The organism is Fastidiosipila sp., assembly GCA_012511175.1.
Taxonomy (GTDB): Bacteria; Bacillota; Clostridia; order Saccharofermentanales; family DTU023; genus UBA4923.
Genome location: JAAZGO010000024.1, coordinates 57672 through 100237 on the forward strand (window position 1 = coordinate 57672; position 42566 = coordinate 100237).

General features: G+C 52.7%; 41 protein-coding genes and 1 pseudogene (1 of these 42 only partly in view). 9 read left to right on the top strand and 33 right to left on the bottom strand.

Annotation, left to right across the window (positions count from 1 at the left end; translation table 11 throughout):
* From GX839_04840 to GX839_04850, 3 genes are all read right to left on the bottom strand, one after another.
* Positions 1 to 1109, bottom strand: partial view of an ABC transporter permease subunit gene (locus tag GX839_04840; GenBank protein ID NLB04785.1) — the 5' portion only. Its footprint begins 742 nt before the window's first position; only the first 1109 of its 1851 coding nucleotides appear in the window; it begins with the start codon at positions 1107 to 1109; its stop codon lies off the left edge, out of view.
* 75 nt (positions 1110 to 1184) lie between these two features.
* A complete protein-coding gene (locus GX839_04845) occupies positions 1185 to 2294 on the bottom strand; it encodes an extracellular solute-binding protein (GenBank protein ID NLB04786.1) in 1110 nt (369 codons plus the stop codon).
* A 51-nt stretch (positions 2295 to 2345) separates the two neighbouring features.
* Positions 2346 to 3932: a hypothetical protein gene (locus GX839_04850; GenBank protein NLB04787.1), complete on the bottom strand. Its 1587-nt coding sequence runs from the start codon at positions 3930 to 3932 to the stop codon at positions 2346 to 2348.
* A gap of 164 nt (positions 3933 to 4096) precedes the next feature.
* Here GX839_04850 and GX839_04855 point away from each other — a divergent pair, with 164 nt between their 5' ends.
* Positions 4097 to 4429, top strand: a complete 333-nt coding sequence (locus GX839_04855) for a helix-turn-helix transcriptional regulator (protein ID NLB04788.1) — start codon at positions 4097 to 4099, stop codon at positions 4427 to 4429.
* A 97-nt stretch (positions 4430 to 4526) separates the two neighbouring features.
* Here GX839_04855 and GX839_04860 read toward each other — a convergent pair whose 3' ends face one another.
* The 20 genes from GX839_04860 to GX839_04955 form a co-directional block, all read right to left on the bottom strand.
* Entirely contained in the window at positions 4527 to 5240 is a 714-nt protein-coding gene (locus GX839_04860; protein NLB04789.1) for an ABC transporter ATP-binding protein, read from the bottom strand.
* Positions 5233 to 6018 (bottom strand): ABC transporter ATP-binding protein, encoded by a 786-nt coding sequence (locus GX839_04865; protein ID NLB04790.1) that lies wholly within the window; start codon positions 6016 to 6018, stop codon positions 5233 to 5235. The genes GX839_04860 and GX839_04865 overlap by 8 nt, the downstream gene beginning before the upstream one ends.
* A complete protein-coding gene (locus GX839_04870) occupies positions 6015 to 7079 on the bottom strand; it encodes a branched-chain amino acid ABC transporter permease (protein NLB04791.1) in 1065 nt (354 codons plus the stop codon). The genes GX839_04865 and GX839_04870 overlap by 4 nt, the downstream gene beginning before the upstream one ends.
* Before the next feature lies 1 nt (position 7080).
* Entirely contained in the window at positions 7081 to 7956 is an 876-nt protein-coding gene (locus GX839_04875) for a branched-chain amino acid ABC transporter permease (protein ID NLB04792.1), read from the bottom strand.
* Positions 7957 to 8036: 80 nt separating this feature from the next.
* Entirely contained in the window at positions 8037 to 9233 is a 1197-nt protein-coding gene (locus GX839_04880) for an ABC transporter substrate-binding protein (protein ID NLB04793.1), read from the bottom strand.
* 233 nt (positions 9234 to 9466) lie between these two features.
* Positions 9467 to 10786 (bottom strand): peptidase U34, encoded by a 1320-nt coding sequence (locus tag GX839_04885; protein NLB04794.1) that lies wholly within the window; start codon positions 10784 to 10786, stop codon positions 9467 to 9469.
* A 50-nt stretch (positions 10787 to 10836) separates the two neighbouring features.
* Complete coding sequence (locus GX839_04890; protein ID NLB04795.1) at positions 10837 to 11232, bottom strand: restriction endonuclease; 396 nt, start codon at positions 11230 to 11232, stop codon at positions 10837 to 10839.
* Positions 11233 to 11236: 4 nt separating this feature from the next.
* Positions 11237 to 13609, bottom strand: coding sequence for a hypothetical protein (locus GX839_04895; protein NLB04796.1), 2373 nt, complete (start codon positions 13607 to 13609; stop codon positions 11237 to 11239).
* Positions 13610 to 13730: 121 nt separating this feature from the next.
* Positions 13731 to 14597: a PIG-L family deacetylase gene (locus GX839_04900; protein ID NLB04797.1), complete on the bottom strand. Its 867-nt coding sequence runs from the start codon at positions 14595 to 14597 to the stop codon at positions 13731 to 13733.
* On the bottom strand, positions 14588 to 15790 hold the full coding sequence (locus GX839_04905; GenBank protein ID NLB04798.1) for an amidohydrolase: 1203 nt from the start codon (positions 15788 to 15790) through the stop codon (positions 14588 to 14590). The genes GX839_04900 and GX839_04905 overlap by 10 nt, the downstream gene beginning before the upstream one ends.
* Before the next feature lie 62 nt (positions 15791 to 15852).
* Complete coding sequence (locus tag GX839_04910; GenBank protein NLB04799.1) at positions 15853 to 17154, bottom strand: hypothetical protein; 1302 nt, start codon at positions 17152 to 17154, stop codon at positions 15853 to 15855.
* 11 nt (positions 17155 to 17165) lie between these two features.
* Positions 17166 to 17921: a zinc ribbon domain-containing protein gene (locus GX839_04915; protein NLB04800.1), complete on the bottom strand. Its 756-nt coding sequence runs from the start codon at positions 17919 to 17921 to the stop codon at positions 17166 to 17168.
* Positions 17922 to 17934: 13 nt separating this feature from the next.
* Positions 17935 to 18276 (bottom strand): hypothetical protein, encoded by a 342-nt coding sequence (locus GX839_04920; protein ID NLB04801.1) that lies wholly within the window; start codon positions 18274 to 18276, stop codon positions 17935 to 17937.
* Between the two features lie 400 nt (positions 18277 to 18676).
* Positions 18677 to 19219, bottom strand: coding sequence for a hypothetical protein (locus GX839_04925; GenBank protein NLB04802.1), 543 nt, complete (start codon positions 19217 to 19219; stop codon positions 18677 to 18679).
* Positions 19220 to 19355: 136 nt separating this feature from the next.
* Positions 19356 to 20279, bottom strand: a complete 924-nt coding sequence (locus GX839_04930; GenBank protein NLB04803.1) for a glycine/betaine ABC transporter substrate-binding protein — start codon at positions 20277 to 20279, stop codon at positions 19356 to 19358.
* Between the two features lie 45 nt (positions 20280 to 20324).
* A complete protein-coding gene (locus GX839_04935) occupies positions 20325 to 20921 on the bottom strand; it encodes an ABC transporter permease (GenBank protein NLB04804.1) in 597 nt (198 codons plus the stop codon).
* The gene (locus tag GX839_04940; GenBank protein NLB04805.1) at positions 20918 to 21547 is read right to left on the bottom strand and encodes an ABC transporter permease; all 630 of its coding nucleotides are present in this window, start codon (positions 21545 to 21547) and stop codon (positions 20918 to 20920) included. Before GX839_04940 ends, GX839_04935 begins: the two co-directional genes overlap by 4 nt.
* On the bottom strand, positions 21544 to 22662 hold the full coding sequence (locus GX839_04945; protein NLB04806.1) for a betaine/proline/choline family ABC transporter ATP-binding protein: 1119 nt from the start codon (positions 22660 to 22662) through the stop codon (positions 21544 to 21546). Before GX839_04945 ends, GX839_04940 begins: the two co-directional genes overlap by 4 nt.
* A 299-nt stretch (positions 22663 to 22961) precedes the next feature.
* Entirely contained in the window at positions 22962 to 23474 is a 513-nt protein-coding gene (locus GX839_04950) for a methylated-DNA--[protein]-cysteine S-methyltransferase (GenBank protein ID NLB04807.1), read from the bottom strand.
* An 8-nt stretch (positions 23475 to 23482) separates the two neighbouring features.
* Complete coding sequence (locus GX839_04955; GenBank protein ID NLB04808.1) at positions 23483 to 24391, bottom strand: 3-methyladenine DNA glycosylase 2; 909 nt, start codon at positions 24389 to 24391, stop codon at positions 23483 to 23485.
* 224 nt (positions 24392 to 24615) lie between these two features.
* Between GX839_04955 and GX839_04960 the strand changes: the two genes are divergently transcribed.
* The 3 genes from GX839_04960 (at position 24616) to GX839_04970 (ending at position 27315) form a co-directional block, all read left to right on the top strand.
* The gene (locus GX839_04960; GenBank protein NLB04809.1) at positions 24616 to 25143 is read left to right on the top strand and encodes an RNA polymerase sigma factor; all 528 of its coding nucleotides are present in this window, start codon (positions 24616 to 24618) and stop codon (positions 25141 to 25143) included.
* On the top strand, positions 25140 to 26918 hold the full coding sequence (locus tag GX839_04965; protein NLB04810.1) for a hypothetical protein: 1779 nt from the start codon (positions 25140 to 25142) through the stop codon (positions 26916 to 26918). The genes GX839_04960 and GX839_04965 overlap by 4 nt, the downstream gene beginning before the upstream one ends.
* A gap of 169 nt (positions 26919 to 27087) precedes the next feature.
* Positions 27088 to 27315 (top strand): peroxidase, encoded by a 228-nt coding sequence (locus GX839_04970; protein NLB04811.1) that lies wholly within the window; start codon positions 27088 to 27090, stop codon positions 27313 to 27315.
* A 92-nt stretch (positions 27316 to 27407) separates the two neighbouring features.
* On the opposite strand, the gene GX839_04975 is transcribed toward GX839_04970, so the two are convergent.
* The 8 genes from GX839_04975 to GX839_05010 all read right to left on the bottom strand — a co-directional run bounded on the left by GX839_04975 (position 27408) and on the right by GX839_05010 (position 35394).
* The gene (locus tag GX839_04975; protein ID NLB04812.1) at positions 27408 to 27746 is read right to left on the bottom strand and encodes a hypothetical protein; all 339 of its coding nucleotides are present in this window, start codon (positions 27744 to 27746) and stop codon (positions 27408 to 27410) included.
* 26 nt (positions 27747 to 27772) lie between these two features.
* Complete coding sequence (locus GX839_04980; GenBank protein ID NLB04813.1) at positions 27773 to 29530, bottom strand: M3 family oligoendopeptidase; 1758 nt, start codon at positions 29528 to 29530, stop codon at positions 27773 to 27775.
* A 43-nt stretch (positions 29531 to 29573) separates the two neighbouring features.
* On the bottom strand, positions 29574 to 30071 hold the full coding sequence (locus GX839_04985) for a hypothetical protein (GenBank protein NLB04814.1): 498 nt from the start codon (positions 30069 to 30071) through the stop codon (positions 29574 to 29576).
* A complete protein-coding gene (locus GX839_04990; protein NLB04815.1) occupies positions 30058 to 30642 on the bottom strand; it encodes a protein-L-isoaspartate(D-aspartate) O-methyltransferase in 585 nt (194 codons plus the stop codon). Before GX839_04990 ends, GX839_04985 begins: the two co-directional genes overlap by 14 nt.
* A gap of 20 nt (positions 30643 to 30662) precedes the next feature.
* A complete protein-coding gene (locus tag GX839_04995) occupies positions 30663 to 30803 on the bottom strand; it encodes a hypothetical protein (GenBank protein ID NLB04816.1) in 141 nt (46 codons plus the stop codon).
* A 27-nt stretch (positions 30804 to 30830) separates the two neighbouring features.
* Positions 30831 to 31634, bottom strand: a complete 804-nt coding sequence (locus tag GX839_05000) for a tyrosine-protein phosphatase (protein ID NLB04817.1) — start codon at positions 31632 to 31634, stop codon at positions 30831 to 30833.
* Between the two features lie 303 nt (positions 31635 to 31937).
* On the bottom strand, positions 31938 to 33908 hold the full coding sequence (locus tag GX839_05005; GenBank protein ID NLB04818.1) for a potassium transporter TrkA: 1971 nt from the start codon (positions 33906 to 33908) through the stop codon (positions 31938 to 31940).
* A gap of 163 nt (positions 33909 to 34071) precedes the next feature.
* A complete protein-coding gene (locus GX839_05010; GenBank protein NLB04819.1) occupies positions 34072 to 35394 on the bottom strand; it encodes a helix-turn-helix transcriptional regulator in 1323 nt (440 codons plus the stop codon).
* A 521-nt stretch (positions 35395 to 35915) separates the two neighbouring features.
* Here GX839_05010 and GX839_05015 point away from each other — a divergent pair.
* From GX839_05015 to GX839_05025, 3 genes and pseudogenes are all read left to right on the top strand, one after another.
* Complete coding sequence (locus tag GX839_05015; GenBank protein ID NLB04820.1) at positions 35916 to 36782, top strand: transporter substrate-binding domain-containing protein; 867 nt, start codon at positions 35916 to 35918, stop codon at positions 36780 to 36782.
* A 59-nt stretch (positions 36783 to 36841) separates the two neighbouring features.
* Positions 36842 to 37639 (top strand): amino acid ABC transporter permease, encoded by a 798-nt coding sequence (locus tag GX839_05020; GenBank protein NLB04821.1) that lies wholly within the window; start codon positions 36842 to 36844, stop codon positions 37637 to 37639.
* A gap of 13 nt (positions 37640 to 37652) precedes the next feature.
* A pseudogene (locus tag GX839_05025) lies at positions 37653 to 38403 on the top strand (amino acid ABC transporter ATP-binding protein).
* Positions 38404 to 38591: 188 nt separating this feature from the next.
* On the opposite strand, the gene GX839_05030 reads toward GX839_05025, so the two are convergent.
* Together GX839_05030 and GX839_05035 are read right to left on the bottom strand one after the other, a co-directional pair.
* Entirely contained in the window at positions 38592 to 39668 is a 1077-nt protein-coding gene (locus GX839_05030; protein ID NLB04822.1) for a hypothetical protein, read from the bottom strand.
* Positions 39669 to 39691: 23 nt separating this feature from the next.
* A complete protein-coding gene (locus tag GX839_05035; protein NLB04823.1) occupies positions 39692 to 40180 on the bottom strand; it encodes a hypothetical protein in 489 nt (162 codons plus the stop codon).
* 506 nt (positions 40181 to 40686) lie between these two features.
* On the opposite strand from GX839_05035, the gene GX839_05040 reads away from it, so the two are divergent.
* Together GX839_05040 and GX839_05045 are read left to right on the top strand one after the other, a co-directional pair.
* The gene (locus tag GX839_05040) at positions 40687 to 41424 is read left to right on the top strand and encodes a hypothetical protein (GenBank protein ID NLB04824.1); all 738 of its coding nucleotides are present in this window, start codon (positions 40687 to 40689) and stop codon (positions 41422 to 41424) included.
* A gap of 456 nt (positions 41425 to 41880) precedes the next feature.
* Positions 41881 to 42566: type I restriction-modification system subunit M (locus tag GX839_05045; GenBank protein NLB04825.1), on the top strand; the 686-nt coding region annotated here is incomplete at its 3' end.

The window sequence follows — 42566 nt, forward strand, 5'->3', positions numbered from 1 at the left end:
AAGACAAAAACGACAAAACCGATACCTGCCGCACGACTTAAGACAGCCAAGACCCGCTGCCGCTTGAGCATGAATGCGGAGGCAAGTCGCGTCCGATCCCGCTTGAAGCGCCGTGCCACGCCGGCATACAGGTCATAGAAAGCATCTTTGATCCGGCGGATCATCCTGTACCAGACTGAATTGAAATCCGCCTCACGGAATGAACCCGAACGATCGCTCATTCTTTCAATTCGCGAAGTCATACGGTTATAGACAGTGATCAGTATCAAGCTGAATAACAACAGCACCATCGCAGCAACCGCTGCAAAGGGAAAGTCAAGAATGGTCATTGACTGCTGGTAAATCAGCATGGTAATCGTCATGACCTTGCCACCACCCATCAACCGCGGCGTGACAAATGACGAAAAACTCAAAAGGAAAACAAACAGACTGCCCGCCACGATGCCGGGCATACTCAGGGGAAATATCACTTTGAAAAAGGAAGTAAGGCGGGAACAACCGAGATCACGCGCAGCTTCCTCAAGGTCGTAATCAACATTATCGAGGACGCTTTTAACCGACAAAACCAAATAAGGCATAAATACTTGAGTTAAGCCGAGTACAATACCAAGCTCAGTGCCCACGAACTTTACCCGGCCCAAGCCAAGCGACGCGATAAAATTGTTAACCGGACCGCTGCTTGCGAAAATAATCATAAGACCAAGCGTTCTTGCTGTAACGTTCGTGATCAAAGGGGTCAAAATCAAGGCAAGCAAGAGGTTCTTGACTCGATTGCTCCTGGTGCGTGACATAACCATGGCCACAGGGTAGCCAAGAACCAAAGAAAGAACCGACGTGTAGATAGCGATCCGAAATGTTCGCAACAACACTTTCAAGTAGTATGGTTCAAACATTTTGGCAAAATTGTCGAAGGTCAGAACTGTCGTATCGATCAAGCCGGTTCCGGGTACACCTTTGTAAAGACTGATCGTAAATAAGAGGACTAGTGGCAGGAAAAATCCGACAGCGATAAGGAGCATCGCCGGTGATAAAAAGAATGCTTTTCCAACGAGTTGCTTTTTGTCAATTTTCAGTCGACCGCTACCGGATGGCAAAAGCTTGCGGTTCATACACAAATACCCCCACAAACAACATTCGGGTTGCGGGAGAGTTTTCACTCTCCCGCTTTTTCCGTCGGATTGACTTTAGTCAACAATTTGCGTGTTCCAAAGTTCCGCCCACTCTGACTGCTTTTCAGAAATCAACTCATTGTCGGGTACGATCAGTTTTTTGACCTGGTCAAGTCCATAAAGCACTTTGCCCGCCAATTCGTCATCGAGAACAACTGTTGAGCTGGTTGGTCCGTAAAACAGACGTTCGGCATAAGCTTCCTGAACTTCCTGGCCGAGGTGAATGTTAATCCAAATCTCCGCCAGGTCAGTGTTTTTTGCATTCTTGGGGATGGTCGCACAGTTCATGGACAAGATCCCGCCTTCCTCCGGTACGACAAAATCAACGCTGCCTCCAGCCTCTTTGTAAGTGACGACATAACCGTCAATTTGCGGACATAAGACCACATCACCTGTTTCAAAGGCAAGGTTCAGTTCATCAATTCCAGACGCAAACATCGGAATTGGTTTCAATTCAGCGATCGCATCAATACCCGGCTGAATGTTGTTTTCATCGCCGCCATGCAAGCGCGCCGCCATGATCAAGAAAGCTGTCCCCTGAGTGCCAGGGAAAACGAATGGTGCCACACGGCCCCTGTATGCCTCGTCCCAGCAGACCATCCAGCTCGACGGAGCTTTCTGGAATTCTTTCGTGCTGTACATCAAGCCGACCGACATAAATGATACACCGTAGCCTCCGGATTTTTGTGCAGGTTCATACAGATTATTGAACTCAGGAACTCCGTCCGGATTAGGAGGCTGGATAACTTCCGCCTTATCTGCAGCTTCAGCCTGAGCCATACTGAGGTAGACCACATCCATGGAAGGATTGTCCAGCTCCGCATACAGCAATGCATTTCGATCTGAGGACCCGCCAAGTATCAACTCAACTGTCGCACCGGTCTCCTCCTCAAATCGGGGAATGATCAGTTCACGCGCAATATCTTCCTGTGTACTTCCCCAGATTCCAACAACAAGTGTACGGCCTTCGCCGATTTTACCTGCCGGTTCCGTTTTCGCGGTGGTTTCAACTCCGTTCGCCGGAGTGGTCTTGGGTGTTGTCTCTTCAGGTGTGCCTGGCGCGCAAGCTGTGGCCACCAGAAGCAGCACGAGCAGCGACGCGACGATTACAATCAATTTCTTCATCACAAGTTCCTCCTTTTGTTGCACCTTTCTATTTTATGCGCTCACATCTTCTTAGCTGTGTGCGCAGACGTACATTTCCTCAAAAGTTTCGCGGAGCTTCCCATAAAGAGCTTTGTAGGAAGAAAACAACAAGTCATACTCCGGTTTTACTTTCAGCTCGGGTTCAAAGACAGTCTGTGGTTGAATGAAGGTATCAAAATCAGATTTTTTGTATATTCCGCTTCCGATCGCTGCAATCAGGGCTGCGCCAAATGCGGAGGCATCCAGTTCAATCATGCGCTCGTAACGGATTCCGCTGATATTTGCCTTGATCTGGAGCCATTTGTCATTTCGATTGGCTCCCCCGACGGCACGGACACAACGGATTCCCTGCCCCATACTCTCGAGGGTTTGCCTGATTGCAAAGCCCACTCCCTGATACATGGCCTGCAGCATGGTGTCAGCCCTGGTTTGCAAGTCAATACCCACAAACACCCCCCGGGCTTTTTCATCCCAAATAGGGCTTCGCTCGCCGGCGAGGTAGGGCAGAAATATCAAACAGGCAGGTCGGTCGGCCTGAATGGATTCTGTCAAAGTGAACAGGTCTGAATCAGCGAAACACTCCTGGAACCATTTGTAACAAGCGCCTCCCGATGAAATCGCTTCGATACGGATGGACGAGTCAGGCAATACGTGAAGGCTGCTGCTCATATCAACGGGTACAGGTCTCGATATGCAGGTTGAGGTACCTGACCCCTCGACAACGACGCCTTCGCGAAAACCCCCTGCACCCACGCTTTCACAAAAAGCGTCAATCCCTCCCGGGTAGACAGGGATATTGTCAGGGAGGCCGCAGGTACGGGAAAACTCCGTATGGGTCGTTCCAATGGCTTGCCACGGTTTAAAAACCTCCGGCATCACATCAAGTGGAACGCCTGTCGCGCCTCCATCCCAATTGTTATGGACGCGATTGTAGTAATGAATGGTGGAAGCCGTCGACAGATCAATCGATCGTTTGCCGCAAAGCAAAAACGCGACATAGGATTTGGGGTCAAGAGCTGAGATCCCGGGAACGAATAAACCGGGATGATTGCGCCAGAACCAAAGCAATTTCGCTTCCATGCTTGTCCCGTCTTTCGCAAAGCCCGGCCAGGAGTCCCGCAACTCACTTGCTTCCTTAAGTGCCCTTCTGTCCTGCCACGTCACGATGGGAGTCAGGGGTTGACCGCTTTTGTCAACAAAGAGAAGACTGGGCCCGTGCCCGCACATCCCGATACCCGCGATCGTGGCTGGATCAAGGCCACTCTCCTCAAACAACTGATCCAGGGCGCGGTGAACCGTTATGGCAACCATTTGCGGGTCATGTTCAAAGGGCGAGGTTTTGGGGTAGTACTCACGCGCCTTGTAACGCCGATCCCCCGCAAAAGCAAGCACCTTGACGCTGCTGGTCCCGATGTCGATACCCAGAAAACGATCCTCGAAGCTTGCCCGGCTGTCCGTTCGTTTGCTTCGGCTTCTGATAATGGCCAAATTTTCAATCCGCTTATAAGCAGACAAGGCGTGATCCATATACCCTTTCAGATATTCCTTGTCATGCGCTGACAGCATTTTGATCTTTTCTTCTATTGGTGCGTTTTTAATTTCCTGGACTGAAGGCATGTGGAACCCGAACCTCATATAATCAGTTAGAGAAGGTGCTGCAATGAGCAGTACTGCTGTATGATCATACAGGGTTCAGTGAAAATAGTCAAGCAATATGTATCTAGTGAAATATTTTGAACTGAGTGAAAAAGTATGGTATGTTGAAATTGGAGGTGGTCGGTATGTTACATGACAGACTTGGGACACTCATCAACATCCTGGGAATCAAAAAAGGGGATTTCGCTGAGCGGATTGGTTTCTCTCAGTCCTACATCTCCATGATTCTCCGGCAAAAGAAGAAAAACCCCAGCCAACGCTTTTACGACTCCATCGCCTTTGCCTTTCAGGTCAATCTTGACTGGCTGCAATACGGTGTCGGCAATATGTTCTTGTTACCCGAGGCACATATGACTCCGACGGATCAGGATTTGCTGCAAAAATTCAAATCACTCCCACGATCAGAACAAAGGACTATCCTGGAAAAAATCGACGCTATGCTGATTCATAATTTTTGACTGGCGAGAAATACGATGAATTTTCCTATGAGTCAATTACTGAAAGAATCACAAACCAGGAGGCCTGGTGCACATGCAACATCAGTGGCCAACAACATCAACTTCCAACTGCCTGGCCGCCCAGATAGGCTTTCTTGACTGCTTCGTTGTCGATCAAATCATGTGTGCTGCCTTCCATCGTGATTCTGCCTGTTTCCAATACGTAGCCCCTCGAGGCCAGCGTCAACGCGATCTTGGCGTTTTGCTCAACCAGCAATACGGTCACCCCTTCCGAGTTAATTTCACGGATCAAGCGGAAGACCTCACTGACTAAAAGCGGTGACAAGCCCATGGACGGTTCATCGAGGAGGAGCATTTTTGGTTTGCTCATAAGGGCACGGCCAATGGCCAGCATCTGCTGCTCACCACCAGACAGTGTTCCTGCAGTCTGGTTCCGCCTCTCTTTCAGGCGCGGCAAAAGTGTGAGCACACGTTCGTAATCCATTTTCCAGTTATCTTTTCTGGAATAGGCCCCCATTTCAAGATTTTCGGAAACGGACATGCGGGCGAAGACACGTCGCCCCTCAGGTACTTGGGCAAGGCCCAGATTTGGGATTTTTTCTGCCCTGGTCTGCGTGATATCTCTTCCGCAAAAAACAATTGAACCTGACCGCGGTCGTATCAGACCCGAAATGGTGTGGAGGATGGTTGTTTTTCCGGCACCGTTGGCGCCGATTAAGCTGACAATCTCACCCTCTTCAACTTTGAAGGAAACATTTTTCACAGCCTGAATGGCGTCGTAGTAGATAGAAAGCTCACGGACTTCAAGCATAATCGCCATTCAACTCCCCTCCCAGATAAGCCTCAATAACTTTTGGGTCATTTTGGATTGTTTCGCTGGTCCCCCGAGAGATAATCCGGCCGTAGTCCAGAACAAAAATATACTCACAAAGATCCATAACCACGTTCATATCATGTTCGATCAAAAGAACGGACACAGACAGTTTGTTGCGGATCATGCGGATCATGTCTTTCAGTTCCTCTGTTTCTGCCGGGTTCATGCCGGCGGCAGGTTCATCAAGCAAAAGAATTTTTGGGCGTGAGGCAAGCGCGCGGGCGATTTCCAGCTTTCTTTGCTGACCATAGGGCAGCTGGTTGGCGAGCAAGTCGGTGCTGCCGGACAACCCCATCATATCGATCAGCTCGTCAGCGCGTTGGGAGGCTGAACGCTCATCACGACGGTAGCCTCTGCCGCGGATGATCCCGGATATCAGCGGGTATCTGAAATGATGGCTCATGGCCGCCTTGATATTTTCAGATACGGTCAGTTCTTTGAAGAGCCGGATATTCTGAAAGGTGCGGGCCACTCCCATGCGGCAGCGCTGGTAGGTTTTTTTACGCAGCAAACTTTTGTTTTCCAGATAGATATCCCCACGGTCGGGCAAGTATACACCGGTCAGCAGGTTGAACACTGTTGTTTTGCCAGCGCCATTGGGACCGATGAGACCCACGATTTGACCTTGTTTCACGTAGAAAGACACCCCCTCGACAGCCTGGATGCCGCCAAAGTGGATGGTAAGGTCCTCGACATGCAGTGCAATCGGTTTCACGGGGCTCCTCCCTTTTGCTTTTTCCTGGAGAACAGATCAACAAAGGGTATCAGACGCATCTCCGACCGCCCAAGCAGACCTTTGGGGCGAAACAACATTACAACAATCAAAAGAGTGCTGTAAATCAGCATACGGTATTGATCGAAGTTGTTGAAAAAACCTGTCATCAGGTTCGGAAGTATATTCGACAGAAGCTTCCCAAGGCTTCGGAGGAGCTCCGGAAGGGCTGTAAGAAAAGTTGCGCTGATAACCGCTCCCGTGATCGACCCCATGCCACCCAGCACGACCATCATGAGGATTTCGACTGACCGGTTGAAATCGAAGCGGGAAGGCGCGATGACGCCGATCTGATGTGCGTAAAGGCCGCCCGCGATGCCGGCGAAGAAGGCCGCAAGCGTGAAGGCCATCAGCTTGTAATAGGTTGTGTGGATGCCGTTGTTTTCGGCGGCAATTTCATCCTCACGGATACTTCGTACCGCACGGCCATGGCGGGATGTCCCGAAAGTGTAGCTGAAGTAAATTACAAAAGCCGTGATGGGGAATATCAGGTTGAACATGCCGGAGGGGTTCAGTTTCGTCGTCAGTGATTTGATGCCGGAAAGACCGGCGGGCCCCCCGGTAAACTCCAAATTATTCGCGACAACCCGGATGATCTCCCCAAATCCCAGTGTCACGATGGCCAGGTAATCACCCCTCAGGCGGAGTGCCGGCAAGGCGATGACCAGACCGACGATCGCTGCTGATGCACCGCCCGCCAAAAGGGAAAGAGGCAAGGAGAATCCCAGCACCAATGCACTGTTTTTTGTGATCAGTGCAGCCGTATAGGCGCCAACCAGCATGAATCCTGCATGACCGAGAACAAGCTGGCCCAGCAGGCCCGTTACCAGATTCAGGCTGACAGCCGCCACTATATTGATGCAGGCTACATTCAAGATGCCGCGGATAAAAGGTCCGATGATGCCCGCCTTAATCAAAAGATGCAGCAAAAGATAGAGGGCGGCTGTCAGAAGCAGCGCGATCAGACTTGCGAAGGAACGTTTTCGAAATTCTGAGGCGGCCATACTAGACCTTCTCTTTCAGGTTCCGGCCAAGCAAGCCGGAAGGTCGAACAAGCAGAATAAGGATCAAAAGCGCAAAGACAGCAGCATCCATCCATAGGGATTGGCCGGCAACTACCGACAGGCTTTCGGCCAGTCCGAGCAGGAGTCCTCCCAGCATAGCACCCGGGATGCTGCCGATTCCGCCGAAGACAGCTGCAACAAAGGCTTTCAATCCCAGCATGCTGCCCATAAGGGGCTTAATCTGCATGTAAGTATTGGTGTAAAGCACGGCCCCCACGGCGGCGAGTGCTGAGCCGACGGCAAAAGTGAAGACAATGATCCGGTTGATATTGATGCCCATAAGCTGAGCTGCGCCCGCGTCCTCACTCGTGGCGCGCATGGCCTTGCCTGTCTTGGTCACATGAACCAGAATCTGTAAAAAAGTCATCATGGCCAAAGCGACCGTGATATTCAGCAGCGTATTGCTGACGTTCATGTCGCCGATGATAACCGAAGGCAATGCGAACATTCTGGGCATGGACTTCTGGTTGGCGCCGAAAACCAGCTGAGCCAGATTCTGGAGGAATATGGAGGCTCCGATGGCTGTGATGAGAAGCGCGATCCGGGGGGCTCCACTCGCAAGCAGGCGGCGATAAGCGACCAATTCGATCACAACACCCGCAAGGGCTGAAAAAGCGATCGACGCAAAGACAGCCATCCATAGGGGCTGGTTGGCCCCCATGGTCAGAAATATGACATAACTGCCAATCATGATAATGTCGCCGTGAGCGAAGTTAATGAGTTTGACGACGCCGTAGACCATGCTGTAGCCAAGCGCGATCAGGGCATAAATGCTGCCGGCGCCAAGTCCGTTCAGCATCTGCGTTAAAAGATACATGCAGTTGTCACTCCTTGCTGAAACAGTGACGAGGAAGGGAACAGAATGCCCCCTTCCTCGCAAGCGCAAATGTCGTCACATCAGAAGGAGTAAACGCCCCTCATGACTTCCTGTCCGTCAACAAATTCGACGATATACGCCTCACGCGCAGGGTCCTGCCCGCCCTTATAGGCAATGTTGCCCGACACGCCGTCGTAGTCAAGGTTTTTCAGTGCTTCGACGATCGCCCCGGAATCGGTACTGCCGGCTTTCTCGATGGCTGCTGCCATAATGTGCATGGCTTCATAGCCGAGGATGGCAAACATATTCAGGTATTCGCCCTTGGGATCCGAATTGGCATAGAACTCCGTATAGGCGTCCATGACACGCTGTAATTCTTCTCCGGGCTCACGGAGTGCATACTGGGTACAGTAAAAGGCGTCGTTCAAAACACCGTAATTTGAAGGGTCGACCTGGTTTAACAGGCCGTCCCAACCATCAGATCCAAGGAATTTGGCTGTGATCCCGAGCGCGCGGGCCTGGGTGAGGATCATGGCGCCATCGCCATAGTAGCCCGGCACCATGACAACATCGGGGTTCCCTGCCTTGATTTTCGTCAACTGGGCGTTGAAATCAGTCGCCCCCGGCTGATAACCTTCCTTGTCGGTCAAGGTCAGGCCAAGTGCCGTTGAGGACGCCCAGAAAGCATCTGCTACACCTTTTGAGTAGTCATCACCTGTATCGAACAAAACGGCCACGCTTGAAGCTCCCAGCTTCTCTTTGGCGTAGTGGGCCATTAATTCCCCTTGATAGGGATCCGTAAAACAGGCGCGGAAAATATTGGGGCCCACCTGCGTGATGGCAGCGCCCGTGCCCGTGGGCGTGATCATGGGAATACCGTCTTCGACCGCCTTTTGTGCCACGGCGATGGTAGGAACCGTTGTGATATCGCCAATCAGTGCGACGATGCCATCTTCATTGACCAGGCGATCATATGCGATTGTTGCCTCGGTGGCATCTCCCCGTTCATCGTAAGAAATGTACTTAATCTGTTTTCCCAGGATGCCTCCCGCCTTGTTAATCTCGTCCACGGCCAGTTTCGACCCGTTGTCCGAAGCAATGCCGTATTGTGCGACATTGCCCTTTAACGGCGCCAGGCCGCCGATAATAATCTCATCGGGGAGGGCCCCGCCCGCCTCATTCGAGTTCGACGGGGCAGAAGGTTTTTCGGACGGTCCGCAGGCAGCTAAGGCAAGCAGCAAGGCAGCCGCGAGCAGCAGACTCATTAGTTTTTTCATCTTACTAATCTCCTGTCTTGATTTTTATCGGTTTCAGGCACAATGCGTCTGGGATGACGGTTGTGCATAAAACTAATTAGCGCTCATGATAGGGAATTATTATGTTGGAAACAATGCGTTATCCGTCAGTAATTGCAATGTTTTGCGCCCGGAACTTGTGCATATTTAGTGAACATGCTGATGGATCTTACGATATTGGGGATATTGACCAGGTTTACAAAGGAAATACCTGGTCAACGTTTCTCCGGCCGCAAATCCCTGATCGCTTTTTTCCAGTAATGCCTGAAATAGGGATTACCCTTGACCCGGGGTTTTTTATCTTCAGACTGGTCCAAGTAATAATCCAGCAATTTATCTTCTTCTTTTAAGGCTGTATTGACAAACTCGGCTAACTCCTGCTCTGTTGCAGATGACAAGTCCAGCCGGTTCACGCCTTGCACCCATTTTGTTTCCAGAAGGTCCCGGTCTTTTTTGTAGTCATCGGCCTTGATTCTGTTTTCAAGAGCCAGCCGGTGTATTTCCTCCCGGCGTTCCCAGGCACTTTTCGCTTCTTCCAATTCATCGGGGCCGTGGGAGAAAGCTTCACCCTTAGCCAGGAAAAAAGGTTTAAACAGCCCCAGGCAGGCGGGAGAACCACCGGTGATCCAGTAAGTATCCACTGCATGTCCAAGCTTAACAACATAGCTTCCCGTTGTTTGATCACCGAACAGGAAGCCGGCATGCATGCAGACACTGGAGATCGAGCTTCTGCGATAGGGATTTTTATCGTAGGCGGGCGTATGACTGCGCAAAATTTCCATCATGGTTTCAACGGTGATCCGGCCCTTCATCCGGCGCAAGCGGTCAAAGCTGCATTGACGTCTTATTTTGGAACCGCTGAAGTGGGTGAATACCGGTTCACTGTAACAACGGGCAAAGTCAAAATCCGCTTCACTTCTGCACCAGCCTTTTTCAACCGCATGCGATATCAGGCGGGGATGGGCCAAATCGAATTGACTTCCAATCGAAAGCCGGTTTGAAATGCTATACACGTCCCTGACTTCGAGCGCTGCCCAGTATTGGCCGGCTGTCTCGAGGACCCAGGCACTGGTCCGGTCCGCGATCAGGAAGGCGTTGTGATAGGTAAACTTTTTCTCAAAGCCACAGTTGCCGCCCTGGCCATATACTTCGAGCAGATCGATCAGCAAATCGACAGCCTCACGGCTTGTCCGGCAGCGTTCCAGGGCAAGGCGCAGCATATCCATGCCAAGCAGGCTGTCCCGGCCTTTTGGTTCTTTTGTGAAGACCGCTTCATTGCCGATAACCAGGCCATACTCATTGCCTCCCATTTCAGCCCCCCACATCCAGTGGGGTTTCAACAAAACGACCTCATGGGTTTCCTCCGCCTGATCGATCTCAATATAGGTGCACTTCACTTTTGCACCTGTAGGGTAATGCCGCCGGGGAACCCGGATGGTCACCAGCCTTTCATTGGGTTGACGGTCGCTGTTCTTGGCAAAGAGGACCCTGGAGTCTGCTGTCGAATTTCCAAGGGCAACCATGGTGTCACACATCTTCCTGCTCCTTTCGTTTGGTCCATGGCAGGACGGCGTTCCCGCACAAGTCACTCGTGCAAATAAACCTTGATGCCAATTTTCAGCCAGGAACCTTGCTTCTCTTTGCCGGTGATTTCGCCAAAAAGCAGCTTGCCGGCGTCCATGAGGCGCGAGAAGATTTCATTATCCTTTCGGGGAACATAGCCGATTTTGACGCCATCCACCGTCTTGACCGCGATGGCCTTGTCATCATGGAGGTTATCCGGCTCACGGAAGAAATTCAGGCGGTCTTCAACTTTGAGTGACGGCTCCAGCTCCTCCATCCCATCAATATGGCTGGTTCCCGCAATGTAGGTGTCGAAAAGAAAGATGTCGCGCTCAAAAGGCTTGGGCAGTGTCATGCCACCCTGACCGTGGAGCATGCTGACGATTGCCTGGCCTTCGGCCTCTATGAGTTCGCCCATTCCTTCACCTCAGTAATTCATCGACCTTGGACTGATAAAGCTGCTGCCTTTCTTCCAAGGCTTGGATAGCGGCTTCAAGTTCCGTCCTTTTTTTCTTCAGTTTCCCGGGATTCTCCAGAATCGACTTCATCCGGTAAGGATACTCCGATTTAATCCGTCTCATATCCTTTTTGACATGGTCAATCAGTTGGTCAAGCCGTTCCTCTTCCTCAATCAGCGCAGCGGTTTCATCGTCATCCCACTGCGGTAGAGATTGCTTGCCGACCAGGGTCGCAATCAGGCGGAGTTCATCCAGGTGACCCTTTTCATAGGCAGTGACCGCCTTATGAAACAAATTTAGCCACTCCTTTTCGAGCCGGGGATTCAGATCGGGGTGGAGGGCTTTCACGAGGGCCCGGTAAAGCCTTTTGACTTCTGTTTGGTCCTCTTCGGTCAAGGGGGTCTTGCGTCCCCATTCGATGGCCTGGTTCATCTTGGCGATTTTTTCTTTCAGTTTTGCCTGATATCTGGCCAACTGCATGTCCAAAATCTCCTCGACGGCAGCAAGGTCAATTTGTTCCTGGCGATTCTTTTGGGCCTGAAGCAGCTCCATCTTCCGCTTCAGGCGCTCCACTGCACACTCCAGTTCATAGGCTCTGTATTCAAGCCCGCCGATTTCGAGCATGTAAGCCATCTCGATGTTTCTGCAGGTTACGTAAAGGAGCTGGTCCCGCTCAAGAACCTGGTTGGCCAGCTCATTGCGGAGTTCTTCAATGGAGGCCCTCAGGCCTTCAGGGCCAGGGGCAGCCACGAGAGATGGGTTGGTATCATCCGGATCCTCTTCTTGATTGGATGGATCGATTCCAAAAAAATCAAGCAGCTGCTGCCAGTTATCTGGATAAGCATTGGAGCCGCCAGAACGGAAAACAGTGCCATCACTGTAAGTGACTGCGAGCTTCCACTGTTCGCCGTCCAGGACCAGCAACCCATCCGGCGGCTGATAGTCTGCCAGCCAATACTCAAAGTGTAGATCCTCCAAGGCTCGTCTGACCCGAGCGGCTTCTTCCTGCTGTTTGTCTTCACCATCCCTGTTCTGCGGGTGAGTATTCTTTTCAAAGACGGCCTTCCCGCCATCCAGGCTGACGCGATACTGGCGGGGGAACATGGGCCAAATGCTCCGGTACAATTCCACTTCTTTGATGACCGGGGACCTTTCCTGCCAATCGATATCCTTGAGCCGCTTCAGCCATTTGAGCATGATGCCGCTTTCCAGGTACCTGTCCAGCATGCCATTGTCGAAATGATCGTGCCGGAAAGCGGCTGTGATGAGCGTGAGCACTTCTTCTGCGTCAAGGCCTTCCACTGCCATGGTCAGGCTGTCATCGTAGAGCTGTCCTATTTTCATCTTCTCAAGACCTGCGCGGTAATTTGTCCGAACAAACGCCGAGCTGTACCATTCCTTGCTGAATTCATGGTGGGGAAATCGGGTATGGAAAGCAGGCCCCGGCGGGCCACCAGGCGCTCTGGCAGAGAACTTTCCGATGTATTTGGTTAAGAGTTTGTAGCGCTCGCGTTCCGGCGGGCAGAAACGTATCCATTCGTCATAGATGGCTCTGAGTCTTGGATCAAGGTAGGTCAGCGCTTTTTGTCCAAGTGCTTCAGGAATACCGTAATAAGCCCCGGCGATTGCGCCGGTGATGGCAGCAAGGGTATCGCTGTCGCCTCCCAGCGAAATGGCTGTCCGGATGGCGTCTTCAAAGGAGGCCGCCTCCAGGAAACACTGAATGGCCTGGGGAACGGTTTGCTGGCAGGTCTCGTTGAAGCGGTAGGAAGGGCGGATGGCATCGATGGTGAAATCAAGCGGATAATAGTCAGCTTCGGTATATTTTCTGATTTCGCTTTTCAGTGCACCGGTTTTTGCCAGATAGATGGAGGTGGCCGTCGCCTGCGCCCCCTTGATGCCCTCCTTATGGTTGTGGGTGACGGCTGTCACCGTTTCTGCCAAGCTCCATGCATCGATGAGGCTTTCCGCAATAATCCCCGCGGGACTCACTCGCATGGCCGCGCCGTTTCCGTAGCTCTTATAGGGTTTTGGATCGTCGCTGAACATCCACTCATAAAAGCGGCCGCCGTATCCGCAGCCAGGATATTGGCGGCCGATCTCCTGCATGTACTTAACTGTCAGACTGGAGAGCAGGTCATGGAAGCGGTCGTCGCGCGCCTTCCATGCCTCCGGCGACGCCTTCACGGCCTCCATGATGGCCTTGGCGACCGCCAGGGTCATAATGCTGTCGTCGGTCACAAAACAATCTTCCGTGAACAACTCAAAATCTTTGCTTCGATGGTTATTGAATTCGAAACGCGAACCGACGATGTCGCCGATGATGGCTCCGAGCATGGAATCACCCCCTTGTGGGCGGACCAGGCACGCGGTCAGCCTCCAGGTCCCTGATTCTATTCTAGCGCATCCGGCCGCCAGGCTTATGCCGCGCTCTCTTTCATGGGAGATGTCAAGGCACTTACCGGGACAGATTGTCCAGGGTGTTGATGACCTCTTGGGAAAACCGGTCCATGTGTTCCTTGACGTACTGACTGACACTCATGTCGGGATTCTCAATAAGTGGCGTGAGGTTCATGCCAAAAGTAACCGCCTGATACTCGTCCGTCGCATGTGACTCGGAGAAAGTGGCATTGGCCACACGTCGCCCTTCGGTTGCCTTGTCGTAACGCTTGCCGCCGCCAATCTGAGAATCAAAGACACCCAGCAGGGCGGCTGCCAGATTGGGATACAGGCTGGCATCGAATATGACTTTATCTTGGTCGGTCATCCAGTCAAGCGATCTCCATACTTCACAGCCAAATAGTTTCCTGGGCAGGAGCGGCGGTTCCAGCCCGCGAAGCGCCTCAATGACTCTGAGGGCGACTGCCACATGCGTTTCGTGCTTGTCCGCCGGATTATGTGTGTAGATAATCCCCGGACGGCAAACGTTTATTAATTCCCTGAGGTCTTCGATGACAGCCCGATTCTGCCTGTCCTTGATCTCACTGCTGGCGTAGTTGAGCATAACCAGGGCACTGTATTCACCGATACAGGCTGCTTTTTGCTGCTCACGGGCCCTCAGCTCCGCAAACTGGCTGTCGGAGAAGCCGGCATAAGGACCGCTTCGGAGTCCCACGGATCCGTCCGTGACGATAGCTGCTGTAAACCACTCTTCGGGATTCCGAAAACACCGGGCAATCGCAGGGTAGGCCATGATCTCGATATCGTCAGGATGGGCTGCGATAGCCAGGTGGCTCGTGCGCTGGAGTGCCCCAAGGGCCGAGCTTCCATCGGGAACATAAAGCAAGGCAGACAACTTTTTGAAGCCCGGAGAAGTCAAGGACATTTCCTCCCGTCGGATAAAGCCATCGCTCCCAGCACTGACTCTGCCAGAAGAGCCACTCCGTACGGAATCGCGGCGGGATCAATCTGAAAATCCGCTTCATGCTGATAAGCGTTCTCCCTGTCCGGAAAACCGGTTCCGATCCAATAAAAGTGGGAGGGGATGACCTGGCCGAATACTGAGAAATCTTCTGCACCCATAAACAGGGGACCGCGCGTCAGCGTATTTGCTTCGCCGAACACTTTGTGGCAGGCCGCTGCTGCAACTGGGAACAGGCTGGGATGGTTGAGCTGGGAGCTGACCTCCCGGATGATTTCAATCTGACAGGAACAGCCGTGAGCGGCTGCTGTTTTGCCGGCAATGTCAACCAGGTCTTCTTCTGCCCGGCTTGCGACAGCTTCATCGAAGGCTCGGATGGTTCCCGTCATCTCCATGGTATCGGTCACGAAATATTCGGTCTCACCCGCCTTCACCGTAAGGATGGCGCAAACCAGTTCCTTTTGGGGATCCGACCTGCGGCTGACGATGGTCTGGAGGGCATTCACCATGGCGGCACCCGCAACGATCACGTCCTTGTAGGTTTGCGGCGCTCCACCGTGCCCGCTTGTGCCCCGCAACCTGATTCGGAAGTTGGTCTTGGAGGCTGACGCAAAGCCCTGGCTGGAGATTACCTGGCCTGTCGGAAGGCGTGGCTCCGCGTGCAGGCCAAACAGTGCGTCTACCTGCCCTGGCAGCTTGTCAAGCAAGCCGTGTTCCAGCATCCGGGCGGCGCCGCGCGTGACCTCCTCAGCTGGTTGAAAGATGAAGACCACATCGCCGGCGAGTTGTTCTTTTTGATTGGAAAGCAAACTGGCCGCGCCCAGGGCGCAGGTCATATGGAAGTCATGGCCGCAGGCATGCATGACGCCGTCCATTTCCGAACGAACCGGGTGGTCCTCCGCTTCGGGGACCGCAATGGCGTCCATATCGGCCCGGATTGCGGTGATCCGCCCCTGGCCGGATCCACGTAAAAGGCCAACAAGGCCTGTTTCCATACCAAGATCCACAATTTCAAGACCCAGGCTCTTGACCTTTTCTGCCAGAAACCGTGTGGTCTCAAATTCATGAAAACTCAATTCGGGACGGCGATGGAGCCTTTCCAAGATCTGAATAAAAGAGGGCAGGCCTTCTTCCGCCTGCCGGAAAAGGGATTTCATGCTTCCTCCCCATAAGTAAGCCTGCACCAGGCAGGCTGTTTGATCGTATTTCCCTGATCAGTTTACCCCAATTGTTTTTGCAGACTCCGCTTCCAGCTCTCAACCGACCGGTGGATGACGCGGCCGGCGAACTGTTTGCGAAGGATCTGCAGGGACGGCGTCCTCTCCATCAGAATCCGGTCAAGCTCCCGGTCCGGGTGCTCAAGTTGCTCATCGGTTAGAAAAAGCATCTCCCGCTGGAATCCGGAAGCTTCAAAGGCACGGTTGAGAGTCACAAGGAAACGCTCGTAGGACCCTTCAATATTAAAGAGATAGGTGGCTGCCTTCTCATTGGGAAAGGCAAACTCAACCATTGCCTTCCTGCCGTCATGTGAGGGAATGATTGCCCAGAACGCCCAGGCTGGCGGCTGGGCCTCACCGGTGTCTTCCCCCGAAGATGCCTCCTCCAGGGACTCTTCTTGCGGTCTCTCCTCCTCTTCGTCCTTCTCTTCTCCTTCAGGCTTCTCACCCGGCGTTCCCTTGAACTCTTTAAAGCCGATGGCCAGTTTGGTCTCATCGCCCACCTTTTTAAGGGCAGCGTAATAGGGTCCGATCCGGCCATCCAGCAGGAACTGGTCCAGGATGGAGGCCAGGGAGGGGAAAGATGATTTGACATCAGTCAGGAGAACGGCTACACCCTCCGGAAGCACTTTGGCTGCCTCGATGGCACGACCCCTTCCCAGGGACCTGTCAAGCAATGCGACCAGTTCGGCGTGACGGGAACGCATCTGGCGGCAGGACTCATTGACAATTCTTTCAAAGGGGGCCTGGTTTTCACCAAATTTCGAAAACTGGTAGACTTCCCCGGTGGTAAGTGTGAGAGTGATGGCAAAGTCCTTTGATTCCATCCGCGATAAGAATAAAAAGGGTAACCGCCGGGCATCCAGATTGGGCGGCAAGAGCATGATCTCATCCCTGAACACGCGAAAACAGGCATTGCCCTCCCGATCTTCATACCGGTAGCGGGGTCCTCTTGCCTCAAACTGCATCGGGCCAGCAGCCTGTAAGGCTGTCTGAACCAGCTGGTTGAAGGATTCGCAAAGTTCCTTGAAAAACCAGTCGCCCGCGTTGCCGAGCCGTCTGATGACGGCCTCACCCTCTCTGGACCGGATCACGACAGCGTAATCCTGGTAGGCAATGGAGCGGATCGACTCATAGTCCATGAAGGCACTGTCATAGGCCGTTTCCGCCAACAGGCCCCTTTCTTCGATCACCAGATGGGCATCGCCTGACAGGCGCTGCGAGCTGATGGTCCCCCTGTAGGTTGCAGTCGACGACACTAGGCCGCCGGCCGCTCTTGGCCCCCCTGCCTCCTGATGATTCATGCAAACCTCCCCTAGTCGAGCTTGGCGCCGCAGCCTCCGCAGAACTTGACTCCGGGTGGATTCTCCGTTCCGCATGAAGGGCACTTCGACTGAGCGGGCTTTGTGAGATTCTCACCGCAGTTATTGCAGAACCTGACCCCGGGCGCGTTCATAGCGCCGCATCGCGGGCACTCTTTCATCTCCATGGAGGCCCCGCAGTTGTTGCAGAATTTGCCCGAACCGGCTGGCTTTCCGCAAACAGGGCAGATAGTGACCTTGCTTTCAATCTCGCCCTTCCAAACCGTAGCCTCCATTCCGGCCTCATCGATGTTGCGCCGCATGGCTTCAGCCCGGGCCTTGGCAACATAGATCTCCTGCCTGGGCGCACAATCGGTGCACAGGCCTTCATTTTCATTGAAACAAGCATCACAGACGTAGAGATGGCAGCCGTGACAGCGGTGGAAGAACCGTTTTGCCTCATTTTGTGCCATGGCAAAGGCGTTCTGGTGCTCTTTATGCCATTCCGGCGATTCCCCCTCGAACCGTTCGGAAAGAATATTGCCCCCACGCTCCATCGAATAGCCGATGTTGCCGACCCGGCCGCCCACAAGCGACCCCAGCACGCCGATGCCCTGAGACAGGCCGCGCAGGCCTTTGCCTCTTTTGTATGTCTCGCTTTCAATGAAACTGCTCTTGAATCCATCATTGCAGATGTCGCAGTAGAAAGTAAATTGAAAGCCGGCACTTGTCGAGTTATCTTCGTAATTCCTGGTAAATGATTGAAGCATCTTCTCTCCTCCTTCAACGGCTCTTTTTGGTTTTGATCGGCTTGCCGCAGGCAGTGCATTTTGTGTTCTGGAAAAACTGCCATTGCCCGCACCGCCGGTTGGCGCATTGGATAAGCAGGCTTTGCCCGCAGCGCTCACAGCGATCATCAACAAAGGTGGGCTGACCGCAAAAGGGACAGGTAACGTAGAGCGGACGCCCGCATGACGCACAAATCGGCTGCCCCCTCTCGACCGGGTGCAGACAGCTTGGGCAAAGGTAGCCGAAAGGGTTGCGGCTGAAGCAGGTGGTACAAAACCTGGCATCCTGGTCAATCAGAGTTCCGCAATGTATACAGGGTTTCTTGTAACCGGCCATGGTCATCACCTCAATTCAGCTGGATTGACCGTCCGCGATGCACCCTTCCCGACGCTTTGACGGCCTGTTATTGATGCGCTGTCAACCTTATCCTTGCCTCTGCTGGCCTGTTCCCCCGGAGGCGACGCCGTGAATGAAGCATACGACCAACTGCCGGCCTGGCATCTGGCGTCTGAAAGAGCCCTCCATTGATTTGAATTTAGCACAATATGCCGGATATTTCCATTATCCTGCATAATCATAGATTCGCAGGCCGGGGATTCATACCCGCAGGAAAAGCTGCAGCCTCGCATCATCGCAAAGAGGATAAGTGAATAAACGAAAGAGCCAATCCGGCCCGGTACTGATCGGTCAAATGAAAAATGGCATCAGGGGAATTTGCAGGAACTGTTTCCCTTCCTCAGTCGGAATCGGCCGTTTCCATCTTAAACAACCAGCGGATGATGGATGATTGGGAATCAGGGCTGTCCCTGCCATCAGTGTGGTAACCGTGAGCCAGGTAGATCCCGCCATTTTTCTGGTGCAGGAGGTAATAGAAACCCGCCCTCTGTTCATCGGCCGCATCCAGACGCCAGGCCATTGAATTCTTTTTTCTGATCCGGGCAAACTCCCAGTCCCTGCCGGTAAAAAACAGTTTGTCGAAACACGTTTCGTCCAGCTCGAACTCCTCCATGACGCCCAAATTTTCCCACTGGCGGTCTTTTTGAATAACCAGTTCATGCGCCTGGGTAAAACGAAAGCGGGGTGCCGTTTCCGGGGTATAGGAGAAGGAGTAAAAGGGGGCCTGATAAGGAATCATTTCAACGCAAAGCGTCTGATCCAAGGGAAAAGCGTTTGACCGCCTGGCCTTTTTCAGCAAAATAACAGCCGGCACGACTGCAGCTGCGGCCAGCGTGGCTGTAATCCAAAGCGCGGGTTTTTTGTCGTCAAAAGGGCGTTTCATATAGCCTTTCCCGAAAAAACAGAGAATCTGTCTGGGTCTCTTCCTATCATACCACGCTGTCTTGCGCCTGCTTCATCAATAGGTGAGAACCTGTGGAACGCATCTCCGGCGGCATGCAGCCGCCGGAGATGGCCATTCAGGCATCGATCAGGCCCTGGTTGGTCAAAAAGTCTTTTGCAACCTCTTCTGGTGTTTTGCCGTTGACATCGATCTCATAGGTTAAGTCGGTCATGCTCTCGTTGGTGAACTGCCCCGCCAGCAGGTTGAGCACGTCCTCCAGGTCGGGAGCTTCCTCACGGTAGCGCTCGAAAAGATCATCACGGACCAGCAGGGCGTCATTGTATTCGGCAAAGAAGTCCTGATCATCTTCCAAGACTTTCAATCCGACTTTTTTATTCATGCCGTCCGTTGAATAGACAATGGTCACATCAAGATTCCCGCTTTCTACCGCAGAATACTTGAGAGCCATCTCGATCGCTTTGCTGTCTTTGAAATCCAGTCCGTAAAAGGCAACGAAAGGCCCGTATTTCATGCTGCCTTCCTCGCTGAAAAATTCGTGCTCCGCACCGAAAGCAAGCAGGGGCGCCACTTCTACCAGATCGGATATGGACTCGAGTCCATACTGATCTGCCAATTCCTGCGTCACCCCTACAGCGTAGGTGTTTTCATGACCGAGCGGTTTCAAAAGCCGTGTGCCATCCCGTTCCATGGCTACCTGGTTGGCGTATTCGTACAGAGACTGACCTTGGGGAACATCTGAGACATCCTTTTTAAGGTAAGTCGTCAAGAGCGTTCCGTCGTAACTGTTCATCAAGTCGCTCTCGCCTTTGACCAGGCTCCGATAACTGTTGACCGGTGACATCTGATCGCGGATCTCAACGCTGGCCTCCGTGTGTTCTTCAACCAGCATTTTGACCATCTGGTGGATAATCTGCATCTCGGAAAACTCACCATCGTAGATAATGATGGGTTTGTCCGATCCTTCTTTGCTGCCGGCACAACCGCCAATTATTGCCAGCGTCAAAATGATGACGGCAAAAAGACTAAACAATTTTTTCATGGATTCCTCCTTATTCAATGAGTCCCCCGCGGGAACTCTTCCTCCTTATGCGCTCGCGCGCCTGTTGAGACGCTTCTCAATCCAAGCCATGGCGCCGTCAAAGATGACAGCCATGGCCATGAGCGAGAGTGTCCCCCGTGCAATCAATTTCATATTCTGAGTCCGGATCCCCTGGTTGATGATCGATCCGAGCCCGCCGCCCCCTACGGAAGTGGCAAATACCGCAATTCCCACAGATGTCACGGTAGCAATCCGTATGCCCGTGAAAATCATGGGGAAGGCCAAGGGCAGCTCCACGCTGAACAAGCGGTCCATTTTTGACATTCCCATGCCCCGGGCCGCCCGCTTGATACCGGGATCGATGGTCTCCAATCCCAGGAAGGTGTTGTGAACGATCGGCAAAAGCGAATAGAGCAGAAGGCCGATGATCACAGTCAGTTTCCCTGCACCGACCACAAGCATGACCATGCCGAGCAGTGCCAGGGCCGGCACAGTCTGCAACAGTTCGCTTGTCCAGAGCAGGGGTTTTCGGGCCCGCCGGTAAAGATAGGCCATGACACCAAGCGGCAACCCCACCGCAACCGAAAAAAGCACTGACATGAAGACAATGTACAGATGCTCCATGAGAATCTTAATCATCATTGTTGACCTGTCTTTCCAGCCCTTCTCCACTTGGCCCAGTCGATCAGAAGACTCAGCGTGATTGCCATGACAGCCGCCGGAACGGCACCGGCGACAATCAGGGCATTATTATTGGTCGCGATGCCGATGTAAATGAATTCACCCAGACCGCCCAGCCCGATCATGGAGGCCAGGACGGCCCAGCTCACCGTATAAACGGTGGCCATTCTCAAGCCGCCAATGATCGAGGGGACCGCCAGAGGAAGCTCAACTTCAAGGAGTCTCTCAATTGGCGACATGCCGCAACCTTTAGCGGCTTCGATCAGGTTGCGGTCAACTTCCAACAAACCGACATAAATATTCTTCAAGATCGGAAACATGGCGTAGATGGCCAGCGCCACAATGACGGTGGCCGGTTTCATTCCAATGTACAAAAACAAGATGCCGATGAAGACCACCCCGGGCACTGTTTGAAAAATTGAGATGACAGGCAGGGCCAGGCGGGCCAAGCCCGGTACACGCGACAAGAGGATCCCCAGGATCAGGGCAACCACGAATCCGGCCGATACGGACACCAGGACGTACAGGAAATGGACGCCGATGGCCGTCAGAATTTTTTGTCCGTACATTTGAAAGAAACTCATCATTCATCACCCCACAAGGCATCTGCCATGGCCCGCGCCATACTGGTTTTGGTGACGATTCCCGCGATGGTGTCGTCTTGGTGGAGCACCACGACGAAATCACTGTCTGCGTCAAGCAGTTTTTCAAAGCTTTCGGCGGCATCGGAGGTAGTATAAGTGATCACATTGGGCGTAAGCGGAATGTCTCCGATGGTCCGGGCTTCTTTACCGAATTTTTTAATGTTACCGATCGTGACCGAGCCAGCATAGGTCTCATCCTCGTTTTTGATCAACAAGGTGTCAATCTTCCGCCTGGCCATGATCTCCGTGCCCTTTCTTACGCCATCGCTCCGGTAGGCGCTGGCGGGATGAGGTTTCATAAAATCGGCTGCGGTAAGTAATTCAACGCCATTTGTTGCCAGCCTCTTGCCCATGAACTGCTTAATCAATTCCGATGCAGGGTTTTCGAGCATTTCGTCCGGACCAGCCATTTGAATAATCCGGCCTTCATCCATGAAGATGATGGTATCGGCCAATTTCAAGGCTTCATCCATGTCATGCGTCACAAAGACAATGGTCTTCTTCAATTTCCTGTGAAGGCGGATGATTTCATCCTGAAGGACGCTGCGGGTCATCGGGTCCAGCGCACCGAAAGGCTCATCCATAAGAACGATCGGCGGCGAAGCTGCCAGCGCCCTCAGCACGCCAATACGCTGTTGCTGGCCGCCTGAAAGCTCAGAGGGGTATTTGTGTGCATATTCATCGTAGGACATGCCGACCATCTCCAGCAGTTCGTGCGTGATCTGGTCAATCCGGTCCTTTTTGTATTTCAGCCGCTTGGGAACCACCGCAATGTTCTGGGCCACTGTCATGTTGGGGAAAAGACCGATTTCCTGGATGACGTAGCCTATTTTCCGCCGAAGGGCCACGGGATTGCTCTCCATGATGTCCCTGTCCTCGACAAAAATCCTCCCTGATTCGGGTTCAATCAGGCGGTTGATCGATTTCAGCGTGGTCGTTTTCCCGCACCCGCTCGGGCCAATCAGCACGGCGAATTCGCCTTCTTCGATTTCAAAACTCAGGTGGTCAAGGATGACCGAATCCCCGTATTTTTTTACAACATTTTCAAACTGTATCATTGCTGCTCTTTTCCTGCTTACAAAAAAAAGACTTCGCGCCAGATCAAACGGATGGAAACGCCATTCACGTACGCTCTGGACCGAAGTCTTTGTAAACACCTTGCCCGTGGCAAGTTAACGCTTGTATTCCTTCCGGTTCTTCATGTTCAGCCTGAACCGGTTAAAGCCATCCTAGTCAATCACTACAATTATTTCTAGCTATCTCTTCTGCCTAAATCCAGGCTGCCGATTTAAGCAACTAGTTATAGAGGGTAACGCAGATTGCCGTATTCGTCAAATTGACAGCGTGCAGATCCGCTTCAAACCGCTTGGTAACCATTTCTTTCATGCTCCAGAAGCCAGGCTTTTCGGGACAACCCCCCGCCAAAACCGGTTAGACTGCCGTCCCAACCGATCACCCGGTGGCAGGGAATCACAATGCTGATCGGATTGTGGCCGACGGCTCCGCCGACCGCCCGGGAGGACATCCGCTCAAGACCCCTGTCCCTAGCTATCAGGGACGCGATGGCACCGTAGGTCATGGTTTCACCGTATGGAATGCCAAGCAGGATTTTCCAGACCGCCTGCCTGAAAGAACTGCCGCGAGGGTCAAGGAGAAGCTCTTCCGGCTGGGGTTTTGCGCCTGCGAAATAACGGTCAAGCCAGCTTACCGCCTGCATGAGAACTGGCAGCTGGTCCGAAATGACAGGATCCCCTTCCAGGCCTGCCCCATAATATTTCTGCCCCTCGAACCAAAGGCCTGTCAGCGCCTGACCGTCGCTGAAGGCTACCAGTTTCCCAAGGGGAGAATCGTACACACTTTGGTAGAGCATCCTGCCTCCTAGCGCGAGTTCCAAATGTTAACTGTGGCATAGGCCCGCCAGGGTCGCCAAGTATCCGAAAGGATCCGGATTTCCTTCTGTGTCCTTGGCTCCAGCACTTTTTTGACGCCATAATCGGTCGAGGGGAAGGCATCCGGCCATTTGAGGGTCCGCATGGCCAGATAGTGGGCGGTCCAGGGACCGACTCCCTTGACCTTCACCAGCGCCTTTATCCATTCTTCCGCTTCCTGGATCATCCCCGGATCAAAGAAGCCCGTCTGAATCTGTTCTGCCAGGGCATAGATGGTCCGGGACCGCTGTCCCATCACCCCCAAAGGGCCCAGGGTATCAGCAACAGCGTCCTTCATGTCCAGAATTGAGCGAAAATGTGGAAATGTGTGTGCCAGACCGTCAATCCCCGTCTCCACCGGATCCCCGAAAGATGAAGCCAGGCGGGAGGCCAGGGTCCGGGCTGCCTTGACCGTGATTTGCTGGCCCAGGACGGCCCGCACACACATTTCGAAGACATCGTAGGTGCCGGGAACCCGGGTGCCGGGCACACAAAGGCCTTCCTTGATCTGGTTCATGGACCGGAGATGATCGTAGATGGGCAGAGGATCGCAGTCCAGATCGAACATCCGGCTGACTTTGCGTTCGATCTGCGGTAAAACCGGCCCGAGGCTTTGCGGCAGTGTAATCCTGAGAAGAGTTTCAGAAGGATGGTTGGTGACCCGGATCCAGCCGCTTTTTTCCTCTCCGTCCTCCGTCTCCTCCCGCACCACCCTCCAGTAGGCGTGGTCCCGGATCAGTTCGACCCCATCGATGGCCCGCCCCTCAAAAAAGGCAATCAAGCGATCCCATTCGTAAGGCGGATGATAAGGCAAATCCCTGGTGAAGATTGATGGGCCCTCATCGGTCAAAGCAGCCATGGTCCGGACCTCCCTGATTCCATTACACCATAAACTGCATTTGGCTTGCCTGCCCTTCTGTACCATATCCGCCCGACTCAATTCCGCTTTCGTTGTCTAATCTGAATGGGTAATGCAATAAAATGGCTTTCTCCCCCGTTATTACTGGTGAGAGGGTTTTGGCAGGACAAAGGAAGACCACCCAAAAATCCCAGACGGTGCACCGTCCGGGACAGAAAGTGACCATGGAAGACCTTGACAAGCAAATCATGAAATTGGCCGGGGGTGATATGGATGCCCTGGAAACGCTTTACGAAAGAACAAAGACTGCTGTTTACGGCTTCGCACTTTCGATTGTCAGACATCCTCAGGATGCTGAGGATGTCATGCAGGACACCTACATCCGGGTTGTCCAGGGATCCGGCCGCTATCACTCCAAAGGCAAGCCCATGGCCTGGATATTGACTATTGTGAGAAATCTGGCCTTGGACAAGCTGAGAACCAGCCCCGACGCTGAGCTGCCCTTTGAAGATGAATGGGTTTCGGACTCCAAGGCGGATTTCACCGAGGCGGCCCTGGACAGAATGGTACTTCGGACTGTCCTCAAGGAGTTGACCGAGGAAGAGCGCCAGATTGTTATCCTGCGCAGCATCGAAGGGCTGAAGCATCGTGAAATCGCAAAATTGCTGGCAATTCCCTTGGGAACAGCGCTTTCAAAATACCACCGGTCCCTGTCAAAACTCCGAACCATCTTGGAGGAGGAAGGAAAATGAAAGAAACCAATCAAATGATTGAGAACAGATTGAAACGCGCAGTCGAGTCATCCGTTCCCAATGTCTTGCCCAAACTCCTCAAACAAATCGAAAAACAGGAGGAGTTAAAGAAAATGAACAACCTTGATGAAAAAGATAAAGTCATCTCTTTAGAAACAAGAAAGAGCCGCCCGGCGCTCCGCTGGCAGCGCATCCTGGCGCCTGTCGCTGCAGCCATTATCCTTCTTTTAGGATCCTGGTTTGCCTACGCTGCCTATGCCACCCAAGCTGTGATTGCATTTGACGTCAATCCCAGCATCGAACTTTCAGTCAATCGAAACGAGAAAGTCTTGCAAGTCGATCCGCGAAATGAGGAAGGCAAATCGGTCATCGATGACATGAATCTGAAAGGTGTCGATCTGGATGTGGCGGTCAATGCCCTGATCGGCTCCATGGTGAGGAAGGGCTACATCTCGGAAGTCAGGAATTCCATCCTGATTACCGTTGACAGCAAGAGCGCCGTGCAAGGCGACCGCCTGCAAAAACGGCTTTCAGGCGAGGTCAGTGAACTTTTGAATGGCTATGCGCTCCAGGGAGCGGTCCTAAGCCAGACCTCGCGGGCAGATCGGCATTTTCGTGAACTGGCGGAAACGCATGGGATTTCCCCGGGCAAGGCTGCCCTGATCGAGCGGCTGATCAAGCAGAATCCGGCCATTCATTTTGCAGATGCCGCCAGGCTGTCCATCAATGATATCAACCTGCTGATCAGTTCCCTCAAAGCGGCTCCGGAAGGGGTCAGTCTGACCGGCATGGCCAGCCGCAAAGAATACATCGGAGAGGAAAAAGCGAAATCCATTGCCTTTGAACATGCCGGTGTGACCGAACAGGATATCCGGCAGCTGGAGATTGAACTGGACTACGATGATGGCCGTATGATTTACGAGGTTGAATTCTACATCGGCCAGATCGAATACGACTACGAGATCGATGCGAAAAACGGCCGAATCCTGGAGTTCAAATCAAAAGATAAGGAAAACGCCGGCACGCCTCCGGCACAAACGGATCAATACATTGGCCGGGGCAGGGCGGAGGAGATTGCCCTGAACCACGCGGGGCTCAGTCGGAACCAGGTGAGAAAGCTCGAAACAGAGATGGAGCGCGATAGGAACCGGATGACTTATGAAGTTGAATTCGAGCATGAAAACTACAAATACGAATATGAGATCGATGCAGAATCCGGCCGGATCATTGAGGTCGAGATTGAAAAGATCAGAGCGGGAAATGGCCAATCCGGCGCAAGTCCTTCAACGCAAAGAACCACACAAAGAGAGGGCGAGCATATCGGAGCGACCCGGGCGGAGGAGATTGCCTTGAACCACGCGGGCCTCAACCGGAACCAGGTAAGAAAACTGGAAACGGAAATGGAACGGGAACAAAACCGCCTCTACTACGAGGTCGAATTTGAATACGGTGACAAAACGTACGAATATGAGATTGATGCTGTCACCGGCGCCATCGTTAAGGTTGAAATCGAGATGATCAAGCCAAAAAACAGCCACCCGGCGTCAAGCAGCCCGAACCAGGACCTCTTTATCGGCCACGGGGAAGCAGAGCGGATTGCCCTGAATCATGCCGGGCTGACGCGAAGCCAGGTCACCGGTTTCGAGATCGAATTCAAGGACAAGAAGTCTCCGCCATATTATGAGGTCGAATTCAAATATGGGGGCTACGAATACGAATATGAGATTCACGCCGCAAGCGGTAAGATCCTTGAATTCGAAAAAGAAATCGATTGAAAACCAAAACGAATGCTTATTGCAGAAGACCCGCCGCGGCGGGTCTTCTGTGTGAAGGACAGCCGCCTGTGGTAACGAGGGCGTCGGCGGGCCCTGCCAAAATAAGGATAATGGGCATGTGGAAACCCTTTTCGTTTCTACGGCAAGAATAAGAATCAGGAGGTTCACCATGGACATTTGGCTTAAAACATTAAAAACCGAAACACCCCAGGAGGGATTTGAACTGGCCATTACGCTGGCCCGCAAAGGCGTCGCATACACCCAGCCGGACGCTTCGATCCGCGACAGACTGCGCCCGGTATATTCCGAGGATGCCGACAGCCTGACGGCCGCCTCACAGGTCGTGGCCATCAACTTTCAGACGGTCGCAGCCGCCAACAATTACTGGAAAGAGTAAGCCGGCGGGTTCGCCTATTTTCTCCAAAAGACCAACCTTTCCGCTGGCCACCTGCCGGCGGAAAGGTTTTGGATTAAACTCATATTGATTCCCTAAATACTGACAACCTGATAACCGTCCAAAATAAAGGGCTTCATTCCCGCATGACCCATCATGTCGGACAGAAAAGGAAGGCCCGCTTCCAGGCATTGCTCATAGACCCCCATGGCCTTTGAGCAGGCCAGGCAAATGCCGGCGATCAGACCCTGCTCTTTTACCTTCAAGTAGAGAGGGTTTTTTTCCGCTTCAAACACGGCCACCAGTTTGACCGAGGCTCCTTCGAAAATGACTCTGGCTTCCATGCCTTCCTCTGCAAGATCCAGTGCATTCATCAGGATATGCAAGAAGCACATCTTGTCGCCGGTCATGCCGTAAAACAAAAATTTCCTCATCTTGTCCTCCTTTTCACCTGTTGGTCTTAAGCCAGTTCTTCAACCAGACCCTCAAATTCCTTGACAAAGGGTCCGAAAGAATCCATGCCCTCAAGCCAGGTCTCCTTTTGTGTCAGATCCAGGCCGGCAAGCTGGCCGATGGCTTCGACGGAGGAGACGGTGGTGGCCGTCAGCATTCGATCGTATTGCCCCATGAAAGCCGGCCCCTCCTGCACGGCTTTTTGGTAGAGGGCTGAGGCAAAGAGGGCACCGAAGGCATAGGGGAAATTGTAGAAGCTGAGTGAAGCCGAGTAATAGTGCGGCTTGCAAGCCCACATGTAGGGATGCAAGCTGTCTTCCTCCAGGCCGTCGCCATAGGCGGCAAGCTGGGTCTGATGCATGATGGCTTTGAGGTCCTCCGCCCTCAGGGTTTCCCGCTCAACCCGTTCAAATACCTGCTTTTCAAACAAAAAGCGTGACAGGATGTCACAGATGACCTGACCGCTGTTCATGAGAAAACCGTCCAGCAGACCCAGCCTGACTTGTGGGTCTTCACTTGCTTTCAGCGCCTCGAGCAGAAAGTGGGTTTCATTGAAGATGGAGGCTGTCTCGGCGACCGGCATGGAGTAGGACCGGTTGAGGGGCGCGTGATCCTCGATGCGGAAACCGTGATAGGCATGCCCCAATTCGTGCGCCAGGGTACTCACCGCGCTGAAGGATCCCTCAAAATTGGTCAGCACACGGCTCTGTTTGATGGAGGCCAGGTTGGAGCAGAAGGCACCCCCGACCTTGTTCTCCCGGGGGAAGAAATCGATCCAGTTCTCCCGGTAGGCCCTGTCGATGAGATCCGCAATGGGCGGGTGCAGTTTGCTGAAAGAAGAAACCAGCAGTTCCCTTGACTCTTCCATGGTGTAACCTTCAGGGAGTTTGCCCACGGGCGCGAAGAGATCAGCCCAGTTGAGGCGGTCTTGGCCGAACAAGCTGGCCTTGGCCCTAAAATAGCGGACGAAGACGTCTTTTTTCTCTGTCATTGCCCCGACCATGGCATCCAGGGTTTCCCGGCTCATCCTGCTCTTAAACAGAGCTTCATCCAGAGGGCTTTCATGTCCCCGCCTGCGGCTGAGGTAGACAACCTGTCCCTTGATGGAACCGAGGGCAGCGGCCAGCGGTTTTTCAATCTTAGGGTAGAGCGCCAGCTCGGCCTCATAAGCTCTTTTGCGGACAGCGGGATCCGGGTCATAGGCCAGGTTGCGAAGTTCCGTCAGTGTTTTTTTCCCGTTCTCCCAGTCCATGCTGGCAGTGGAGGATAAATCACGAAAGAGATTGCCCCAGGCATCGACGCCATAAATGTTCAGACGGGCGATCAATTCCTCCAGCTGAGCATCCAGCAGATAAACAGCTTCCTTTTTGCTTTCAGCCAGGAAAAAGGCGTAGTGCCCCAGATCCTCCTCTTCCACGAGCCGGTCGATGTCGAGCCCCTCCACCAGCCGTTTGAAGCGTACATCAAAGCCCGCGAATTCCGCCATGATTCCCCGGAGCCTGTTCAGGAGGGCGGTCGTTTGACTGATGCTGGTGTCAGCCGATGAAACCAGTGAGAGATAAGCGGCCAGGTACCTGACTGTTTCATCCACGTGTTCGGCCAGCCGGATCCCCGCAGCCACCTGACCGACAGTTTCCCTTTCCGGTTCAAAGATTAAACGGCTCTTTTCAACCAGTTTCGTCAGTCTTCCGAAATCCTCTTCGATCCGCGGATCGTCCAGTCCCTGATAAAGCGGATTGAGATCCCATCTTCCTGCTTCCTTCATTTTTCCCCCTTTCGGTGCCCTGGTCTTCCCTGGTTTGTATCGTTCAATCAGAGCGGTTGAAATACTTGTAATAGAGGCTGACTTTCCGGCCCTCCAAAAAGACCTCTTCGCTTAACTGATCCCCGGTAAGGTAAAGCAGATGGTTTTCCCTGATGAAAAGATCAAAAAGCCGGTGAACAAAGGTGTGTTCTTCCAAAAAACATGAGGAAGACACTTCCAGCACCTGGCCGCGTCCCTGGCTGGGGTACTTCCAAAACTCCCTGACAGCGAGGGCTTTTTCCCTCGAGATCAGGATGTTCAAAAAATAAGCGTCTTCCCTCTCCAGCAGGTCATTGAGCTGCTCTGAGGAAAACTTGATCCCCTGTCGGTTAAGCGAAATCAGGTAACTGTATTCAAAGGATTCTTCATTGTCGATGTCGGTGATGTCATCGACCGCCCCCTCACCGAAAATTTCGCTCAGCTGATCGTAAAAACCGAAGACCGGATCGTAGAAATCCATGGCCTCCACGCGGCTGGCAACCGACCCCTCAGTCCCAGCCATAAGGACCCACCATTTCCACAAATTTCACGTGACCCCATTTTTGTTCACTTAGCTGCCCCGCCTCATCTTTGGTAATGAGCAGCAGAACCTGCATGGCAGGCGGTCCTACCGGGACCACCATCCGGCCGCCGTTAGCGAGCTGATTGATCAGGGCTTGCGGTCTTTTGCCCGCGGCCGCCGTGATCATGATCCGGTCGAAGGGAGCCTCTTCCTCCCAGCCGGCGCTGCCGTCATCCACCTTGTAATGGATATTGCCGTAGCCCAGAGCCTCAAGCCTTTCCCTGGCTTTGCGGGATAATTCACCGATTCTTTCGATGGTGTAGACCTGTTTGCAAAATTCAGCCAGCAAGGCGGTCTGGTAACCCGAACCTGTCCCGATCTCCAGCACTTTGCTGTCTTTTTCAGGAGCAAGAAGCCGGGTCATTTCAAGGACCAGGGATGGCTGTGAAATGGTCTGCCCGTATCCGATGGGCAAGGGGTGGTCATTTTTGGCGAAAGCTTTGTAACCGTCGTCCAGAAAGAGCGAGCGGTCAAGCTTCAGGTAGAAAGCTTCGAGCGCCTGTTCATTCATGGCAATCCTCCCGCCCTCTGTCAGTGATGTCTGAATGCGACAAAAAGGTAAACCAGGCCGATAAGAATGTAAAGCTCCGTCAGATGCGTGAAATAGTAGAGAATATAAGCGGCCCCCACAAGCAGGTAGGCGATATTCACTTTTTTCAGGATGGCTTTCATGTTTTCTCCTTTTGTTTGGTCCATTCTTTATTCAAGATAGAGCTCTCTTAAGGTTTCCAGGTCGTCCGGACCAAGGCCCAGCCGGCTCTCTGCAAAAGCGTCAAAGGATGGATAGGTTCTGGCAGGGCCCATGGCTGCGTCCAGGTACTCTTCTTTGACCAGCATCAGGCCCTTGATATGTTCCAAAATCTCAGGTTCCCGTATAAAGGACGCGACCGCCCGCATCTCCCTGTCAATTTCCTCTTCCCGGTGTTGATTGGACATCAGGTAGTTTTCCATGGCATCTTCCATGGAAACACCAAGGGCCAACAGGATCATGGTGGCCAGAACGCCGGTGCGGTCCTTGCCCGCGGAACAGTGAAAGAGTACGGGGTTTTCACCGTTGCCGATCATCTCTTTCATGATGTCACCGAATACCCTGGCATTTTCGCCCATCTCCCGGTAAACCTGCTGCATGAAGCCCCTCAGAAAATCGAGTTCTCCGGGTGAAAGAGACCGCCCTCCCCTGAGGGCCAGGTCAACCATATCGCCCAACTCGAAACTTGCCGCCATGGTTCCGTTTTCAAAAGAATCCAGAACTGGCCGATGCCGGTACTGGACGTCAGCGGGCAGGGTATAGGGTTGGTTTTCAACCTCTTCGCTGGATCTCAGATCAAACACCAGGGAGATCCCAAGCGATTCCAGAATATCGGCAAGCACATCCTCCGGTTGGTCCAGATTTCCGCTGCGATAAAGAAGATCTCCTTTGACCCGCCTGCCGTCGTGGCCCACATAGCCGCCCAGGTCCCTCAAATTGACAATTTCGTTTCCGCTAAAACCTGCCTTACTCATCTTCCCTCCGCCTCTTGATACTTCTGGATCCGGCCGCCTTATCGGACGGGGCCTGATTCGCCTTTATCCTACCCATACTATCACGGAGGCTGGCGGCTCGGTCGCTATGACATATGAAGCTCAATACGCTGGCTGGACCAGGGAGGATTACCTACTAAAGAGATGCCAGCTGGGCTGAATGTCACGGGCCTTGGGCTGGTTTCCTCTTGATGGCTGCACCGATTCCGTCTTGATGAATTCATTAAGCTTGGGGCAGCGTTCTATTCCATTGGCAGAGGCTGGATCCAAGGTGCGGCTTCCTGATTAGTCTTCGGCGATGACGATGACTTTGTCCGAAGGAGAGAAGGTGACTTTGCGCGATTTCAAGGGGTTGGTGTGGATGCCGTAGACTTTGTCAACTTCCTTTGATTCATGTGCCAGGCGGTAGCCGATGGCGGTTTCGCCTCGTCTTCGTGCGGCCTCAACCACCGTGTAGAAATTGACCGGCCTTTCCGTCACAACGTAGTCACTGACGGGCTTGAAATAGATCTCGGAGCCCTCGGCGTCGAAGAGGTCCTGGAAGACATGGTAGAGTTCGGGGTTTTCGGAAAGCTGCGCCAGCATCAGGCTGATGAGGTGGTCGCTGACGATGAAATCGTCCACCTGGGTGATCTCGGCAAGTTCGCGATTGCGCAGGTCGAGCATTTGGGTGACGATGGAGAAGGGCGTCTCGTCCTGCCCGGCCAGGTCGCGCAGGTGCAGGAGGGTGACCAGGGTTCTGGCGTCGACATGCTGGGGTTCAAGTGTGCTGTAGGCCAGCACGATGACGTGGTCGTAATCGTAGATGTGCAGGCTGTCGAGCAGGGCGCGGTCTGTCGTGTCGCCGGTCCGCACGTCCAGTTTCTGGTTTTTTAACTGAAAATCCTGTGCCTCGAGTTGTTTTTCGATGTCATCGTCGTCTGCCACAATGGTTAACAGCGACCCCGCGGTGACGTAGTGATCCAGTTCGCGGGCGATGATCGCGCCGCTGCGATTCCAGCCGAGGATCAGGCTTTTTTCGGGCGGGGAGGCTTGCGGGGTCCGGTGTGAACGGATGGCCTGTTCGTCGACGGGAATCTGGCTGTCTTTGGTGTCGGACGATTGCGTGTAGGCGGAGACGGGAATCAGGCTGGCTCTCGTGTCGAGCGAGGTCGCGTAGGCGGAGAGATGAATCGTGTCGTCGTCCTCCGAAATGGCAATAACCTGGTCACCCCGTTCGAAGCGGGAATCCATGGGCGGGTTGACGAGAATCTGTCCCCCCGCCTTGCGCATCCCGATCACGCAGGAGTCTTCGTACATCAACAGCGCCTCTCCGTAGGTTTTGCCCGTCAATCCGTTCTCATACTTGAAATAGATCTCATCACCCTCGAAGTCCATCAGCTCGGTGTAGACCACCGACAGCCCCGACTGACGCGAGGTCTGCGCCACGATACGGGCGATGATGTCCTTCGTGAACACGATCTGCAGGTTGTCACACTCGCCGATAAGGCGGAGAATGCCCAGATTTTCAGCTTTGCGGATTTGGGTGACGATGTGGCAGGGCTGCCCCCGGCGTTGCGGGTTGTTGGTGAAAGCCATGACCGTCTTGATGACGTCGGTGTCGGGATCGCCGTTTTCGGGTGGCAGGATGATGATGGATTTGGCGGTGTGCGGGCTGACGATCTCGAGGTCGTTTGGATCGAGCGGATTGCCGCTGCGGCAGACAATGCGCGTTCCTCCGCGGAACTTGACCCGTTCCTGAATCCGATCCTCCATCTCCACCTTGTCCTCATCTGCCAGAATAACGATGCGCGCCCTGCTTTGATTTTCGTTGGCAATCATTAACTCGTTCAGGATGGTGAAAATTTGCACTGACCAGCCCAGTACCAGTGTGTGATTCGATTCGAGCACCTGCGAGCGTCCCTTGCGCAGACGGTCCATCTTCCCCTCGATGGCGCTGCTCAGCACGCCGATCAAGGCACTGACGATGAAGATACCCCCCAAGGTGACGAGCAGCATCACGAAGCGAAAACCCGCGCCGGTATCCCCGCCCATGGTGCCGGCGTCAAGTGTGCGCATCAGGCTGCCCCAGAGGGCTTCCCAAAAAGAGAGATGCAGGCCGTCCTCCTGCGTGATACCGAACGATGCGATGAGCACCCCCGCCAGGAGTACGATCAGCGCCGACAGTACGAACAAGGTGCCGATCATGGCGGGCGTTCCGCGCGACATCAAATTATCGAAACGATAGCGAAAGCGTTGGCGCAGGGTGGGTTTCATGACAACCCCCGACACTTTTTCTCCATTATAAGGCTTTTCCCCAGCCCCGCCAACCACGGCTCACTCGCTTACGTTTTGGCCTGTACTTAACGTATGCAGGAGGCAGCCCCGGCTCATTAACCACGCCGTCGATTTGGGCGGGTTTTTTCCCTTTTCAGCGGCTCTACGGGAGAAGAGGCCTTTTCTTATAGTAGACAGCCAGGAGTATCGTCGCCTCTGCCAGATAAACCAGGATGAAGCCGATGTTTATCAAATCCAGAACTCTGTCACCGCGGGCCAGATCTTCATGGGTGTACACCCGGAGAGGAAAGATTTCCTCCCCGCCGAATTTGATGAGAGCAAGGTCCCGGTTGCGCGCCACATAGCTCCCCACAAGGCGGCCGTCATGATCGTAGAGATGCTCGAGCAAGGCCTCTTCTTTTGTTAGTGGCTTGCCCTCCGGATCCAGATATTCAAACTCTGGATCCCTGTTCCCCTCGCCGTCGTAATCCTCCTCATGGTTTGTCAACCAGAAGCCGCCTGCCCGCCCTTTCTCCTTCCAAAGGAACTGATCAGTTGTCTCCTGCTCCATCCAGGCCTTGAAACTTTCAAAGTCGGCGAAAGAAGATCCGGTCACCAACCGGGATGCGTCCCAGTTGGCATTAAAGAAATTCTGGGCGGCAAAGGTCAGGAGAAAAACCAGACAAAGGGCCAGAACCAGACGCTTTTTGATCCGGTAATTGCTTTTGTAGACCTGCAGCTCCCCCGGATCCAGAAGGAAAAGTTTCCGGCGGATAAAAAGATGGGTGACAAAGGGGTCGATGATAAAGAGCAGGATCAGGGCCAGCCCTCCGGCAAGAAGAGCGCGGGGGAACCAGTAGCCGGCCACAAGTCCCAGATAGGGATCCCCGGCCAAGGTTAAAGGCAAGGTGGCGGCCAGGAGGATTATGGCCAGGTAAATGACCCTTTTGGTCCGGGTGAATACTGACCTGATGAAAGCATGGCGCTCTTTGCTGTCAAAAGCTTCATCCACTGACCCCGCCCTGGCTGTGTTGAAAAAGAAGACTCCCAGAAAGATTCCAGCCAGGTAGAAAAATATTGCCAAAAAGAATCCCAAGAGGGCCCGGTGAAACCCAAAATTGCAGATCATGGAAACCAAAAGGCCCGTGAGCATGGTGCCGGCTGCCAAAAGGCTTCTGTTTTTGAACCTGCTCTCCAGAAGATTCAATAGCCTGCGGGTCTGCTTTCGGGTGATCTTCTCCTGTTTACGCAAATCTTCCAGTTTCTCAGGAGCTGCGGGAATCCGCTCTCCCCTGATAATCTCATCACTTGTGACACCGAATAAATCGGCGAGGAGGGGAATCAGGGTCAGATCCGGACTTCCCTTGCCTCTTTCCCAGCGGCTGACTGTTTTATCGGATACATTGAGCAATTCGGCCAATTCCATCTGGCTGAGGCCCTTGGTTTTTCTCAAGGCGGCGAGGAAGCTGCCCATTTTTTGAAGCATATCCATTACCCTCCGGTCTCAATCAGCCCAATTCCAACAAAGAAAGAGGCATAAGGCCATCCAAGGAGGAGAGAAACTCTCTCATCTTATGAGAGTAACATCAGTTTGTCTTCCTTTGAATCGTCTTGCCCGGCTCAGGGTAGGCCGCAAGCAGGATCAAGGGAAACAGCTCTCAATTTGACAGAGCGTCCGATGAGTGATAGCCTGCATAAAAATTGAATCGCTTTTGATAGAGGCGCGGTTTTCAAAAGTAGTGTCGGCTTGAGGCAAGGCAGCCGCCGTCATGAAAGGGTTTACCGCCGAAGCTTCGAAAGAAAGCCTGGTCTTTCGTTGCTGGGCCGGCAGAGAAGATCTGCCGGACTGTCACAGTTTTTGTGGAGCGCTATCTTTGGCATCGGCAGATCGACACTTTCTCCGATTTCCATGGACCGCTTGACAAAGCGGTTCTCTTTTACCAAGATCCGCCGGCGGGGATCTGCCGGAGCCCGGGTAATATTGGCGCGGGCTGGAAAGGAAAAAAGATGAGAAAGTGGATCAACTTGCTTTTTGTGGCAATGCTCCTGGCAGGCCTGGTTGGCTGCGGATCGAAAGCCGGACAGCAGGTACCGACCGGAGTGGAAGATGGCATCCTGACCATTGCCATGGAGTGCGCCTACGCGCCCTACAACTGGACCCAGAATGACGGGGCAAATGGGGCGGTGCCCATCAAGAATGTACCGGGTTCCTTTGCCAACGGCTACGATGTCATGATCGCCAAAAAGATTTGTGAGGCCTGTGGCTGGGAGCTGGAAATCATTCAATCCGAATGGGATTCCCTGGTTCCTGCCGTCATGACCGGAACTATCGACGCGGTCATCGCGGGTCAGTCCATGACAGCGGACCGGTCGGAGCAGGTCGATTTTGCCGGCCCCTATTTTTATGCCACCATCGTCTGCCTGACCAGGGCTGACAGCCAATACGCCGAAGCCCGCGGCCTGGACGATCTGGTGGGAGGAAGCTGCACCGCCCAACTGGCCACCATCTGGTACGATCAGTGCCTGCCCCAGATTGAAGGCGCCCTGATCCAGCCAGCTGCGGCTGACGCCCCCGCCATGCTGATGGCCCTGGAGACCGGCATGGTGGATTTTGTCTGCACGGATCTTCCCACCGCCCAAGGTGCGGTGGTGGCTTACCCCGATATGGTCATTTTGGATTTCTCAGGCACTCCCGGTGACTTTCAGTTTTCAGATCAGGTCCGGTCGGAAAATGTCAATATCGGCATGTCAGTCATGAAGGGCAACCGTTTCCTCCAAGAGGCCATCGACCAGGTGTTGGCCACCATGACCGAAGATGACTTCAACCGCCTGATGGCCTACGCCATTACCCTTCAGCCCTTGAGCGAAGAATAGAAACCAGAACCCCGGGGCCTGAAGATCCCGGGAGTCCTGACAGAAAGGAGTACATTTTTATGGGCGGAAGTGTCCAACTTCTTAACGATATAGGCAAACTGTGGGAACGCTATGGCGCTTCCTACCTGAAAGGCATCCAGGCGACCCTGGTCCTGGCTCTTGTGGCCACCGCTCTGGGCTGCCTGATCGGCTTTGGCTGCGGACTTTTGAATACCCTCCCGGTCTCCAAAGGCGATTCGCGGCTCAAACGTGTCAGCTTGGGCCTGATCAGGGGAATCATCCGCCTCTATGTGGAAGTATTCCGGGGAACTCCCATGGTCCTCCAAGCGGTCTTCTTTTATTACGGCCTGCCCTATGTCACCGGCAATGCGGTCAAGTTCACCAGCGCCTGGCTGGCCTCCATCACAGTGGTATCCATCAACACCGGAGCCTATATGACCGAGTCCGTCCGGGGCGGTATCCTCTCCGTTGACCCGGGGCAGACGGAAGGGGCCAAGGCCATTGGCATGAACCATTACCAGGCCATGACCTCGGTTATCCTGCCCCAGGCGCTTCGCAACATCATGCCTCAGATCGGCAACAACTTCATCATCAATGTCAAAGATACGTCTGTCATGTTCATCATCGGTTTCCCGGATTTTTTTGCCGCCCACCGGGCTGCCACCGGCGCCACCTACCTTTATTTCCCCTCGGCCATGGTGGAGATGGCCGGCTATCTCTCTTTGACCCTGATCGCCTCTTTCCTGCTCCGCGGGCTGGAACGCCTGATGGACGGCAAGAGCAGTTACGAACTGGCCGCCCGGGATCCTCTGATTATGGCGGCGGGCACCCACCGGCACCCGCGTGTGCCCGGTTAGAAAGCAAATGACCATGACCGTACAAACCGAGAAACTTCTTTTAAGTGTTCGAGAGCTCTCCAAATCTTTCGGCAACAACCATATCCTGAGAAACATCAGTTTCGATGTCCAAAAGAAGGACATCATCAGCATCATCGGGGCTTCGGGCTCGGGCAAATCCACTCTTCTGCGCTGCATCAATCTGCTTGAAAGACCCGATGCCGGCCGGATCATCTACCAGGATCAGGACGTACTCTCCCGGGTCAACAAGATCAACCGCTACCGGTCCCGGGTCGGCATGGTCTTTCAGTCTTTCAACCTGTTCAAAAACATGACGGTAATGGAAAATTGCGTGACCGGCCAGATCAGGGTGCTGAAACGAAGCAGGGAAGATGCAAGAAAGCGGGCCCTGCACTTCCTAGACAAGGTGGGTATGGGCACCTTATGTCAAGGCCAGGCCCAGACAGCTGTCCGGCGGCCAGCAGCAGCGGGTGGCTATCGCCCGGGCCCTGGCCATGGATCCGGATCTCCTGCTTTTTGATGAACCGACTTCAGCCCTGGACCCGGAGATGGTAGGCGAGGTACTGGAGGTCATGCGGGACTTGTCCCGTGAAAAGATCACCCTGCTGGTGGTGACGCATGAGATGGCTTTTGCAAGGGAGGTGAGCAGTGAGATTTTTTTCATGCATGAGGGTAAGATCCATGAGAGAGGCCGCCCTGAAGCTCTGTTCAGTCAGCCGGAAACGAAGGAAACCCAGGATTTTTTGGCACGATTCAGGCGATAGCGGAGAACCGGTAAGTACGTGTGTTCGTGTGCGATGATGAGCGAGGGGCTGGATCAACCAATGCGAGAACGATCTTCACAAGGTGCGATTATGGGATCTTTTGCGGTCGAACAGGGATTCTCGATGAGTCCCCCCGTGCCCCACTAAACGACTTGACTGACGTTGATAGAAATTCCAAGTAGGATTTCTTACTCTTTCTTCTTTTTTCTTAAGTAGAGGTTTTCTTGGTCGATAAAGAAGTCCCATTCGCCACTGTGCAAATCTTTCAGCATCTTGACGTTCTCAACAAAGGGCTGGCTATAGTCTTTACCTACTTCGAGAAATGGCTGCATGGATTGGATCGTGCGTTCGGAGGCCATGTCTTTCAATTTCTCGCCTCCTTCAATCAAAGACTCGTTAAGCTGTTTCTCGCCTATGACAGGTATTTTGGCGATCGTCTTGCCCGCGGCTTGGCTGGCTCCAGCCAGGCCTTTCAATGCACTGGTCTCGATGGACGCCATCAAATACCCTTCCAGTCTCTCCAGGCTTTTATGATAAAGATCCTGGTAGTCCCGGATATAGCGCTTGATGCGTTCTGCAACCCCGTTTAAATAGCCAGCCTCAAAATTGCCCAGTAAAAGCACATCGACAAAAGAAGAAAAAGCGAACATATACAAGGCGAATTGATAGTTTTTGAAGGCTTGCAAGACCCTTTGCAATTGATCCTTTATGTCCTTATCTGCCCGCCAACCCACCTTTTTCTTGAGCTTCTTTTTTACCTGTTCGCGATAAAAGTCGATCTTTTGATCTGCAGAATGACGGATATCCAGCACTTTCGTGTGGTGACTACGCTTGTATTGACTGTTGCTCCAGTTGTACTTGAAATCGGTCAAAATGCTGGTCAGAAAATTCAGATCCCCTTTTAGCTCTGACTTGTCCTTCTGTACCAGATAAGCGAGAATCTCTTCCTGGCCTTCCCTGATAGCGTTTAACTGTTGATCAGTTTCGGTTAGTACCGCCAACATTAACAGCTCTTTAGCATACTCAGCCAAGCCGTCCGAGCTGACCCCGAACGCACTGCCTTCGTCACCGTTCACCAACTTCTGGATCAAAGATTTTAAGTGTGGACTCAACGCACTGATCAACTGAAAGGAAATTTGCACGTCATCAGCATGATCGTCCATCTTGTCGGGCATAAGGGGATCCTGTCCAAGGTCCGGCAGCTCCAAAACGATTTCTTCCGGCAATACCGAGGGATCAACCACATGCTGAGATGGATCGTTCATACATCCCCCTCCTCTTCAGTGGCTTAGCTGTCTTTTTTGTAGAGCACGCCCAATATCGCGGCGCCCAAGACAAAGGCACCTCCTATCGCAGCGGCACCTATTGCTGCTATTTCTTTTAGAAATCTCTTCTGTTCTTTATCGTGCTCGGCGATGCGGTCCGCAACGTACAGCATCCGCTCAAGAATCTGCACACGTTCTTCATGAGACACATCTTCTTTTTTCAGAAGATCTACCAGTTCGTCCAATATTTTGTTGTAGCTGGCAATCACAGCCTTCTGGCCTTGAGCCGCATCGTCCGTCAACTTGCCCAAGATCAATCTAAATTGATTGATCGCGCCAAGTGCCATGTTCGAGAAATCGGGAAACTGGTCAATGATCTTTATGGCCAGGTCCCGATCCATGTAGGGCAATTGCGAGGCAAATTCACTGATTTGCTCTTTGTTAAAATCCTTGAAGCTGTCAACACCCAGCTTCTTTTTGACTTCGTTCTCGGTCATCATTTTTTTGCCCATTGCGATTTCCTCATTTCATGTCACCCAGCATTGGCACAAGTTGGGATGCTTTGAACTCGATTAATTATACAATACGCACCGTGGAACAGCCGGTTTTTGGAAGGTCACTTCATTTTCCACCGAGACTGGCACAGTTTTTGCATGAGCAAATACGCTGCTCGTGTTATCTTAAGTTTGGAAGAGAGATCGTCACCCTTAGAAAGCTTTCTTTGATTTTGTTCATTTTATTTCAGTTTGGGGGATGCCGATTTTCGCTTTCGGGACGGGGCTTATGGCTACTACCATTTCAAAGGTGACCGATGGCAGACGGTTCCCGAAGAGGAGCGGAAGTTTTACCTGAAGAATACCTGCCGTGTTCTTTTAACCAGTGCAAGGCAGGAAATGGTTATTTTTATCCCGCAGGGTGATGATCAAGATCCGACTAGGGTGAGAGGATTTTATGACGGAGTTTATCGGTACTTAACAAGTGTCGGAATTCAGGAGATCGGATAGGGAGGATTGTCAAAATGGATCAAGCTAAATCAAAACGATTTTTGGATGCCTTTCATGAAATTGAGGGATTCTTGAGGAAAATGACTCAGATGGATTCAAATGCAAGTTTCAGACAGCTTTTAGACAAAGCCGAGCCCATGTCCAAACCCGTTAGGCAGCATCGAAATGAACTTGACAGTCTCAAAGAACTTAGAAATGCGATTGTCCACAAACGTGTGAAAACCAAAATGATAACGGAAGTCATCGCGGAACCTCATCTCAAAACCGTTGAACGGATCGAATATCTGAGGGATCAAATTCTGCAACCACCAGTCATAAGTGCAAACTTTCTTGGATCCGTAACGACTTGCTCATCTGGAGATCTGATTGGTCCCGTCATGGTCGACATGTACAACCAATCTTTTTCGCAGGTGCCCGTTTATGATGATGGAGTCTTCCAAGGCCTCCTCACAACCGACACCATCTCCCGATGGCTGGCATCAGGTATCGTAAGAGAAGGCGACATCATCATAACGGAGGAGACCGTTGCAGACGTTATGCCTCATAACGAGAGCCTGAATAATGTCAGACTTATCCGCAGAAATTGCACTCTCTATGATGTCCTTGATTATTTTGACCAGGCTAATGAAAAAGGACAAAGGCTCGATGCTCTGATTGTCAGCAATTCGGGAAGAAAAGAGGAGAAGCCTTTAGGGATCATTACAATCTTTGATTTGCCGGAGATCTACCAGAGAGTGCAGGGAGGAGAATAGTTACCACCTCCTAAGTTCTCCAGAAGTACTGGCAATGATCTGGTTTTTCCGAAGTGTGGTTCGGCATGAAAAACACCAAGACCATCGTCACCTGTGCGATTAGGGTAAAAGGAAAAAATCATCACAGTTCGGCACTCCTATTGTCAAACAGTTCTTGGAACGAGCAGATCAACTTTGTGTTCCCAACCGCACTAATCCTAACACCGCGCTCTGTGTTATCTTTTAGAGGATAGTGACCGTTGCACTATAAGTTGAGAATCAGCTTTATTTGCCAGTCATCTTCTTATCATTATGTCTGCAAAAACCACCTGATTCGGATAGAAAGATCATTCGCTAAATGAGGTGAGCCCCTAAATACGAAGAAATGTGATGCTCTTCACGCTTGATCGCCGAAGTTAATCATTTCTCCAAAGTACTTGTTGTGTATGGGGAGAAGTGTCTGAAGGAGTGTAATCCATGTCCAACAAAAAAGAACAAGAAAGAGCCGAATTGCACCGCACCATCTGGAACATCGCGAATGATCTGCGGGGGAGTGTGGATGGCTGGGATTTTAAACAATATGTGCTCGGTATGCTCTTCTATCGGTATATCTCCGAGAACATCACCTCCTACATCAATAAGGGTGAACACGAGGCGGGTATTCCCGATTTTGATTACGCCAACTTATCAGATGAAGAGGCCGAATCCGCCCGAGAAGACATGGTGCAAACAAGAGGGTTCTTTATCCTGCCAAGTGAGCTCTTCATCAATGTAAAAAAGCGAGCAGGAGATGATAGCAATCTCAATGAAACGCTCGAAACGATCTTCAAGAATATCGAAGCGTCAGCTCAAGGCACTGCAAGTGAAAGGAATTTCAATGGGCTCTTCGATGACATCGATGTTAATTCCAATAAGTTGGGTAGCACCGTCACCAGAAGAAATGAAAAACTGGTTAAACTCCTGAATTCAGTCGCCGAGATGAATCTTGGATCCTACCAAGATAATTCCATCGATGCCTTCGGTGATGCCTATGAATACCTCATGGCCATGTATGCCTCAAATGCGGGGAAATCAGGTGGCGAATACTTCACGCCTCAAGAGGTCTCAGAGCTATTGACTCGAATAGCTCTGGTAGGCAAGACAGAAATCAATAAAGTCTATGA

What these genes read in the sequence shown, in the direction of transcription:
- GX839_04845 (NLB04786.1), bottom strand. Translation starts at nt 2,294, where the DNA reads ATGAAGAAATTGATTGTAATCGTCGCGTCGCTGCTCGTGCTGCTTCTG.
- GX839_04850 (NLB04787.1), bottom strand. Translation starts at nt 3,932, where the DNA reads ATGCCTTCAGTCCAGGAAATTAAAAACGCACCAATAGAAGAAAAGATC.
- GX839_04855 (NLB04788.1), top strand. Translation starts at nt 4,097, where the DNA reads ATGTTACATGACAGACTTGGGACACTCATCAACATCCTGGGAATCAAA.
- GX839_04860 (NLB04789.1), bottom strand. Translation starts at nt 5,240, where the DNA reads ATGCTTGAAGTCCGTGAGCTTTCTATCTACTACGACGCCATTCAGGCT.
- GX839_04870 (NLB04791.1), bottom strand. Translation starts at nt 7,079, where the DNA reads ATGGCCGCCTCAGAATTTCGAAAACGTTCCTTCGCAAGTCTGATCGCG.
- GX839_04875 (NLB04792.1), bottom strand. Translation starts at nt 7,956, where the DNA reads ATGTATCTTTTAACGCAGATGCTGAACGGACTTGGCGCCGGCAGCATT.
- GX839_04880 (NLB04793.1), bottom strand. Translation starts at nt 9,233, where the DNA reads ATGAAAAAACTAATGAGTCTGCTGCTCGCGGCTGCCTTGCTGCTTGCC.
- GX839_04885 (NLB04794.1), bottom strand. Translation starts at nt 10,786, where the DNA reads ATGTGTGACACCATGGTTGCCCTTGGAAATTCGACAGCAGACTCCAGG.
- GX839_04890 (NLB04795.1), bottom strand. Translation starts at nt 11,232, where the DNA reads ATGGGCGAACTCATAGAGGCCGAAGGCCAGGCAATCGTCAGCATGCTC.
- GX839_04895 (NLB04796.1), bottom strand. Translation starts at nt 13,609, where the DNA reads ATGCTCGGAGCCATCATCGGCGACATCGTCGGTTCGCGTTTCGAATTC.
- GX839_04900 (NLB04797.1), bottom strand. Translation starts at nt 14,597, where the DNA reads ATGTCCTTGACTTCTCCGGGCTTCAAAAAGTTGTCTGCCTTGCTTTAT.
- GX839_04905 (NLB04798.1), bottom strand. Translation starts at nt 15,790, where the DNA reads ATGAAATCCCTTTTCCGGCAGGCGGAAGAAGGCCTGCCCTCTTTTATT.
- GX839_04910 (NLB04799.1), bottom strand. Translation starts at nt 17,154, where the DNA reads ATGAATCATCAGGAGGCAGGGGGGCCAAGAGCGGCCGGCGGCCTAGTG.
- GX839_04915 (NLB04800.1), bottom strand. Translation starts at nt 17,921, where the DNA reads ATGCTTCAATCATTTACCAGGAATTACGAAGATAACTCGACAAGTGCC.
- GX839_04920 (NLB04801.1), bottom strand. Translation starts at nt 18,276, where the DNA reads ATGGCCGGTTACAAGAAACCCTGTATACATTGCGGAACTCTGATTGAC.
- GX839_04925 (NLB04802.1), bottom strand. Translation starts at nt 19,219, where the DNA reads ATGAAACGCCCTTTTGACGACAAAAAACCCGCGCTTTGGATTACAGCC.
- GX839_04930 (NLB04803.1), bottom strand. Translation starts at nt 20,279, where the DNA reads ATGAAAAAATTGTTTAGTCTTTTTGCCGTCATCATTTTGACGCTGGCA.
- GX839_04935 (NLB04804.1), bottom strand. Translation starts at nt 20,921, where the DNA reads ATGATGATTAAGATTCTCATGGAGCATCTGTACATTGTCTTCATGTCA.
- GX839_04940 (NLB04805.1), bottom strand. Translation starts at nt 21,547, where the DNA reads ATGATGAGTTTCTTTCAAATGTACGGACAAAAAATTCTGACGGCCATC.
- GX839_04945 (NLB04806.1), bottom strand. Translation starts at nt 22,662, where the DNA reads ATGATACAGTTTGAAAATGTTGTAAAAAAATACGGGGATTCGGTCATC.
- GX839_04950 (NLB04807.1), bottom strand. Translation starts at nt 23,474, where the DNA reads ATGCTCTACCAAAGTGTGTACGATTCTCCCCTTGGGAAACTGGTAGCC.
- GX839_04955 (NLB04808.1), bottom strand. Translation starts at nt 24,391, where the DNA reads ATGGCTGCTTTGACCGATGAGGGCCCATCAATCTTCACCAGGGATTTG.
- GX839_04960 (NLB04809.1), top strand. Translation starts at nt 24,616, where the DNA reads ATGGAAGACCTTGACAAGCAAATCATGAAATTGGCCGGGGGTGATATG.
- GX839_04965 (NLB04810.1), top strand. Translation starts at nt 25,140, where the DNA reads ATGAAAGAAACCAATCAAATGATTGAGAACAGATTGAAACGCGCAGTC.
- GX839_04970 (NLB04811.1), top strand. Translation starts at nt 27,088, where the DNA reads ATGGACATTTGGCTTAAAACATTAAAAACCGAAACACCCCAGGAGGGA.
- GX839_04975 (NLB04812.1), bottom strand. Translation starts at nt 27,746, where the DNA reads ATGAGGAAATTTTTGTTTTACGGCATGACCGGCGACAAGATGTGCTTC.
- GX839_04980 (NLB04813.1), bottom strand. Translation starts at nt 29,530, where the DNA reads ATGAAGGAAGCAGGAAGATGGGATCTCAATCCGCTTTATCAGGGACTG.
- GX839_04985 (NLB04814.1), bottom strand. Translation starts at nt 30,071, where the DNA reads ATGGCTGGGACTGAGGGGTCGGTTGCCAGCCGCGTGGAGGCCATGGAT.
- GX839_04990 (NLB04815.1), bottom strand. Translation starts at nt 30,642, where the DNA reads ATGAATGAACAGGCGCTCGAAGCTTTCTACCTGAAGCTTGACCGCTCG.
- GX839_04995 (NLB04816.1), bottom strand. Translation starts at nt 30,803, where the DNA reads ATGAAAGCCATCCTGAAAAAAGTGAATATCGCCTACCTGCTTGTGGGG.
- GX839_05000 (NLB04817.1), bottom strand. Translation starts at nt 31,634, where the DNA reads ATGAGTAAGGCAGGTTTTAGCGGAAACGAAATTGTCAATTTGAGGGAC.
- GX839_05005 (NLB04818.1), bottom strand. Translation starts at nt 33,908, where the DNA reads ATGAAACCCACCCTGCGCCAACGCTTTCGCTATCGTTTCGATAATTTG.
- GX839_05010 (NLB04819.1), bottom strand. Translation starts at nt 35,394, where the DNA reads ATGCTTCAAAAAATGGGCAGCTTCCTCGCCGCCTTGAGAAAAACCAAG.
- GX839_05015 (NLB04820.1), top strand. Translation starts at nt 35,916, where the DNA reads ATGAGAAAGTGGATCAACTTGCTTTTTGTGGCAATGCTCCTGGCAGGC.
- GX839_05020 (NLB04821.1), top strand. Translation starts at nt 36,842, where the DNA reads ATGGGCGGAAGTGTCCAACTTCTTAACGATATAGGCAAACTGTGGGAA.
- GX839_05030 (NLB04822.1), bottom strand. Translation starts at nt 39,668, where the DNA reads ATGAACGATCCATCTCAGCATGTGGTTGATCCCTCGGTATTGCCGGAA.
- GX839_05035 (NLB04823.1), bottom strand. Translation starts at nt 40,180, where the DNA reads ATGGGCAAAAAAATGATGACCGAGAACGAAGTCAAAAAGAAGCTGGGT.
- GX839_05040 (NLB04824.1), top strand. Translation starts at nt 40,687, where the DNA reads ATGGATCAAGCTAAATCAAAACGATTTTTGGATGCCTTTCATGAAATT.